Annotated in this window: 41 protein-coding genes, 2 tRNA genes and 1 riboswitch; of the genes, 29 read left to right on the forward strand and 14 right to left on the reverse strand. The window is 37.8% G+C overall.

The window, feature by feature from the left end; all coding sequences use genetic code 11:
- Positions 1-4,137: PKD domain-containing protein (locus NF867_RS13060; RefSeq protein ID WP_252588447.1), on the forward strand; the 4,137-nt coding region annotated here is incomplete at its 5' end.
- A gap of 519 nt (positions 4,138-4,656) precedes the next feature.
- Complete coding sequence (locus NF867_RS13065) at positions 4,657-8,790, forward strand: T9SS type B sorting domain-containing protein (RefSeq protein WP_252588448.1); 4,134 nt, start codon at positions 4,657-4,659, stop codon at positions 8,788-8,790.
- A gap of 215 nt (positions 8,791-9,005) precedes the next feature.
- Here NF867_RS13065 and NF867_RS13070 read toward each other — a convergent pair whose 3' ends face one another.
- A complete protein-coding gene (locus NF867_RS13070; RefSeq protein WP_252588449.1) occupies positions 9,006-9,629 on the reverse strand; it encodes an HAD family hydrolase in 624 nt (207 codons plus the stop codon).
- A 73-nt stretch (positions 9,630-9,702) separates the two neighbouring features.
- Here NF867_RS13070 and NF867_RS13075 point away from each other — a divergent pair.
- The 4 genes from NF867_RS13075 (at position 9,703) to NF867_RS13090 (ending at position 14,791) form a co-directional block, all read left to right on the forward strand.
- Positions 9,703-9,776, forward strand: a tRNA-Ile gene (locus NF867_RS13075).
- Positions 9,777-10,723: 947 nt separating this feature from the next.
- A complete protein-coding gene (locus NF867_RS13080) occupies positions 10,724-11,083 on the forward strand; it encodes a KTSC domain-containing protein (RefSeq protein WP_252588450.1) in 360 nt (119 codons plus the stop codon).
- Between the two features lie 182 nt (positions 11,084-11,265).
- Positions 11,266-11,655: a (deoxy)nucleoside triphosphate pyrophosphohydrolase gene (locus NF867_RS13085; protein ID WP_252588451.1), complete on the forward strand. Its 390-nt coding sequence runs from the start codon at positions 11,266-11,268 to the stop codon at positions 11,653-11,655.
- Positions 11,648-14,791 (forward strand): DUF3427 domain-containing protein, encoded by a 3,144-nt coding sequence (locus NF867_RS13090; protein ID WP_252588452.1) that lies wholly within the window; start codon positions 11,648-11,650, stop codon positions 14,789-14,791. Before NF867_RS13085 ends, NF867_RS13090 begins: the two co-directional genes overlap by 8 nt.
- A gap of 11 nt (positions 14,792-14,802) precedes the next feature.
- Here NF867_RS13090 and NF867_RS13095 read toward each other — a convergent pair whose 3' ends face one another.
- From NF867_RS13095 to NF867_RS13105, 3 genes are all read right to left on the reverse strand, one after another.
- A complete protein-coding gene (locus NF867_RS13095) occupies positions 14,803-15,063 on the reverse strand; it encodes a hypothetical protein (RefSeq protein WP_252588453.1) in 261 nt (86 codons plus the stop codon).
- Positions 15,064-15,083: 20 nt separating this feature from the next.
- Positions 15,084-15,839: a hypothetical protein gene (locus tag NF867_RS13100; RefSeq protein ID WP_252588454.1), complete on the reverse strand. Its 756-nt coding sequence runs from the start codon at positions 15,837-15,839 to the stop codon at positions 15,084-15,086.
- 826 nt (positions 15,840-16,665) lie between these two features.
- Complete coding sequence (locus NF867_RS13105) at positions 16,666-17,358, reverse strand: ROK family protein (protein WP_252588455.1); 693 nt, start codon at positions 17,356-17,358, stop codon at positions 16,666-16,668.
- Between the two features lie 341 nt (positions 17,359-17,699).
- Between NF867_RS13105 and NF867_RS13110 the strand changes: the two genes are divergently transcribed.
- From NF867_RS13110 to NF867_RS13120, 3 genes are all read left to right on the forward strand, one after another.
- Positions 17,700-17,906, forward strand: coding sequence for a hypothetical protein (locus NF867_RS13110; RefSeq protein ID WP_252588456.1), 207 nt, complete (start codon positions 17,700-17,702; stop codon positions 17,904-17,906).
- Positions 17,903-18,412 (forward strand): hypothetical protein, encoded by a 510-nt coding sequence (locus tag NF867_RS13115; RefSeq protein ID WP_252588457.1) that lies wholly within the window; start codon positions 17,903-17,905, stop codon positions 18,410-18,412. The genes NF867_RS13110 and NF867_RS13115 overlap by 4 nt, the downstream gene beginning before the upstream one ends.
- A 149-nt stretch (positions 18,413-18,561) precedes the next feature.
- Positions 18,562-18,882, forward strand: coding sequence for a hypothetical protein (locus tag NF867_RS13120; RefSeq protein ID WP_252588458.1), 321 nt, complete (start codon positions 18,562-18,564; stop codon positions 18,880-18,882).
- Positions 18,883-19,239: 357 nt separating this feature from the next.
- On the opposite strand, the gene NF867_RS13125 is transcribed toward NF867_RS13120, so the two are convergent.
- Both NF867_RS13125 and NF867_RS13130 read right to left on the reverse strand, forming a co-directional pair.
- Positions 19,240-19,788 carry a YSC84-related protein gene (locus NF867_RS13125; protein WP_252588459.1) on the reverse strand — a complete coding sequence of 183 codons (549 nt, stop codon included), beginning with the start codon at positions 19,786-19,788 and terminating at the stop codon, positions 19,240-19,242.
- Between the two features lie 689 nt (positions 19,789-20,477).
- Complete coding sequence (locus NF867_RS13130) at positions 20,478-22,340, reverse strand: alpha-amylase (RefSeq protein ID WP_252588460.1); 1,863 nt, start codon at positions 22,338-22,340, stop codon at positions 20,478-20,480.
- A gap of 328 nt (positions 22,341-22,668) precedes the next feature.
- On the opposite strand from NF867_RS13130, the gene NF867_RS13135 reads away from it, so the two are divergent.
- Entirely contained in the window at positions 22,669-23,070 is a 402-nt protein-coding gene (locus NF867_RS13135; RefSeq protein WP_252588461.1) for a DUF1801 domain-containing protein, read from the forward strand.
- A 474-nt stretch (positions 23,071-23,544) separates the two neighbouring features.
- Here NF867_RS13135 and NF867_RS13140 read toward each other — a convergent pair whose 3' ends face one another.
- Positions 23,545-24,717 carry a DUF4468 domain-containing protein gene (locus NF867_RS13140; RefSeq protein ID WP_252588462.1) on the reverse strand — a complete coding sequence of 391 codons (1,173 nt, stop codon included), beginning with the start codon at positions 24,715-24,717 and terminating at the stop codon, positions 23,545-23,547.
- Positions 24,718-25,093: 376 nt separating this feature from the next.
- On the opposite strand from NF867_RS13140, the gene NF867_RS13145 reads away from it, so the two are divergent.
- On the forward strand, positions 25,094-26,023 hold the full coding sequence (locus NF867_RS13145) for a PorP/SprF family type IX secretion system membrane protein (RefSeq protein WP_252588463.1): 930 nt from the start codon (positions 25,094-25,096) through the stop codon (positions 26,021-26,023).
- Between the two features lie 236 nt (positions 26,024-26,259).
- Entirely contained in the window at positions 26,260-28,653 is a 2,394-nt protein-coding gene (locus NF867_RS13150) for a gliding motility-associated C-terminal domain-containing protein (RefSeq protein ID WP_252588464.1), read from the forward strand.
- 79 nt (positions 28,654-28,732) lie between these two features.
- Here NF867_RS13150 and NF867_RS13155 read toward each other — a convergent pair whose 3' ends face one another.
- The 4 genes from NF867_RS13155 to NF867_RS13170 form a co-directional block, all read right to left on the reverse strand.
- Positions 28,733-30,646: an AMP-dependent synthetase/ligase gene (locus NF867_RS13155; RefSeq protein WP_252588465.1), complete on the reverse strand. Its 1,914-nt coding sequence runs from the start codon at positions 30,644-30,646 to the stop codon at positions 28,733-28,735.
- A gap of 131 nt (positions 30,647-30,777) precedes the next feature.
- Positions 30,778-31,104 (reverse strand): HesB/IscA family protein, encoded by a 327-nt coding sequence (locus tag NF867_RS13160; RefSeq protein WP_252588466.1) that lies wholly within the window; start codon positions 31,102-31,104, stop codon positions 30,778-30,780.
- 83 nt (positions 31,105-31,187) lie between these two features.
- Positions 31,188-31,601, reverse strand: a complete 414-nt coding sequence (gene iscU, locus NF867_RS13165) for a Fe-S cluster assembly scaffold IscU (protein WP_252588467.1) — start codon at positions 31,599-31,601, stop codon at positions 31,188-31,190.
- A 101-nt stretch (positions 31,602-31,702) separates the two neighbouring features.
- Positions 31,703-32,917: an IscS subfamily cysteine desulfurase gene (locus tag NF867_RS13170; protein WP_425276903.1), complete on the reverse strand. Its 1,215-nt coding sequence runs from the start codon at positions 32,915-32,917 to the stop codon at positions 31,703-31,705.
- A gap of 178 nt (positions 32,918-33,095) precedes the next feature.
- Here NF867_RS13170 and mce point away from each other — a divergent pair, with 178 nt between their 5' ends.
- From mce to NF867_RS13205, 7 genes are all read left to right on the forward strand, one after another.
- Entirely contained in the window at positions 33,096-33,500 is a 405-nt protein-coding gene (gene mce / locus NF867_RS13175) for a methylmalonyl-CoA epimerase (protein ID WP_252588468.1), read from the forward strand.
- A gap of 63 nt (positions 33,501-33,563) precedes the next feature.
- Entirely contained in the window at positions 33,564-34,022 is a 459-nt protein-coding gene (locus NF867_RS13180) for a GNAT family N-acetyltransferase (RefSeq protein ID WP_252588469.1), read from the forward strand.
- A gap of 146 nt (positions 34,023-34,168) precedes the next feature.
- Positions 34,169-34,244, forward strand: a tRNA-His gene (locus tag NF867_RS13185).
- 113 nt (positions 34,245-34,357) lie between these two features.
- Complete coding sequence (locus NF867_RS13190; RefSeq protein ID WP_252588470.1) at positions 34,358-34,990, forward strand: endonuclease III domain-containing protein; 633 nt, start codon at positions 34,358-34,360, stop codon at positions 34,988-34,990.
- Between the two features lie 33 nt (positions 34,991-35,023).
- Positions 35,024-35,488: an SRPBCC family protein gene (locus NF867_RS13195; RefSeq protein ID WP_252588471.1), complete on the forward strand. Its 465-nt coding sequence runs from the start codon at positions 35,024-35,026 to the stop codon at positions 35,486-35,488.
- Between the two features lie 28 nt (positions 35,489-35,516).
- Positions 35,517-36,386 (forward strand): ABC transporter permease, encoded by an 870-nt coding sequence (locus NF867_RS13200; RefSeq protein WP_252588472.1) that lies wholly within the window; start codon positions 35,517-35,519, stop codon positions 36,384-36,386.
- Entirely contained in the window at positions 36,383-37,132 is a 750-nt protein-coding gene (locus NF867_RS13205) for an ABC transporter ATP-binding protein (protein WP_252588473.1), read from the forward strand. The genes NF867_RS13200 and NF867_RS13205 overlap by 4 nt, the downstream gene beginning before the upstream one ends.
- A gap of 80 nt (positions 37,133-37,212) precedes the next feature.
- Here NF867_RS13205 and NF867_RS13210 read toward each other — a convergent pair whose 3' ends face one another.
- A complete protein-coding gene (locus tag NF867_RS13210; RefSeq protein ID WP_252588474.1) occupies positions 37,213-38,463 on the reverse strand; it encodes a serine hydrolase in 1,251 nt (416 codons plus the stop codon).
- A 51-nt stretch (positions 38,464-38,514) separates the two neighbouring features.
- Positions 38,515-38,709, forward strand: a riboswitch (cobalamin riboswitch).
- 100 nt (positions 38,710-38,809) lie between these two features.
- Here NF867_RS13210 and NF867_RS13215 point away from each other — a divergent pair.
- The 8 genes from NF867_RS13215 to NF867_RS13250 all read left to right on the forward strand — a co-directional run bounded on the left by NF867_RS13215 (position 38,810) and on the right by NF867_RS13250 (position 45,844).
- Positions 38,810-40,735 carry a TonB-dependent receptor plug domain-containing protein gene (locus tag NF867_RS13215; protein ID WP_252588475.1) on the forward strand — a complete coding sequence of 642 codons (1,926 nt, stop codon included), beginning with the start codon at positions 38,810-38,812 and terminating at the stop codon, positions 40,733-40,735.
- A 17-nt stretch (positions 40,736-40,752) separates the two neighbouring features.
- The gene (locus NF867_RS13220; protein ID WP_252588476.1) at positions 40,753-41,304 is read left to right on the forward strand and encodes a DUF6580 family putative transport protein; all 552 of its coding nucleotides are present in this window, start codon (positions 40,753-40,755) and stop codon (positions 41,302-41,304) included.
- A 73-nt stretch (positions 41,305-41,377) separates the two neighbouring features.
- Positions 41,378-41,881, forward strand: coding sequence for a bifunctional adenosylcobinamide kinase/adenosylcobinamide-phosphate guanylyltransferase (locus tag NF867_RS13225; RefSeq protein ID WP_252588477.1), 504 nt, complete (start codon positions 41,378-41,380; stop codon positions 41,879-41,881).
- Positions 41,882-41,885: 4 nt separating this feature from the next.
- Complete coding sequence (locus tag NF867_RS13230; protein WP_252588478.1) at positions 41,886-42,593, forward strand: Dph6-related ATP pyrophosphatase; 708 nt, start codon at positions 41,886-41,888, stop codon at positions 42,591-42,593.
- Positions 42,594-42,618: 25 nt separating this feature from the next.
- The gene (cobT, locus tag NF867_RS13235) at positions 42,619-43,656 is read left to right on the forward strand and encodes a nicotinate-nucleotide--dimethylbenzimidazole phosphoribosyltransferase (RefSeq protein WP_252588479.1); all 1,038 of its coding nucleotides are present in this window, start codon (positions 42,619-42,621) and stop codon (positions 43,654-43,656) included.
- A gap of 98 nt (positions 43,657-43,754) precedes the next feature.
- A complete protein-coding gene (locus NF867_RS13240) occupies positions 43,755-44,603 on the forward strand; it encodes an adenosylcobinamide-GDP ribazoletransferase (protein ID WP_252588480.1) in 849 nt (282 codons plus the stop codon).
- Positions 44,588-45,154 carry an alpha-ribazole phosphatase gene (cobC, locus tag NF867_RS13245; protein WP_252588481.1) on the forward strand — a complete coding sequence of 189 codons (567 nt, stop codon included), beginning with the start codon at positions 44,588-44,590 and terminating at the stop codon, positions 45,152-45,154. Before NF867_RS13240 ends, cobC begins: the two co-directional genes overlap by 16 nt.
- Positions 45,155-45,157: 3 nt before the next feature.
- The gene (locus tag NF867_RS13250) at positions 45,158-45,844 is read left to right on the forward strand and encodes an SIR2 family NAD-dependent protein deacylase (protein WP_252588482.1); all 687 of its coding nucleotides are present in this window, start codon (positions 45,158-45,160) and stop codon (positions 45,842-45,844) included.
- A 22-nt stretch (positions 45,845-45,866) separates the two neighbouring features.
- On the opposite strand, the gene NF867_RS13255 is transcribed toward NF867_RS13250, so the two are convergent.
- Together NF867_RS13255 and NF867_RS13260 are read right to left on the reverse strand one after the other, a co-directional pair.
- The gene (locus NF867_RS13255) at positions 45,867-46,109 is read right to left on the reverse strand and encodes a hypothetical protein (RefSeq protein ID WP_252588483.1); all 243 of its coding nucleotides are present in this window, start codon (positions 46,107-46,109) and stop codon (positions 45,867-45,869) included.
- Positions 46,110-46,195: 86 nt separating this feature from the next.
- Positions 46,196-47,098: a nucleotidyltransferase family protein gene (locus tag NF867_RS13260; protein ID WP_252588484.1), complete on the reverse strand. Its 903-nt coding sequence runs from the start codon at positions 47,096-47,098 to the stop codon at positions 46,196-46,198.
- A gap of 273 nt (positions 47,099-47,371) precedes the next feature.
- On the opposite strand from NF867_RS13260, the gene NF867_RS13265 reads away from it, so the two are divergent.
- Positions 47,372-48,688 (forward strand): sugar MFS transporter, encoded by a 1,317-nt coding sequence (locus NF867_RS13265; protein WP_252588485.1) that lies wholly within the window; start codon positions 47,372-47,374, stop codon positions 48,686-48,688.
- Between the two features lie 360 nt (positions 48,689-49,048).
- Entirely contained in the window at positions 49,049-50,515 is a 1,467-nt protein-coding gene (locus NF867_RS13270) for an MFS transporter (RefSeq protein ID WP_252588486.1), read from the forward strand.
- The last annotated feature ends 216 nt before the right edge of the window (positions 50,516-50,731 follow it).

Below are 50,731 nucleotides of genomic sequence, written 5' to 3' on the forward strand. Positions count from 1 at the left end.
AATGGCGCAACGCCAGTGGCAAGCTTTACGGCATCGGCCACGACGGTTTGCCAGGACGGAACAGTGACCTTGGATGCCACCGGTTCAAGCACCGGCGTAAGCCCGATCAAGGATTACATCTGGGAATTCAGCGAAGGCGGCACGGTGATCAACACGATCTCAGCAGCTAACCAGGCAGTGGTATCGATCAGCTTCCCGGCCATCACCTCAAGCCACACGTATGATGTGAAACTGACGGTGAGAACCCAGGATGGTTGTGAAAGCAGCACAGCGCCACAGTCGATCACGGTACACCCGGTAGCGGTAGCAACCTTAACGGCAGATAAACCTGAAGTATGCGTTGACGGAGGAGTAGTAACCCTTACACCAACAGTAACAAACGGTGTTGCAGTGGGCACTCCGGCTTACTCCGTGAGTCCGGCAGTACCAGCGGGAACGATCAGTGGCAATACCTTCAATCCATTAACAGCAGGAGCTGGTACGTATACTATTACTTACACAGCAGCTGCAACAGATGGAGGATGTCCAAGTAATTCAGCAACTGTAACGATAGTTATTCATCCTTTACCTACACCAGTAGTAACTCCTGCAGGTCCGGCAGTAATTTGTCCGAATGAAACGCTTACCCTAACAGCAACAGGAGCTACTAACTACGAATGGTATGAGGCTTCTGCTCCAACAGTGAGTATTGCTTCAGGTACAACATTCGAAGTAACTAAAGCGGGTAATTACTACGCAGTGGGTATCAACACCTTCGGATGTGATGAAGTATCAAATACAGTAGCTGTAACTGAATACCCTGCTGTGGTAGCTTCATTTGGTTCAAACTCTAATTGTGTAAGTGCAAGCGGTGTTGAGTTTGATGCTTCTACTTCGACTGGAACTATTACTAATTACGATTGGATCTTCGGTGATGGAACAACAGGAACAGGAGTAACAGCTACTCACCAATACGCTGCGGTGGGTTCTTATTGGGTAACCTTAAAAGTTACCAGTGCCGATGGTTGTACCGATACAATTGGTCACTCAATTAACTTCAGCGGTAATAAACCATTAGCAAGCTTTACCCTGGCTCCATTAGGAAGCTCATGTTATGATGTGGATTACACCTTAACGAATACTTCTACAATGGCAGGCGGATTAGGCAGCATTGCTAAAATAGAATGGATCATAACTGATGAACTGGGTAACCGCGTGTTCCCTGTAGGACTGGATGCGAATTTAACTGCAACCTTCCGTTTCGATCCATCGAATATTGATAAAACATACACCATTACATTAGGTGTAACGGCTGCAAACAATTGTTACAGCGAGGCGACAGCTCAAACCGTAACGATTAAGGCTCGCCCTGATGTAACCTTGGCAATTCCAGATTCAATTGTATGTCTTGACAAACCAGCATTTGCCTTAACTGGTGGAGCTCCTGCAGGAGGTACATATACAGGAACAGGTGTAACGGCAGGTTCATTTAACCCGGCAGTAGCAGGAGTGGGTATCCATCCGATCACCTATACTTACGCTGCGGCTAACGGATGTACTGCCTCGGCTGTGTTTAATGTTTCGGTACAAGCATTGCCAAACCCAGTGATTACCATGACCGGAAATAACCCGGCTTGTGAACAAAGAGATACAATCAGATTGACCTCTTCAACAGCAAGCAGCTACCAGTGGTTAATGAATGGAACTGTAATTCCTGGAGCAACGGCACAAACATTTATACCTACTCAAATTGGTGCAAATACTTACTCGGTAATGGTAACCAATGAGTACACTTGTGCGGGAACTTCTTCAATTCCGGTTGATTTAACGATCTATTCGAAACCAAAACTTGATTTCGATTTACCGGCAGAATGTTTAGTTGATACAACTGTGTTTGTGAATAAAACGACAAATGCTGATGGTAGTCCGGTAACCTACTTCTGGAAGTTCGAAGATGATCCGGCTAAAACTTCTGATCTGTATTCGACAGATGTTGACGGAAGACATTTCTACATGTCGAATGGACCTAAGAAAGTTACCTTGTATGGAACTACAGATAACGGTTGTTTAGATAGCTTAACCAAAGTGTTTAATGTTAAGGGAGATGTTCCTAAAGTTAATTTCTATCTGAAAGGACGTGCTTCGGTATGTGCCGGTGATAACATCACTTTAAGAGATACCTCGGTTATGCGCTTAGGTGTGAGCTACGACTACAAATGGAGATTCTTTGACGGTGCAACTGAAATTAACTTGAATCAGGAAGCCAGAAATGAGATCACCGTATTTGTTCCGGAAATTTATGCTGGTAAAACGCTGACAGCAGAGTTAACGGTAACGCCTGTTTATGGTTGTCCGGCATCACATACCAGCTCGTTTGTGATCTATCAAAAACCAACGGTGAACTTTAAACTTCCGGTTGATACCATGTGTACGAAGGATGCACCACTTACATTGAATACAGGAACTCCTGCAGGAGGTATTTACACAATAGCAGGTGGTAAAGGTATCTATAACAATGTATTCTATCCAGATACAGCAGGAGCAGGTATACATGTGATCACTTACACTTATACCGATCCGGTAACTCAGTGTTTCACTGCGATTAACGATACGATCAGCGTGTTTGCTAATCCGGCAGCTGTAGTGAAGATGACCACTCCTGATAATGTTTGTGAGGGTACTAAAGTGAAATTGGTAGCTGAAGGAATTGGTACTTCTTACGAATGGTTGAGAAATAATGTGGTTATCCCTGGTGCTACAAAAGCAACTTACGATGCTGATTTAGGTGGGTTCTACCAGGTTAGAATTATCAATGCAGCAGGTTGTGAGGATAAATCAGATTCGGTACAAATAACCATCTGGCCTCGCCCGGTTGCAAGATTTGATGTGCCTTCGAGCTGTATGACCGATGCTATTCAGTTTAACAACACCAGTTATATTACTGATGGCTCTAACCTTGGTTACTTGTGGAACTTTGGAGATGGCGTTGGATCAATTTCAACCCAAATGAATCCTAGCTATTCATTCAAATCTCCGGGTATGAAGCACATTACATTAACGGTGTTCTCTGCACATTGCGACTCTACATTCGCTATGGATGTGATGATCAACGGAGAGCCTAAGGCCAACTTTGTGATCACTTCACCACAGCCTTATTGTTCAAACGATGCATTGATCTTTGAAGATAAGTCGACAGTGAAAATTGGTAAAGTTCAAACCTGGAGCTGGAAGATCTTTGATGAGAACACTGGTAATCCAGTTGCTAACACTAACCCAATGAACGGTCCAACCATGGTGTTTAACCCGCCGGTTTCAACTGTGGATGCGACTTATAACGTGAGATTAATAGTGAGCACCGGTAGCACATGTGTGGATTCAATTCAATACGACTTCACCGTTAAACCTAGTCCGGTGGTTGCCTTAGGACCTCTAGCAAATATTTGTATGGATGTTCCTTCGGTGAAATTAACTGGCGGTTCTCCGGCAGATGGAGTAGGCGGAGCGGGTACATTCAGTGGAATAGGAGTGAAAAACGGTAACTTCTATCCGCAGAAAGCAGGACCTGGCTTACACACGGTAATGTATACCTTCCAGGCTGCTAACTTCTGTAAGGACACTGCACAACAGCAGATCAGAGTATACGAATCACCAGTAATTGATTGTATGGATTTCGATGTGTTTATCGGTAAGAGCGTGAAATTAGACATGAAGCTATTGTCGAAAGAAAGTGCAAGCTATACTTACAAATGGTTGCCGGCTGCAGGATTGGATGATCCGACCAGCTTAACACCGACAGTACTTTCGGCTACGGCAGACATGACTTACACACTTTATGTAACCAATGCCGAAGGTTGTGTAAGCACTTGTAATGTTCACGTAAATGTATTGCCTGACCTGAAAATTCCTGATGTGATTACACCTAACGGTGACAATGTAAACGATAAATGGGATATCCCTGGAATTGAGAAGTATCCGGATGTAGAGGTGTATGTTTACAACCGTTACGGTGATAAGATCTACTACTCGAAAGGATATGCAGATCAGTGGGATGGTTCGAGAGATGGAAGACCTGTTCCTCCGGCAACTTACTACTACGTAATTAAGCCGAACAAAGATCAGCTTAAACCACGTGCGGGAGCGATCACCATTATTTACTAGCTAGTTTTTAAAACAATAAATACAAAGAAGGGCGACTGAACAGGTCGCCCTTCTGCGTTTAATAAATTCGCTTTTCTGATTAATTTATTAGATTAAGATTAATTGTTCGGTGTTGATATAGTACAACTGGTATTCAGGACCGGCCTAAGCAGCTTTAGCGTGAAGAAAGATTTTAAAAAGATGTGTAGTACGAAGATAAGTGATGTGGCAAAGCAATTCGGAGAAGTGAAGCGAAGCGAAACGTCTTGAATTGCAGATAATCTTTTTAGAATCTTTTAGCTAAAGCTGCGTAGCCTTGATTCTTTGGAAACTTTCTCATCAAGGAGAAATTTTCTAGGCCTTCGGCCGGCTATGAGGCCGACCATACGAACCAAATGAGATGGTTACAATTGGGGAGGTAAGTAATTGAGTGCCTAAAACTTTAATAATGTCAATGCCGTCTGAGATCATTCGAATAAAACATAGCAGTTCTATAGATTAAATTTTAAAAACTTCTTTATTCTGAATAAATTGCTGGCTATGAAGCATTTTTACTTAAAGGCTACTTACTTTATTTTAGTTTTTCTTTCCTGCGGATTCTTAGCCAAAGCACAACAACCTAATTTGCTTTGGGGTACCGGAATTGGAGGTAATTTAAACGATTATGGAACCAGTATAGCAGTTGATCAACAAGGAAATACCTTTGTTACAGGCTCGTTTAATGATGTAGTTTCTTTCGGCACTAAAAACATCACCTCCAAAGGGCTATCAGATATATTTCTGGCTAAATATGATTTAAACGGAAACCTTATTTGGGTAAAAAGCTTCGGGTCAGCAAATAGTGATGAACCAAAATCGCTGGCAATTGATGGAACTGGGAATGTGTATTTAGCCGGCTTTATTAGCGGGCCAACTGATTTCAATCCACCGACCAATAGTGCCATTGTTGGCTCAAAGGGCGGTCCAGATTTGTTCATCGCTTCGTTTGATAATAATGGTAATTACCGATGGACATATTCGGCGGGAAACACGGGTAACGATGTAGCCAATTCCATCGCTATTGATAAAAATAATGATGTTTATTTAACAGGAACATTTACTGATAAAGTGGCGTTCAATCCAGCGCAACCCACCCAGCTTACCGGCGCCAGTAACTCGGCGGATGTGTACATTGTTAAGTATTCTAATACTGGTGCTTTCAATTGGGTGATCAATATGGGCGAAAATGGTTCTCCGAATATTGGCTACAAGGTAACTGTTGATAATGATTTGAACGCTTATATAACGGGTGAATTGCAGGGAAGTGTTGATTTCGACCCGGATCCGACAGCTGTAGCAACGCTTACTTCAAAAGGGGGTGCTGATGTTTTTGCTGCTAAATACGATAAAGACGGAAAATATAAATGGGCCTTTAGCTTTGGCAGCAACAATACCGAAAGGGGAGTGGGGATCCATGCCGGAACTGACGGGTACATTTACTTAACCGGACTTTTTACCGGAACCTCTGATTTTAATCCATCGCCAACCCTTACTAATTTTTTTACACCCATTGGCGAATACGATGGCTTTATTGCCAAATATGATGCCGATGGAAATTATGTCTATGCACAGCAAATAGGAGGAACCGCTGCTAAAACATTACTTACCAGTTCAGCTATCGATAAGGATAATAATATTTATATCACCGGGGGATTTACGTCAACGGTAGATTTCGATGCAGGCCCGGGAACACAAAATGGAACCAACACCAATATTGGCTTTGATGTTTACCTGGCCAAATACGATGCTTCGGGTAATTATAAATGGCACCTAACCATGAACGGTACCGGGGCTTATGACCAGGGAACAGGAGTAGGCGTTGATCAAAATGGGAATAGTTATTTAGTGGGATCTTATGACAGTCAGGTTGATTTAGACCCGGGAACTTGCGATGTAAAAATTACCAGTAAACAATCAGATGCATTTGTAGTACGATATACGGATGACATTACCAACCTGACCGATATTTTAGCCTTCTCATTATCGCAACAGAAAACTCCGGCAGTGATCAATAAAGCTAGTCATACCATAACTGTAGAGGTGTTGCCCGGAACGAATGTTACCAACCTAACACCGACAATAGTGGTATCACCCTGCTCAACGGTTTCACCCGCCTCTGGCACAGCTAAAGATTTTACCAATCCGGTGGTCTACACGGTTAAAGATAAATTTAGCAATACCCAGCAATGGACGGTTACGGTAAAAGTACCAGCCACAGTTACCTGCTCCGGACGAGTAACCCCCATTCAGGTGATCACGTTGGGAACAGATGCCAACCCGCTTGATCTTCCGGGTACCACCACTTACACCCGAAACGAGTCGGATCCTAATGATGGTAGCTATGGCTATTTTTCAACTGTACCAAATGTTTTTGGTAATGCCTGGCATTCGGGCGAAAAAGATCATACTACCGGAGATGTTAATGGGCGCATGTTGATCTTTAATGCCAGCAATGCGCCGGGAGAATTTTACCGCGCTCCAATCAGCGGTTTATGTACGAATGCGATCTATCGTTTCTCCGCTTTTATAGCCAATGTGTTGCATAAAACAAGGGCCTGTTCTCCGGATAGACCGGTGAATGTCACCTTCGAAATAAGGGATAAGAGTAATAACATCATCGACCAGGTTTCAACAGGTGATATTTATGCCGCCAATCAAATGAGCTGGATGGAGTTTGGTATTGATTTTACCGGGCAAACAGAAGTGGTTTTGGTAATGCGTAACAACGGACCGGGAGGCTGTGGAAATGATTTGGCCATCGATGACATTAGCTTTAGTATCTGCGGATCAATAGATATCAGTTCGGATGTGCCTGGAGCATCATCAACAGAAACCTTTGTATGTAATGGTGCGAATGTCAACCTGAAATCCACCTTAATTTCTGGCTTTGTAAATCCTGATTTTCAATGGCAATCCAGCGCTGATAATAAAACATGGAATAACATTACGGGAGCAACAACAGGTTCGCTGGCGCTAACCAATGTTCAAACCACCGACCCTAAATACTACCGTTTAATTGTGGCGGCAACAGGTACCATTAACGATCCTTCTTCTAATTGTAAGGTAATAGCATCACCTTTTACAGTGAATGTAATTGGCGATCCGGTGATTGCAGCTGACAATAATAAAACCGATCTGTGTCAGGGAGAAAAAACTATTTTGAGAAATACAGTCGGTAAGGCCCGTTCGTATCAGTGGCTGTTAAATGGTACTAACTTAGCCGATTCGTTTGCTGATACCCTGGTGGTATGGGGTAAAGGAAGTTATAGTTTGAAGATCATAAATGACGAAGGTTGTGAACGCGTTTCCAACGTTATACAAATTGAAACCCGGCCAACGCCTGATGCTAAATTCTCTTTTATTGCCGATTGCTTTGGCTTGTTTTCTTTCTTTGATGCAAGTAGCATCAGCGATGGTTCAACTTTAAGCTACTTGTGGAACTTTGATGATGCAGCAAGTGGCGCCAATAACACTTCCACCGCCAAAGATCCTGTACATACTTATACTACAGCGGGAGTTAAAAAGGTTAGTCTTACGGTTACATCAACTTATGGTTGTTCAAAAACGTTTGTTTATGATGTATCGGTATTGGGTTCGAATGTGAAAGCGGCGATTCAAAACCTGAGTGTTGCCCCTTATTGTACTAATGCCGAAATGGTTTTCAAGGATGTTTCTACCACTGATTTTGGAACGATCACCTACCGCAAATGGGAAATTATTGATGCCGCTAACCAGGTAGTAAAAACGGTAATGAATGATGCGCAAATCAACTTTACCGCTGCAGCCTCAACTGTTTCACAAACTTTTAAGGTTCGGTTAATAGCTGGATTTTCTATGGTGTGTACTGATATAGAAGAACTTAGTTTTACGATAGATCCCAGTCCGCAGGTTTCGTTAAATCTGCCTGTTTCTGCTATTTGTATCAACGAACCTTCCTTTGTATTAGCAGGTGGTATGCCTTTAGATGGCAATGGTGGCACTGGAGTTTATACAGTTGACGGTGTACAGCAAACTTCCTTTTCTCCACAAACAGCCGGAGCAGGGGAGCATATGGTTCGTTATACGTTTAAAAACAGTCCTTCGGGTTGCGAAAGCTATTCGGAACAAAAAATAACGGTTGGCGTTTTGCCGGTAATAGATTGTAAAGATTACACAGTGGTAGCCGGAATTGATATTGAATTGAAAATAACTACGGATGGATCTTCAGGTTCGGGTTATAAGTACCAGTGGACTCCAACAGATGGTTTGAGTGATCCAACCATTGCCAATCCAATTTTGTCACCAACTATTGATAAAACCTACCAGGTAGTGGTTACCAATGCCGAAAATTGTTCGGCTACATGTACTGTAAATGTAACCGTGTTGCCTAAAATAGAAGTGAACAATGTGTTTACCCCTAATGGTGATGGTAAAAACGATACCTGGACAATCCCCGGCATTGAAAGCTACCCGAACATGGAAGTGTTTATTTATGATCGCTTCGGGTCGCAGGTGTTCCATACCAAAGGTTATTCAGTGCCATGGGACGGAAAGTACAAGAATAAAAACCTACCGCAAGGAACTTATTATTATGTGCTAAAGCCTAATCAAGAACAGTTATCACCTACAGCAGGTTCTGTTACAATTATTTACTAGTCATCCTGTATTTACTAGTCATCCTGTATTTATTAGGCATCCTGTATTTAATAGTCATCCTGTATTTACTAGTCATCCTGTATTTACTAGTCATCCTGAGCGCAGTCGAAGGATAGTCCATAGACAATAGTTCATAGTCCATAGTAGTAAGTCGGCAAACTGCCAATTTTGGACTGTGTACTGGCCACCATGGACCATGGTCTATCGACTATTAACTAAGAAAGGTACTCCTTCAACACTTCCTTCAACGTTTCCCCGGGAGCAACAAGGCGCGTATGCAGTCCTAACTTCGCTGCCGTGGCAATATGCTGGGGACTGTCGTCAATGAATAAAGTTTCTTCCGGGTTTAGGTTATGTATTTTTAAAACCTCCTCAAAAATATCGGCATTGGGTTTACGCAAACCCATCAGGTGCGAGTAATAATCTTTTTCAAAATAACCCGACATATCCGCAATGTTCCATTTGTGCTTTAGGTACTCGATGATCCAGTTATAGTGAATTTCATTGTTGTTGCTCAATAAAAAGGTGCGGTATTTGGCTTTGGCTTTAAGCAGAAGCTCCAAATTACCTTCGTCAATCCCGATCAATAAGGCGTTCCAGGCATCGATGATTTCCTGGTTGGAAGCATTAGGGACAAACTTTTTTACCTCACTAACAAATAGTTCAGCAGTGATTTTGCCTTTTTCAAAATCATCGAAGAAGTTAGCCTGGGCACGATGGCCAAAAAGGTCATCAATATGCTCCAGACCTATATTTTTAAATGCTTGGCTAGCACGTTGAAAATCAATAGAAAAGATCACGTTGCCGTAGTCGAAGATTATATTTTTAATAATTTTCACTTAAATAAGAGTTAATAAGTTGTGATTTCGGGTGCAATTTTACATATTTGCGGACGATTTGAGAAACAAATCAGGACCCTTAGCTCAGTTGGTTAGAGTAGGAGACTCATAATCTTTTGGTCCGGGGTTCGAGCCCCCGAGGGTCCACGGAAAATTACGAAAGCGCTGTTTATGATAAATAAACAGCGCTTTTTTTGTTGGCCTTTCAAGATGCTTCGATATGCATCTCATCAATGTTTGATACTTCATATCTAAGCTTTAAACTCATTGTAGATACTTAGTATCTACCTAGTTGACCAGCTGAATACTAAACCTCTATTTAAAATTTTGATTTTAATCAATTTATTTAAAGTTCAATTCTTAAACCTTTGTCTTATTGCGTTTATTTTCTATATATGAGGAATAAATGAAGATAGTTGCGTTTAGAGAGTCGTTATGTGTTAGTATGAGAAAACCAGAAATCAAAAAGTTGAACATTTAAGCTTTAAAGGTGTGCCCATTGACGGGACGGTATTGCACAATTTAAAGGAGAGTTTGCCGGATATAAAGATTGTACAATTTACGCCATTTCGCAAAAAGATTTAGTATCAAGAGTAGGTGTAATTTTCCCATACCAATCCACTTGGTCTGGACTTTCCGACAACTATTTTAATCTTAAACGATTACTTATCGAAAAATACGGAGAATTTTCATCGATAGTTAAAGAAGAATTTCAAAATTCCTATGTGGATGATGATAATTCTAAAATGCATGAAGTTAAAATGGGAAGATGTAAATACAGCTTGACCTGTGGATCATCGGAAGGTGTCATTGAATTATCAATCCGTAACATTAGTGTTTCTAGTTGCTATGTGCAATTAATTTACGAAGACAATATCAACAGCGAAATAAAACAACAACAAGCAAAAGACGACTTATAATTTACAAAAAAAACCATGCCAACACATAGCAACAGGTTTAAGTTAAGCCTCAGTGAAGCGTGAATACAAAAATTGAAGCTATTTATTTAGTTTAATGCTGTAAGTAATTGGTTCATGTAAATTAGGCATAAACCTGTAAACCGTTATGTGCTACTTTTTATTTAACTAGATATTATGAAGAGTCTATTATTAACAATTTCTTTAATTCTATCCTTAGGTAGTACTTACAGTCAGAATTGTCATCAATTACCAAAGCATTACTCTTCCTATGAACAAGCGATTTCGTTAATAAAGAAAAGTGATTTTGTAGTTAAGGAACAAGTACTAACTCCCGAGAGTTCGTTTATTAACAATGTTGGGTATTATAGCTGTGATGGTTATTTGGGCTTTATGATTATTACTATGAATGGCAAGTCTTATTTATACGCTAATGTTCCTTTAAGTATTTGGAAAGGTTTTAAGATTGCTGAATCAAAAGGGAAGTATTATCATGCCTATATAAATGGGCGATATAAATTTTCATTAACTGATTAGAAAATTCCCGGGGTTGCAAATTTTGATTGATCCAAGGTTCGAGATCTGCTGTTTTGATGGTGCAGCGGTTTCGCGAAAATACGGTCTGCATTATTTTAAACTGTATCTCTAATTTTTATTTTAGTCAATTCTTGTTTAGCTCAATTAGTTTCTAAATAATTATAGATATTCAACTGTTTTCGATGATTAATGTCACCTGTGCTATAATTGAAAAAGATGATCATGTCCTTGTAACTCAACGAAGTGAATTAATGTCCCTGCCTTTAAAATGGGAATTTCCAGGCGGGAAGATTAATGAAACAGAAACAGAGGAGGACTGTATTCTTAGAGAGATTTACGAAGAGCTAAATATTAATGTTCAAGTTGTAAGCAAACTGACACCTAATATTTACCAATACCCCAATAAGAAAATAAAATTGATACCATTTGTTTGTCATTTTTTAGAAGGGCAAATTATTCTACTGGAACATAAGGAGTATAAATGGTTGAAACCACATCAATTAAAACAGTTGGATTGGGCAGAAGCTGATTTGCCAATTCTTGAGGAATATTTGATCTTAAAAAATGCTTGAATTAGGAATTTACGAACAGTTAATAAATAAGCTTCTTTGGAAAAAAATAGAATCCTTAAGTCTGGATGAATTCTATATCAGTGAAACCAAAATAGACAAAGAAGAAGCCGCCCGTTATTTAAGTGTTTATTTGTCAGAAAGTATTCGTTTTGCTTTAAACTCGTATACTGGTGATGATAAAGTTGAGAAGCAAGTAGAATTGTGTAATAAGGTTATTCAATTATTACGAACAGAACTAAATAACATTGATTTTGAAAATGATTTACTTCATACTGAAGGTAAAGTTTTACAAGCTGTATTCTCCAAAGTTGATGCTTCCTTTTCTGATTTTGAATTATTTTTAAAGCAGATTACGCCCTATTCTCGCCTTTCTCAAAGTGAATTGTTTACAGGAAGCAATGTTGGTCTTTCTCTTGAAAGTGAGATAAAAAAAGAAATACTTTCGGCAGACGAAATATGCTGGTTAGTGTCATTTATAAAGTTCTCAGGAATTCGGATTTTTGAGAAGGAACTTCGATCGTTCACTGAAAGTGGTAAGAAACTACGAATAATTACAACTTCTTATATGGGAGCAACTGATGTGAAAGCAATTGAGCTTTTATCGTCATTGCCTAATACTGAAATAAAAGTATCCTATAATTCCGAGCATGAACGTCTCCACGCAAAAGCTTATTTGTTTCTAAGAAATACAGGCTTTAATACAGGGTATATTGGCTCCTCTAATATCTCAAGATCAGCTCTTACAAACGGACTTGAATGGAATTTAAAAGTCACTTCTAAAGAGATCAGCCACATCATAGATAAATTCAAAAGAACATTCGATACTTATTGGTTAGACAATGATTTTGAATATTATCGTAATGGTGAAGATGTAAAAAAGCTTGATAATGCATTAAAAGCTCAAAAATACCAAGACCGTAAAACTATACTTTCCTTTTTTGACTTAAAGCCTTTCCCTTATCAAGAAGAAATATTAGAAAAACTTAAGGCTGAAAGATTAACTCACAATCATTTTAGAAATTTAGTTGTTGCTGCAACAGGAACAGGTAAAACAATCATTTCTGCTTTTGATTACAAGAGGTTTAAAGAGGAAAATTCAAGTGCTAAATTACTATTTGTAACTCATCGGAAAGAGATTTTAGAACAAGCTCAAGAAGCATTTCAGCATATCTTAAAGGAAAATAATTTTGGAGAACTATGGGTTGCAGGGCTTGCTCCTACAAATTATGATTTTGTTTTTGCTTCTGTTCAAACTTTAAACAATCAATTAAAGAGTTTAAGTCTTTCAGAAGACTATTATGATTTTATCATCATTGATGAAGTACATCATATTGCCGCAAATAGTTATAGACCGTTATTAGAGAAGTTTAAACCAAAAGTTCTACTAGGTTTAACAGCAACTCCTGAACGAATGGATGGGGAGGATATATTAAGGGATTTTTGTAATACAATTGCTGCTGAAATCCGATTGCCTGAAGCGCTAAATAGAAAACTTCTATGTCCATTTCAATATTTTGGATTATCAGACAGTGTAGATTTATCAAAGGTTAGCTGGAGAAATGGGAGGTATGATGTTTCTGAATTAACCCATTTGTATACTGAGTCTGACAGAAGAGTAGCTGACATCATAAAGAATCTTGATAAATATCTTACAGACATTCATACTCCAAAGGCTTTAGGTTTTTGTATAAGTCAAGAACATGCAAAATATATGGCTGAAAAATTTGTTTTAGCCGGCTTTAAAGCGGATTATTTGACCAGTGATAATTCCGATGATAGAGATATAATTAGAGAGAAATTTAAATCGAGTACAATCAATTACTTATTTGTTGTCGACATATTTAATGAAGGTGTTGATATACCCGAAATCGACACGGTATTGTTTCTTCGACCAACAGAAAGTTTGACGATTTTTTTACAACAATTGGGTAGGGGACTGAGGTTATCCAAAGACAAAGAATGTTTAACTGTTTTGGACTTTGTTGGTAACGCTAGAGCGGAATATGATTTTGAACATAAGTTTAGAGCATTGATCGGAAAAACACATACTTCTATTCAAAAAGAAATAGAAAGTGATTTTCCCCATTTGCCTTTAGGATGTTCAATTGTATTGGAGAGAAAAGCGAAGGAGTATATTTTAGCCAATATTAAACAAGCAATTGGGTTCAATCGAACTCAGTTAATTGGAAAGATTCGAAATTTCAAACATCAATCAACTCTACCTTTAACCCTCAATAACTTTCTTAATTTTTATCATCTTGATCTACCATTAATCTACCGGAAAGATAGCTGGAAACGCTTATGTGCAGATGCTGGAGTAATCAATGATTTTAATGAACCAAATGAGAAAGAGTTATTCAGAACAATAAGTAAGAAGCTTTTACAATGCAATTCAACTTCATATCTCAACTTTGTTTTACGCGTAATTGAATCAAGCATTGATTTCGATTTATTAAGTGAAGAGGAGAAAAAGATGGCATTGATGCTTCATTATGATATATGGCAAGAGTCGGGTCCAAAAATGGGGTTCGAAGATTTAAAAGAAAGTTTATCGACACTAATGCTAAGTCCGATTTTAATTGAAGAACTTAAAGAATTCATTCAACTTCAACTATCAAAGGTTGATTTTATTGAAAAAGAAATAGAGTTGGATTTTGTTCAGCCACTTAAAGTTCATAGTAGATATAATAGAGATCAAATTCTTTCTGCTTTTGGATTACATACTTTTCAGAAACAAGCCTCAAACAGAGAAGGAGTTGCCTTTATCAGTGATATAAATACAGAGATCTTATTTGTTACCCTAAAGAAATCGGAGAAAGATTATTCTCCAACTACTTTGTATGATGACTATGCTATTACAGATACACTTTTTCATTGGCAATCACAAAACTCTACAAGCCCTAATTCTCCCAAAGGACAATCTTACATAAACCACAAAGAGTTACAAAAGAATGTATTGCTTTTTGTGAGAGAGCAAAATGGCGATGAATATGGTTTTACAATGTCATATGTATTCTTAGGTAAGGTTGATTTTCTGAATTATCAAGGGGCTAAGCCAATGAGCATAGAGTGGAAGTTAGAAGAGCCGATGCCTGCATATTTATGGAAGGATTCTGCTAAAATGGCTGTGGGTTAACTTTTAAATTCTTAGGAAATTAATTGCAGAAATAAAATGATTATAGATTTAACACTGGAAGCCCAAAAGAAAAGTTCAAAGAAATAATTCAACCTTTGATTACTATAGCCTCCAATAACGGTTTTGAATATTTGAAGCTTTAAATAACTTTCATCTCCTTGTTGTCCAAAGTCTTTCGAGAAATGGCCTTTATAAGCAACTACTACATTTTCATTGCTTTTATATAAAAAAACGCCATCTTCTTCCAAAGACAGCGTTTCAATCGTGACCATTCCCTTGGTAAGTAACGTATCTATGATGACGAAACTCCGATCAATTTCAATGCATTAAACGAAAAACTGTTCAACGGGTAATATTGCCCATTTACTTCCTGAAAAAACTCAATACCAAGAATTTGTACCAACGGAAAATCACTGAAGTTTGTTAAGGTAACAGTAAGTATTTGAGCAGCAGCAATAGAGTTGGTCAAGGATAAAAAGGCGCTGCGGGTACTTTGTACTTCCGAACTCAGGTTGTCGAAGTTCGGAGCCATGCCAGCCATCACCAGTTGGAAATGGGTAGCACCGGAGGGAGAAACCAGATCCGAGATCGGCTTAAGTTCCGGCAATTGTACGGTTAGTATACCAGTCGCGCGATCGATCGAAGTGCCGTAAGCCACATAGATAGTGGTGCCCAACTGGCAATCTTCGTTAAATTCAAAACCTTGCAGAAAACCCAACTCTCCATTTTGTATTGTGCGCTGTCCGCGGGCATGAATGTTGTCGGTTTTTATGATGCGCAGCAACAGTGTCACCAACCGGGTATGCAGGTTTCTGGTATTGTAAGGTTGCAATAATGAACCTAAGCTTTGGCGGATTAATTTTGAAGCCTTTCCTGCTCGCCCGAATTCATTATTATTTTCACGGGTACGTGCATAAGAAGGATCACGTGCGATTCGATTACCAGAAACCCCACCCTTACGGCGTGCGCAATAAGTTCCATTGCGCTTATAGAAAGAAATATCCTCGATAGTTCCTTCTAGTTTAATCAGTCCATGTTGTTTTGTCATTGTAGATTTTTTTAAGTTTTATTTACTTTCAGCCTCAGCACTTCGTCAGAGCTTATTCAAATATGGCTCACCAATAATCAATTGTCAATTAGTCCGTTCGCATTGCACCAAAATGGTTCATTTAGCATGTTAAGTGGTTATATAAGGACATGTTATATAGTATATACCTCGAGTATACGTCTAGTATACGTCTAGTATACGTCTAGTATACGTCAAGTATGCGTCGAGTATACGTCGAGTATGATCCTACTTAAGAGTAGATAGTTTGTACTTCTCACCCTTCTCATTCGCTGTTGAGTGGAAGCCCTGGTATTGATATTAGGCGAACAACATGGGAGGAATAGCCCTAAATCATTCAATATTCACGTAAGGAACCTTGGCCAATTCAGGCCGGTGCGGTAAGGTTTGAAGGCGAATTGGACGCAGTTCCGTCGGGAATATTCGGTCCCGCCGACCGAGGAGGCGAAAAATTGCCGAAGGCAGGTGTAGTAAAAATCACTGTTAAAATTGATCGCTTGAAAAACGGAGATTGGGAAAACTTGATCTGTGAGTGTTAAGCCAAGCCTCACTTCCATTTGCAAATGAACCGATAGTCTGCCCGATGATAAGTGATAATCGCAACCCTGTAAACCCTAACTCCTTTAAGTTGTACAAAAGGAACTAAGTCATTGATATTACGGGCTGCAGATTGAGTGCCTAAAAAGACTATAAAGAAATTGAGCCAAATTCATATATTATTTGGCTCAGTATTTAAGAATATTTGAGCCGAATAGTAAATGTATTTGGCTCATGATTTATAATTGGGAATAACAATCCAGATCTTTTTTCACTCATTGGTCCATAACCTGGCACCACCTTTAATTCCTTCACGGTTATTTACAATGATTATATTATCGTCGAGTTCAATAGCTAAGTTTTTAGCATTACCACCACTGATATATAAGCGGTCATAATTAAAAACAGTTTTAAGGACAGCCAATACTTTTTTCATTCGGTAATTCCAGTGGTCTTTACCTCTTCTCTGATAAGCTTTCTCACCAACATAGTCATCGTAATCTTTATCTGTTTTTATTGGATGATGTGAAATTTCAAAATGCGGCAATAACTTGCCATCAAGCAGTAATGCGGTGCCAAAACCTGTACCTAATGTTATCATCATTTCAAGTCCCTTGCCACTTACCATGCCAATGCCCTGCAGATCTGCATCATTTACTACTATGGTAGGTTTGCCCAACATTGCTGCAATAGCCGTCTGCAGATCATAATCCTCCCAGTCTTTAGTACCCAAGTTCGGGGCTGTTTTTATTACGCCGTTTTTTACATAACCGGGGAAGCCGACCGATATCTTATCATACTCTCCTAAAGGTTGAACAAGTTCTTTTATCAGCTCCAGAACATTTTCAGGATTGGCAGGCTCTGGTGTTGGCATTCTCGCATATTCTGAGATGGGAACGCCATCAGCGTTTAATATTGTTGCTTTTATATTAGAGCCCCCAATATCTATAGATAAAATATTCATGCTTTAAGTTTTAAATCAAATCCATTTTTTACTTATTCTCACCCACTCTTCGTCGCAAGCATTGGAGGTATTTTGCTAAAGCTCGCAACAAGTGAATCTTGAGTCGGGTTTGTCATAATTGAACAGATCATGAATTTAACCAATATTTTCAGGAGAGTTATTGATTTTTAATTATTACCAGACAATTTCTTATGCTGTTTTTTTCTCAATTTGGATGGTTATTGGGATCCAAATTATAAACCAATCAGTATATTTATACTACAGTGGACAAAGACGCATGAGTTTCTTGGCGCCTTCGGCAAACTTTAACGTTATTGCAATTATAAAAAAGACACTACTTTATGAAAAAAATTTGGGGAATCGTATTGATTGTAGCTGGAGGAGTTTTAGCTATACATACTCTTAAAGGACTTTTTTCTTTTTTAATAATGGACAAAAGCTCTACTTATGAATTGAGTCGATCAATTGGGTATTTGATATGGCAGCTCATTTTGAGTGGATTAGTTTTTTTACTTATTAAAACAGGACTTAGATCAATAAAAGAATGAAAAAAATAGCTCTTGTTTTTATAATATTTCTTTTCGCATTTACCTCAGGAAATAATTGGGTTGAAATCAATATTGATTCAAAATTGACCATCGAGTTTCCTCAAAAAGTCGAAATGAAGAATGTTGATGGCAAACAGATTTATTCTTATAAAAGTGAGGAGTGTCTTTTTGCTGTTGTCGCCAAAAACATTTCAAGCAAACACGATTTGAATAATCAGCAAGAACTTACACAAGTATATGACGGCGTTATTCAAGGAACTTTGAATGCAGCTAAAGAACCGCATCTTATCTATAAAAAGGACTTTAAAAACTCAAATGTACAAGGAAAAGAATTTAGTATTAAATCTAAGCACTCTTCCACAGGACAATCAATGATTGTAAATGGTCGGGTAATTGTTTATAAAGGAACTATTTACAATGTTCAATGCTGGTTCCTTGATGGAGACAACAATGAATGCCAAGCTTTGAAACAAAAGTTCTTTAATTCCATCAAAATTAAACAATAACTTATCATGTTACAGGCTTGCCGTCAGTAAGTATGACGAGTAACTTGAAGTTGAACCGAATTATATCTTGCATCAGACAGACCATTGAGCTTGGCGTTCTCGCGCCGAAAGTCAAGCTTTAGCGTTAGCACCAATTATAAATTGTGACAATGAAAAACAATCTTGACCTATTTAGAAAAGAGTTTTTAGAAGCAAATACTTGGGCACAAAGAAAGGATGGAGTTCCTCTATATCTGCTTGACAACTTTACGAGAGAAGAATTAAAAGTAGCAGAAATTGAGCTTATTAAAGCTTTAAGCCTTCGAGACAACTGGCCAATAGTCGGACTTGGATACATAAAATCGAAAGACGCACTTCCTACACTATATAACTTGCTTGAAAAGAGTAAAGGCGCAATGAAAGTGACTATTGCTTATTCAATTTTTCAAATATGTCAAGACCCCAAAATGATTGAAATAGTGCCGCGATAAAGCATAATAGAAATAACAATGCCATCTTAGTAAGTAGGGTAGTATTGTTGTTTTAGATGTGGTTGTAACTATCTTCGAATTATTTTAATTTTTCCATCACATCTTGCACCATCTTATCGCAATAAATACGGTTGAATTCAAATAGGTCTTCCGGTTTATAAAACTTCTCCATTTCTTTTCAAAACATGTTTTTAGCACGATTGAGCCGGATCTTTACATACGACTGACTGATATTCAGGGTGTCGGCAGGCTACCTAACGCCCTTGCAGAATGGATGTAAGAGGATAGGATAGGACTCCAATACCAGTCTCAAAGTTAAACATGGAAGCTAAAGACATCTTGAGCCAAGCCGAAAGATTAAAACGCCGAAAACTTAAATTTTTGGCCGCCGACCGATGCCTCGTACATTACGCCCCCTTTTTGTTGGGTGAATATCATGATACCGTTTGTATACTTCGCATTTGCAGAAGCACCTGCAGTGGCAGCCACTGCTGAAGCCTGTGCTGAGAATTCCACTTTGTTGGCCTTGAAATGATCCAAAGCTGCTTTGTTTTCAAAAAACAGGAGTTCCCTGTAGGCTTGTCCACCAAATTGAAAACCAACAGTTACCTGAGTCATTTGGGCTTTTCCTACTATTTTGTCTTTTTCATAAACGAAACCATTCCCTGAGGCACCGCCTACAACCATCCCGCCCTTGCCTACATTTGGCAGAATGACATATCCATAAGCGCCGGCAAATAAATTTTTTAATAAGGCATCCGTACGAAGAAATTCTGCCTTGGCTGTATCACAATCAGCCATTAGTTTTTTGTCTTTGTCTGATTGAGCTATTGCTACAGCTCCAATTAATAATGAGCAAAAAATCATTATTGATTGCCCAATTCTAATAATGAGGTGCTTTTTCATTGTGGTAAATTTTTATTAATGAATGATAAGGGTCTATTGCTCTTATTTAATAGATGGGTTGATATTAAGTAAATATTGAATTGGCTTAAAATGTTTTTCCAAGTCTCCGTCTTTCGAAGAATCAATCTCAAGGAATATATGTTCTTACGCCAGCCTTCGGTAATCTTTCGTCTCCATCCCAGTTAAACCAGGTAAGTACGAGTTGCCGGAACATGGCAGCCTATTCTTCCTCGCACATGCCCACAAGCAGCACAAGGCCTAAAAAATAAAGGGCAGCTAACCCGAAAATTGAATTTAAGCTAAATAGTAAAACTTTAGCCTGATTTGTTCTATAACCTTTGCAATAATCGACATATGCTTTGAGCGAGGGGAAGACAAAACGGCGGGCCATGCGAAGGGTTTGTGGGTGGTAGCATCGTTTTGTCTTGATTCTTTGGATACTTTCTCATCAAGGAGAAAGTATCTAGGCGTTCGGCCGACTATCAGAAGTTAATTTGTTTTAATTTTCAAATAATAGTATGACTTTAAGTAGATTCTTTTAATGAATAGCTTGTGAAAAGAAGGAGAGTTAGCTATACCCGATAGGTTATAAAATATTCGTTATTCAGTAAATGGAATAGTTATAAAACAAAACAGGTAAGCGAAGAACACTTACCTGTTTTGTTTTCACTATATATATCTAAATCATTCTACCATGTATCGTTTCTAGTTTGTGATGATCCGGCAGGTGTAATGTTTTTGTTTGATCCGGGTTCCCACAAAACATTGCCGCTTGCATCCTTGCGGATATACTTATACTCGATATACTGCCCGGTTGGCAATGAAATGGTTTGTGTCCATGCGGGCCATGCAGGGCAAGTCATTTTCACAGCATTTGCCGTATTCCAACTTCCCAATGCCGGTATACTTCCAACAATGTAAAGATCCTGTCCGGAAACAGTATTGCTAAAGGTAATATTAAAGGTAACCGCTGTATTAGAACCGCCTCCTGTACTATTTGGTACCCAAACTGCATAGCTTCGTCCGTTAACAGGGAAAACACCATAACCGCTTGCATTTGTAGTAACAGTGCCTGCAGTATTACCTGTTTTATCCGTTAGTGTTGCATTAGGGAATGGAGTAGTAATGCCTTTACTCGCGGCATTGCTTCCGTCATTCAATAGCATTAATAAGCCCTTGTGGGTAGCATCTCCTGCACGCGAATAGGCATACACATCCGCATCGTTAACACTGGTGTATTCATTTGCAGCTCCGTAGGCATTGTTCTTTCTAATTTCTATCAGTTTTTTAATTTGGTTACCCAATCCATACTCATAATAATCTCTATAATACACACATGGATAGCCTTTGTGGCGCAGTAGAATATAACTATAGGCCAGCATCTTTAAATTAACAATCGGCGAGCGTAAAGCACCCGAAGGTGCATCTGTATCGTGGTTGTCAACGAATGGAACTGATAAATCACCGTTGGCCTCTGTGAAACCTGCAAACTGCAGGCCTCGCATATCCCAACTACCGTTGCCATCACTCATCGCTTTAAATGTGTAGTGCAATGGAACATCAAAAAGGCTCATTCTGCCTCCGGTTGATGAAACGTAATTCTGAAGATTTTGAATGTCATTTGACCAGCATTCGCCTACAGCAAAACGAGCCCCCTTTACATTGTCGAGCCATTGATTAAGGAATGGGGTATGGATATGTTTTACGGCATCCAAGCGATAACCGTCCAAACTTAATTTCTGCGTGATCCAATTACCCCAGGTAACCATTTCGTTTCTTTGTGCAGCATCTGAAAATCTGATCTCGCAACCCATCAACCCATCATAAAAATCACCATTGTTATAAGGCTGAAAATCCCAGTTATTGAACATGATCCAGCCGCTCTGGTCTACTGCGTTAAAATTATTGTGATTCCAGGTAAAAGAGCTGTAGGTATTGTTTCTACCCGGGAAGTTAAACCCGGTCCATACGGTTTTACCGTTCACCGTTTCCGAATAATCAGCATTCATCATATGATTCATCACGATGTCTTCGTAAACCCCAATGTTGTTTTGATGAAGTGCTGAAATGGCCGACTGAAGCTGACCTAATGTTCCATAACGTGTGGCCACGGTTCCTTTTTGATTAAACTCCCCTAAATCATAATGGTCGTAAACTCCATAACCCACATCGTATACACTTCCTCCTTTATTGGCTGGCGGAATCCAAATGGCGGTTATACCTGCTTGTGATAATTCAGTGGCCTTAGCTTGTAAGTTTTGCCACCAGGAGCCGGCAGGGGTAGTCATTGGTACATCCCAATAAAAGCCCTGCATCATTACCCCGGTTTGACCTGGTACGGCTTCGGTAGATTTAGAACTATTTGGCTTTGAAATCTCTTGGTTTAGATCAGCTTTTGTTATTAATTCTAAATCTTTTTTACAGGAGGAAAGTGAAAAATTTAGTGTAATGAATAATCCAAGGATTAAAGATGTTTGTTTAAATAATTGCATTACAAGGCGCTCCCTGGCAGGAGAGACTGTAATGCAGTTTTGCATTAAGTTTTTTTTCATAATAATAAAATTGGCTGTTTTAAATAAAATTCTAACTGGCTGATTTAGAACATATATAGTGTGATATGTAAATTGTAATTAAAAAATTACAAAAACAAAATATATTTAAATATTTGATAAACAGGAAGATGTGTTTGTTCGCTGTTGAGGAGATAATTTAATGCATTGCAGTAGATCGGAGGCTCAACTCAAGAGCTGCAACTATGCATTAAGGTTATTTCAGTATTCCTGTTTATAGGCAATATCGTTTCACCTTTTAAATCGTAAACGACACTAACAAATTTGGTAAATTAAGGTGCTTTGTTGCAATAAATAAACATAAACAATCATGACTACCGAAAAACACGTAGATATTCAATCGTATAATGATGCGCTGGAACAAGAAGATCGTACTATTTGTAATATCCTCGCCCAAGAAATTACCAATAATTTACCCGTTGCTGAACGAAAAATTTGGCATGCTCATCCAGTATGGTTTTTAGACGGAAATCCCATTGCCGGATACAGCAAATTAAAAGGTTGTGTTCGCTTATTATTTTGGAGTGGGCAATCATTTGGCGAACCCGGTTTGGCTAATGAAGGATCATTTAAAGCTGCCGAAGTACGTTACACCTCTTCAAATGAAATAAATATCGAAGATCTACGACGTTGGTTAGAGAAATCCATCCATATTCAATGGGACTATAAAAACCTGATCAAAAGAAAAGGTAAGTTAGAACGATTAAAGTAGTGATGTATTATTATAGTTACTAAAGATTATATTTTTTAACTTAAAGTATAAGTTTTGTTACTGTAGTGTCAATCACCATACACAACTGTCCAATTTTAAATGCACTATCCTAAAATCTGCTAATTAATAGTCATTTTGATAAACTATTGGTTATAAGTAATTTTTATTGATTACCTATAGTTGAATAGGGTTTGGCAACATTCGGAATGAAGATTGTATATACATATACGGTTTGGTTTAATTGTATGCACCGTCTGACTCCCCGTTGGACGGTGCATTTTTTTTGGGTATAAATAGACTAATACAGGATATTAATAACGTTTAGGCCTATTTTGTTGAATAAAAGGGTCTTACAAAATCAGTTAAAGCGGCCTCACTATAGTTCAAAAATTTGTTAGAACTGCAAAAAAAAACACCCCTGCCTTTTCGGGCGAGGGGTGATATGATTAAAAAACGTTATTGGAACCAAGCTTGCTATTTTGCACTTGCCAGATCCGAGCTTAAATTAGCTTTTTTAGTTTCTAATTTTTTAACGTCTTCTTTTAGTTTATCTATTTCGCTTTGAATCTTAATTGCAGCCTCCAGCTTTTTAATATTATCCTGCATTTTTTTCAAATCCTCCATTGTTTTAGGTGAATCGGTGCTAGCAGTGCTATCTGCATTTAATTTAGCTTTTTTATCTTCTAACTGTTTTATCTCAGCATTTAACTCATCAATTTCTTTCTGCAGTTTCAGTTTTGCCTCCTCTGTTTCTTTTTGACGCTTCAGTTCCAACTCTAATTTCTTAATGTTGTCCTGCATTTTCTTTAAATCTTCCATTGTTTTTGGTGCCTCAACAGGTTTATTGGCTGGTATTTCAGCTACAACCGACTGCTGTTTCACGGGTTCAATGGTTGATGAATTGTTGGCTACTAGTACTTCAGCTTTGGTTTCAACCTTAGCCTGATTATTAGTTGAAGCTATAGCTACTGTTGTAGCTGGTTTTTGTTCTGATGGAGTAGGTGCGGGATTTGTATTAGCAGCGGTTTGTGCAGGATTGTTTTTGTTAAACTCGGCATTTAATTGAGCTGCTCTTTTAGCAATGATAGATTCTTCAAAAGGATTAAGATACTTATTCAAACCTGCAATTACCTCTTTAATAGACTTATCGGTGGCAACCGCATGCATTTTATTCAATGGCTTATAATCGCCATTATCTTTAAATGCAATTTCACTCAAAATAAGATCTTCAATAGGAGTGGTCCAGGTTGCTGTAAAAGCATTATTGCCCGAAGCGTTTTCTGATGAATAGATGTCTGTCATTTCATAATTATACCCTCCATTACGAACGGTTATGGTCATGGTCCAGGTAAGTTTGTTATGAAACTCGGCATTGTTTAGCTTAGTTGTATAACCCGCAAATCCTTTTGCAATGATGGTTCCACTAGGTAAATCATCTTTATGCAGCACCTTATTTTCTTGTTGGAAATTAAGTTGAATCCAATCTTTTACCCTTTGAAAAAGCTCCACTTTGTTAAAAGCAGTATCTACTTTAACTGAAGCTTTGTAGGAAATTTTGTTTGTGCTATCACTCATTGGAAATTGAAGAGTTTGAGCAAATAAGGGAGCAGGTAAGATGAATAGGAACAGAAATAAAAATTTCTTCATAAAATTTACAAATAATAATTAATTGTAATGAAATGGTTTAATTTATAAGAAAATAGTGTAATAGTTTGGTTAAGGTTTATTACTGATTTCTTAATTAAAGGTTACATTGTATAGATTTTTTATGAAATGCACTATGGTGATTTGAGATTAAAGTGTTGTAAATCAGTTGATAATGGATGAATGTTTTTTAGTACAATAAATCATGATATTCAATAGTTAAAAGGTATTCATAAGGATGTTTAAATGAAATGTTTATTTATAGTCTTATGGCTTAAATTTTGATTCTTATTTATAGGTTTGTTGTGAAACTTATGTTAATGTTTTACCGTAGAAAAGACGTAGATTTACCAGCAACAAGACCATAACCGTAATTTTAATGAAGAACTTTTTACTTACTATTGCGCTTCTCACGCTTGGAGGGTTTGTATACGGTCAGCAACGACCACAATACACACTTTACATGCAGAATAACTATATTCTTAATCCTGCCATTGCAGGTATTGAAGATTATTACGATATGAAACTGAGCTATCGTTCTCAGTGGGTTGGTCTTGAAGCGGCTCCTAAAACAGGTTATTTATCATATCAAATGCCTATAGGTGATGTTGATTCTCGTCACCATGGTGTTGGAGGAAATATTGTTTCAGATAAAACAGGTCCAACAAGCCGTTTATCGTTTGATGGAAGCTATGCCTATCACCTGCCAATTTCGGGTAATTTGAAAGTTTCATTTGGTGTATCGGCAGGTTTTACCCAATATACAACTGATGCAAGTCAGCTTAACCCAGCCGATCCTAACGATCCTGCAATTGCCAATAGCCGTATTTCTCAGTTTTTACCAGATGTGTCAGCTGGTTTGTGGTTATATTCTGATAAGTTTTATGTAGGAGCATCTGGTTTGCAATTAGTTCCCGCTACCTTAAATTATGGAAGCTCAACGCCAAGTGATCAAAACAGGTATCGTGCTCACTATTTCTTTACAGGAGGTTATCGCTTCCCGATTGGCTACGACTTTTTGGCAACGCCATCAATTATGGTTAAATGGATTGATCCAGCACCTGCTTCAATGGATTTCAACTTTAAGTTAATGTATCAGGAAACTGTTTGGGCTGGTGTTTCGTACCGTAAAGCCGACAGTTTTTCGGCTCTTCTTGGAGTAAATATTAGTTCATTGATTAATGTGGCTTATTCATATGATTACGGTGTAAATGAATTGACCGATTTCCATAAAGGTAGTCATGAGATTATTTTAGGCCTTCAACTAAATAATTCAGGTAGATTAAAATGTCCTAGAAACGTTTGGTAATAAAATCATTCTAGATATTAAAAAAGCTGTTTTGACTTGCTCAAAGCAGCTTTTTTCATTATAGCCCATTTTGTAAGCTAATCAATGTGATAATGTTGATAAGCAGTTATTTCCATTTTAAACTGAAATATATTTTTAGTAAATTATAACAACGATAATAATAAATGTGATGTTAATAGTTTCCTTTTATTAAGCATATATTCTTAATAATTCACCGCGCTCAAATCTAAATTTACATGCTCAACGCTCGACTAAGGATTCTACTCTCTTTGATATTTGGTTTATGTATTCAGGTTCCTGTTAATTTGTTCGCACAGAACTCCAATAAAGGAACCGATTTTTGGTTAGGCTTTATGAGCCATATCGAAGGTACTTCCGGTCCGCGGGGGGCCATCATGTCGGTTTATATCACTTCAGATGTTTCAACTTCCGGTACTGTTTCAGTTCCAGGTATCAACTCAATTCAGTCGTTTTCAGTGACAGCAAATACAGTAACTACCGTAAGTATACCCTTAGGAGCCTATATAGATAATCAACAAAGCGTGCTCAAAAGGGGTATTCATATTGTTTCATCTGCCCCTGTAGTGGTGTATGCTCATATTTATGCATTTGTGATATCGGGTTCTACCTTAGTACTACCTACAAATACTTTGGGTAGAAAATATATTGTGTCGAGTTATACCCCAAATGCCAGTGAGGGAGGTTCATTATCGCAATTTTTAGTGGTTGCTACTAATAATAATACTACCGTAAGAATTACCCCTAAGGCTACTACCGCGAATGGAAATGCGGCAGGAGTTCCTTTTGACGTTTTAATGAATGAAGGTGATGTTTATGAAGTTCAATCTAAAAATGATTTGTCAGGTTCATTAGTGGAGTCGGTGAACAGTGATAATGATGTGGAAGCTTGTAGGAAAATTGCTGTTTTTGGAGGAACCACCTGGTCGCCCCTTGGTTGTCCGAATGCTGATACGGGAGATAATTTGTTTCAGCAGATGTATCCCCTGAATTCATGGGGGCATGAATTTATTACGATGCCCTTTAAAACACGTGGCGGCGATTTTTTCAGGGTGTTTGCTGCTGAATCGGGTACGATTGTGAATATTGATGGATTTAGTTCAACTCTGAATGCTGGTGGATTTATTGAAACTCCTTTAACAAATAAACCTTTGCATATTTCAGCGAATAAACCTATTTCAGTAGTTCAATTTAGTATAACCCAAGTATGCGATGGTAATCTTGGCGATCCGGAAATGATAATTCTGAATCCAATTGAACAAAACCTAAGGCGAATTACAATGTACTCAACGAGTAATTATCAGATAAGCCGGAATTATGTAAATGTGCTGATTAAAACGAGTGGTAAGGGTAGTTTTCGTATAAATGGCAGAACTCCCAGGAATTCCTTTTCTGATATTAATGGAACAAGCTATAGCTATTTGCAAGAAGAAATTCAGGCGGGGAGTTTTACTTTAACCGCCGACTCTGGATTTAATGCCATTGTATATGGCTTTGGAGATATTGAATCATATGGTTATTCAGCCGGATCGAATATTGAAGATTTGAATAAGAAGATTATTGTACGGTCAAATAATATCGAGATCGATGGCGCCTGTGTGGATGTGCCACTTACTTTTGAAGTGATGCTGCCTTATAAATCATCCAAACTTATTTGGAACTTCGGTAATGGTTTGATAGTAACGGATGATAGTCCGGTTACAGCTTCAACTCAACCTCCTTATATTTATCAATATACAAATAGTACTGGTAATCAACTTACTTATACTCAACCAGGGAAGTATACAATTAAAGTAACCAGCACACAACCGGGAGAACTTGGCTGCGAAGCCATTGATGAATTAATTTATGAATTAAATATTGAGTCGATACCCAATATCAGAATTCAACCTTCAATTGAAACATGCGAACGCGAAGGAATTATTAATTTGATGACTTTATTAAGTGCAAGGCCAACGAGTAGCTTTACTTTTTCAGGTAATGGTGTTACCGATACACTATTTAATCCCTTATTGGCCGGTGCTGGCCAGCATATTATTAACTTATCATATACCAGTGAAAATGGAATATGCAGTAAGCAAGTTTCATTTTCAATTAATGTTAAAACATCACCAATAGCAAATGCGGGTGAAGACGTAACTATTGATTTGGGCGAAAGTACCATATTAAATGGTAGCTTAAGTAGTGATGTGGCTTCTTTTGGATGGACCCCAACCACGACATTAGATAATCCTCAAAGTTTAAACCCAATAGCTACCCCAACTGAAAATACCAGTTATGTGCTTTCAGGAGTTGCTGCTAATGGTTGTACTTGTCAGGATACTGTAATTGTGAAAGTGCTTACCGACTTGAAAATTCCAAATGCGTTTTCTCCCAATAATGATAATTTAAATGATACGTGGGTAATTGGAGGAATAATCAACTATCCTAATGCGGATGTGCATGTTTTTAACCGGTTTGGTGATGAGATGTTTTATTCGCATGGTTATGCTGTTCCTTGGGATGGTCGAACGAAAGGCAAGTCTATTCCGGCTGCCACCTATTATTACGTGATCAGACCTAATAACCCTCGACTACTACCTGTATCTGGTGCGGTTACGGTGGTCTATTAATAAAACCTGGGAAGAAAACTCTATAAAACTGAAAGGACCGAAAGCTATTTGGCTTCGGTCCTTTTATTATGTGATTTTTTTAATCTGCTTCTACTGCCTCTTCGTATAATTCATCTATTTCATCGGCGTATTTATTTTCAATTACCCTTCGTTTGGCTTTCAGCGTAGGAGTAAGTTCCCCGGTTTCAATACTAAACGGATGGCGCTTAATAATGAAGTTTTTAATACGTTCGAATTTAGCCAACTCATTTGATAGCTTTTTTATATCTTCCTTTACCCAATTGGTAACCTGTTCATCCTCAATAAACTGGTCAGGTTCATTAAAGAAATCCTCATCCAAATCAAAGCTTTCTCTTAATGAATCATGTGAAGGAACAATTATGGCTGTTAGATAATCGCGCTTGTCGCCTATCAGGAAAATTTGCTCAATGCGGGTGCTTTTTAAATAAGTGTTTTCAACCTGTGTCGGATAGATATTTTTACCGTATGAGTTGATGAGTATGTTTTTGATACGGTCGGTAATCTGAAGATTTCCTTTGTGAAACTTGCCCACATCACCCGTATGAAACCAACCTTCTGAATCAATCACCATGGCTGTTTCATCTTCTTTTCCCCAGTAGCCTTTCATTACACAAGGACCTTTTACTATAATTTCCCCTTCTCCTGATTCAAAATTCGGGTTAAAGCTGTCGTAGGTTTGTTTGGTTAAGATTTCTTTGGTATCTGTGTTTTGAATAGCAACCACTATTCCTGGTATTACCCTTCCAACAGTTCCAATAACCTGTCGGTGGTATTCAGTAACAGCCATTACCGGTGAAGTTTCTGTTAAGCCATAACCTTCTAATATTTTAATCCCTAAGTTGCCAAAGAACTCACCAACATTTTTCGGCAAGGCAGCACCTCCGGAAATCATAAATTTAAGGTTGCCACCGGTTTTCTCTTTAATTTTGCTGAACACAAGCTTTTCAGCTAACCCTAGTTGAGCAGATAAAACTAATCCCAATGATTTTCCAGCTTCTTTTTTCTCCCTTGCTTTGCGTCCAATTTCCATGGCCCACAAAAATATTTTCGCTTTAATACCTCCACCTGCAGTTCCGCTTTTAGTAGCTTTCTCGGTAATCCGTTCTAAGAGGCGAGGTACAACGCTCATAACTGTTGGACGTACTTCCGTCATGTTTTTACCAAGCAGCTCTAAACTTTGTGCATAGGCTATCTGGCTCCCTTTTGCACAGCAAACGTGATAGGTGGCTGTACGTTCAAAAACGTGAGATAAGGGAAGAAACGAAAGGAAAACATCATCAGAAGTGATGACCGGAATTTGGATCAGGCATTCTCTAACATTGCTGATAAAATTTGCATGTGTGAGCATAGCTCCTTTGGGTGTTCCGGTGGTTCCCGATGTATAGATTAGTGAGGCTACATCATCAGGCTGAACCATTTCACGAGCCTGAAATATCTTAGCACTGTATTTTGACACGAGCCCCTTACCCTTTTCTAAAATTTCACTAAAAGCAATTACTTTTTTCTGTCCGTGGTAGTGGTGAGTGATTTTAGCATAATCATCAAACGTTGGAACGAGGTATTCCAACGAAGGACAGTTATCCGCGATTTTTAATACTTTACGAAATAAGAAGTGATTACCGATCAACAGGGTTTTCATTCCTGAATCATTGATAATATGCTCAATTTCTGATTCTGAAAGAGTCGGGTAGATTGAAACATTGATAGCTCCCAATTGTTGGAGCCCCTGATCATAATAAACGTATTTAGGGCCGTTTTCAATCAGTAAACCCAATCGGTCGCCTTTTTGTATACCGATCTCTAAAAACCATGCTGATAATGCATCTGCATTTGCTAGGGTTTCACCAAAGCTTATGGATTTATATTCGTTACCAACTTTTTCTGATAAAAAAGGGTCATTAAGTGATTTAACCCCCTGAACTACATTTCTTAATAATTGAGGTATAGTAGTTCGTTCAGTTATTTGTGCCATAGATCTTACAGTGTTGCATTAAAACAGTTTTAGAAAGCAAGGCTCCAAATGTGCGAAAAAAAAATCCAACTATGCAAAAAAGGCTTCTGTTTTGCTACAGAAGCCCTATTTTATCAATGGAAATCAATTACTTATACCGAGAAGCTTTCGCCACAACCACAGGTTCGGCTGGCATTTGGGTTAATAAAGTTAAAGCCCTTGCCATTTAAGCCATCTGTAAAATCTAATTCGGTACCAGCCAGGTATAAAAAGCTCTTCATGTCAAGCGCTATTTTAAGGCCCTTGTCTTCGAACATCTGGTCACCGGTCTTAACTTCATTGTCAAAATCCAAATTATATGACAAGCCCGAACAGCCACCACCTTGTACACCTACGCGTAAAAAATAGGTGCTGTCAAGTTGAGCCTCATTCATGAGGTTGTCGATTTTTGATTTTGCTTTATCAGTTATTGTAATCATTCGTATAGAAATGAGATGTAAGATCTGCAATATGAGAAGAGAACTAAATCCTCAGTTCTCTATCACAAATCTCATGTCTAAAATTAATGGTGCGATTTTTCTAATTGAATAGGCTCTAAACCGTTTTTAACGCGGTAATCGTTAATTGCCGATTTAATAGCGTCTTCAGCCAAAACTGAACAGTGAATTTTTACCGGAGGTAAAGCTAATTCTTCAACAATGTCCATATTGTCAATTTCCATTGCCTGGTCAACAGTTTTGCCTTTTAACCATTCTGTAGCTAATGACGAAGAAGCGATAGCTGATCCGCATCCAAAAGTTTTGAATTTAGCATCAGTGATCACATGGTTATCATCAACTTCAATTTGTAAGCGCATTACGTCGCCACATTCAGGAGCACCAACTAAACCAGTGCCCACATTTTTCTTAGCTTTATCGAGAGTACCTACGTTACGTGGGTGAGTGTAATGATCGATAACTTTTTCTGAGTAAGCCATATTTTCTTAATTTTTTAAGTCGTGAAATTATTAAAGTTAAAATGTTGAAGTACAATTTTAAAGTGATAAGTCTACCTTCTAAAATCTAACTTCTTACTTTTTTAGTGTTCAGCCCATTCAATGCTGTCAAGGTCAATGCCTTCTTTAAACATTTCCCAAAGTGGACTTAACTCGCGTAAGTGAGTAACAGCTTTTTTAGTTACTTCAATAGCGTAATCAACTTCTTCTTCTGTTGTAAAGCGGCCTAAACCAAAACGAATAGATGAGTGAGCAAGGTCATCGTTCAATCCCAAGCTTTTTAACACATACGATGGTTCTAATGAAGCTGAAGTACATGCTGAACCTGAGGAAACAGCAAGGTCTTTCATGGCCATCATCAAGCCTTCGCCTTCAACATATTTAAATGAAACGTTAGAAACATGCGGTAAACGGTTTTCAGTATTTCCGTTTACGTAAGTTTCTTCCATTACAGTAACACCTTTTTCAAGTTTATCACGTAAAGCGGCTAAACGAACAGACTCAGTTGCCATTTCTTCCATAGCAATTTCGCAAGCCTTACCAAAGCCAACAATACCTGGTACGTTTAACGTGCCTGAACGCATACCTCTTTCGTGTCCACCACCGTCAATTTGAGCAGTTACTTTTACTCTTGGGTTTTTACGACGAACGTATAATGCACCGCAACCTTTAGGTCCGTAGAGTTTATGGCCGGTGAATGATAATAAATCAATACCATCAGCATTTACATCTACCGGAATTTTACCTACAGCCTGGGTAGCATCAGTATGGAACAATACACCATGTTTACGAGCAATTGCCGAAATTTCTCTAACCGGTTGTATAACACCGATTTCGTTGTTGGCATACATTACCGAAATTAAAATAGTTTTGTCGGTAATTGCATCTTCAAGCTCTTTTAGATCGATCAAACCATCAGGTTTAACTTGAAGGAATGTTACTTTTCCGCCAATTTTTTCGATGTGGTGAGCTGAATCTAAAACGCATTTATGTTCGGTAACAACAGTGATAATATGATTACCTTTTTGCTGATACATTTCGAATACGCCTTTAATGGCCAAGTTGTTAGATTCGGTAGCTCCTGAAGTAAAGATGATCTCTTTTTCATTTGCTCCAATGATCTTAGCAGCTTGTCCACGAGCATAGTCAACGGCTTCTTCAGCAACCCAACCAAACGAGTGGTTACGACTTGCCGCGTTGCCAAATTTATTTGTAAAATACGGCAACATTGCTTCTAACACGCGCGGGTCCATGGGTGTAGTTGCGTTGTTGTCCAAGTAAATAGGTAACTCCAACATAATTTGTAAATTGTCTAAATAAAGCAATGCAAAAGTAACACAAATTTTCTGATTTGTGCCTTGGGATATGGTTTTATTTGATTGATTTTTACATTTGCCTTACATTTTTTGCAAATGTTTTAATACCATCAAAAACCAATTTACTAATTAACATAATTTACCATCAATAGTTTTTAGAATGTTAAGAATAGACCACATAGGAATAGCAGTTAAGGAACTTGAATCATCTTCGAAATTGTTTGAACAATTGTTGGGCAAAACCAGCTATAAAACCGAAACAGTAGAATCGGAGAACGTTACTACCGAGTTTTTTGAGATCGGAGAAAGTAAAATTGAATTGCTGGTAGCGGAAAGCGAGGATAGTCCAATTGCTAAGTTTATTGAGAAAAAAGGGGAGGGGATTCATCACATAGCATTCGAAGTAGAAAATATTGAAGCAGAGATTGAACGTTTAAAAAAAGAGGGTTTTCAGTTTATTGCTGATAAGCCCAAACAGGGAGCTGATAATAAGATCATTTGCTTTTTGCATCCCAAATCAACGAACGGGGTTTTAGTGGAACTTTGTCAAAGTATTAAGGAATAAAGAAGATAAATGAATGAAGGGCAAATACTTTTAATTTCGTGTATTTAAAATCTAAATTATTAAATGATCAACTGGGTTTTTAAAACTTTTGATGAGCTTACGGTAGCTGAATTGTACTCCATAATTCAATTGCGGGAGGATATTTTTATAGTGGAACAAAACTGTCCGTTTCTCGATTGTGATGGCAAAGATCCCTTTTGTTGGCATTTAATGGGTTGGGTAGATGGGAAACTTGCCGTGTACGCTCGTATTGTTCCGCCAGGATTAGCCTTTAAAACTGGTTCTATTGGTAGGGTGGTTTCTTCACGTGAGGCGAGAGCGAATGGCTATGGGAAACAACTCATGCAAAAAGCCATTGAGAAAGCCGAAGAATTAGGGTTTAACGAACTAACCATCGGGGCTCAATATTATTTACTGAAGTTTTACCAAAGCTTTGGGTTTAAAGAGTTCGATGAAATTTATTTAGAAGATGGAATTGAACATATTTATATGCGTAGGGAGAAGTTTGAGTCTGAAGATTGAGTCTCATTTCGAATAACTGATAAAAACTCGTAAATTAAAGTGCTTCATTTATTGATGATTATCGATTTTTTTGAAAAAAGATTACATTAAGATTTTGCAAAAATAGATAGGAGTATTACTTTTGCAGTCCCAAACGGGAAATAAACGGTGGTTTTAGCTCAGTTGGTTAGAGCGCCTGATTGTGGTTCAGGAGGTCGTGGGTTCGAGCCCCATATTCCACCCAAAAGTGAAAAGCAGCCTCAAAAGGCTGCTTTTTTCGTTATTGTTAATTTGAATTTATTCTTTCCTACCTATTATTTAGCTTAGCACTACAATCTTTAAACATCAAAAATTATATGTCTGCTAACGTAAACTGGCCTGAAGCTATTAAGCCTCTGATTGAAAAATATAAAAATACACGTCACCCTTTAGAATATGGCAATATTTATCAATTAGTAGTAATGGTTATACTTTCGGCTCAAGATTCTGACCGGAATATCAATAAACTAGCTCCAAAACTATTTGAGGCATTTCCAAATATGGAGTCACTTTCCAGAGCAACTGCCGAAAGTTTATACCCGTTTATTAATGGCGTACGCAACTTTGGTAACAAAACCAAATGGTTAATGGAATTGGCCCAGAAAGTGAAAGAGGATAAGAGTATTCCAACCAATTTGGAGGAATTAACCGAATTGCCAGGTATTGGCCGTAAATCAGCGAATGTAATCTTACGTGAATCAGGTAAGCCGGTAGAAGGTGTAATAGTTGATTTGCATGTTGTGCGAGTAGCACCTCGCTTAGGTATCGCCACCGGAACAGATCCGAAGAAAATTGAAAAACAGATAATGGATGCATTACCAAGGGAAGAGTGGGAAGCAGGTATGTCTATGTCTTTTTTAGGCCGTGAAATATGCCGTCCTACAGGGCCTAAGTGCGAAATATGCTTGATGAATCCTGTTTGTCAGTACTATGCAAACAATAGGGCTTAATAATATCTAATTTCTTTTAAACAGATAATTGAAATGGAAAATCTGAAGGAGATTACTAATCCATCACCCGAAAACCTGGTAGTTACTTCGAGAGAAGTTAATTTTAATAGAGAACTTGTTTTTAGAGCCTGGACTGAACCGGAGCATCTTAAAAACTGGTGGGGACCTCAGGGCTTTACCAATACTTTCAATGAATTTGATCTGCGCCCGAATGGTTATTGGCGTTTTATAATGCATGGTCCTGATGGAACGGAATATCCTAACGAAAGTATTTTTGTGAAAATTGAAAAGCCGGAGAAAGTTGTTTTCGATCATTTGTCGGGCCATCTATTTCAGGTAATAGCCACTTTTGAAGAAATAGGAGATAAAACCAACGTGGTTTTTAAGATGATCTTTGATTCGGCAGAGGAATGTGGTAAAGTAAGAAGCTTTGTTGAAGGGGCCAACGAAGAGAATTTTGATAAGCTGGAAGCTGAGCTGAAGAAAATGGCTGAGTAATTCAGCCTAAAAAGATAAATTAGGCCCAATGAATTTTTACATTACCGCATTCTTATTGGGCCTTAGCCTTTCGGCAATTGCCATGGGGATTTTCATTTCCATGAAAATCTTTAACATTCCGGATATTACCACCGATGGAAGTTATACCCTAGGAGCTGTTATAACCGCTGTTTGCTTAACACATGGCTATCCTATTTGGTTAACTTATTTGTTATCTGTAATGGGTGGGGCCATGGCCGGAAGTATCACCGGTTTTATTCATACCAAATTAAAAGTGAATGCCTTGCTTGCCGGAATATTAGTGATGACAGCCCTGTATTCGGTTAATTTAAGCATTCTGGGCCGTTCTAATACCCCTCTACTAAATATTCATAATATCTTCGAAGTTATCAGCCCTACTTCCAACCCCGATATTAATAGTTCTATCGCTTTATTAATCAATATTGCTCTTTTATGGACAGGGCTTTCCTTGCTTCTTAAAACTGATTTTGGTTTGGCCATGCGTGCCACCGGAAACAGCGAAAGCATGATTAAGGCTTTGGGTGTAAATACCGACCGGATGAAAATTATTGGTTTAGCGATTTCAAACGGACTGGTTGCCACTGCAGGGTTCCTAGTGTGTCAGTATCAGGGTTTTGCTGATATAAGCATGGGTATTGGTATTGTAATCGTTGGTTTAGGTTCTGTAATGATAGGAGAGGCCTTAAATCATTGGTTCAATATTCAAAATATATGGATGCAAATAGCATTGGTTGTATTAGGTGCTATTTTGTTTCAATTAGTTTTGGCTTTTACCTTATCACTTGGCATTGATCCGAATCTGCTAAAGATGGTAACGGCTGTTTTTGTATTAATCATTGTAAGTATTCCTCAAATTCGTTTCCGCAAGCAATCATGATCAAACTCAATAAAGTTTCAAAGGTTTTTAATAAAGGGAAGGGAAATGAGGTTATTGCTTTACGAGCAACTGATATTACCATTCATCAAAAAGAATTTGTAGTGGTTGTTGGTTCCAACGGTTCAGGTAAATCAACCTTTTTAAACCTGGTGGCAGGTAGCTTATTTCCAACCGAAGGAGAGATAGCACTTCAGGATAAACCGGTTACTAAATTGGCAGAATATGAACGAAGCAAATGGATTGCAAGGGTTTTTCAAAATCCTTTAAGTGGAACAGCTTCTGATTTAAGTATTCTTACCAATTTTCGGCTGGCGGCTCTTCGAACTAAACCGAAGAATCTTACCATCGGTACAGATAAAGCATTTAAAGAGTTGGTTCAGCAAAAGCTTTCAACACTAAAAATGGGCCTGGAAAACAAGCTGGATCAACCAATGGGCAGTTTATCAGGTGGACAAAGACAGGCATTAACACTTTTGATGAGTGTGATGGATGACGCAAAAATTCTACTCTTAGATGAACCTACGGCAGCTCTCGATCCACGCTCAGCGAATTTTGTTATGCAAACAGCTGATAAACTTATTAAAGAGTTTGAGTTAACAGCGGTTCTGGTGACCCATAATCTTAAAGATGCATACGGATATGGAAACAGAATCCTTCAATTTTCTGATGGAAAGATTGTAAGAGATATTTCTGAAGAAGAAAAGGCTAAATTGGAATTGAATGATCTGTTTAGCTGGTTTGAATAAATTGATAGTCAATTGTCCATGGTCGATAGTCCATGGTTTTCTTAACTATCGACCATGGTCTATGGACTATGATCCATTAACTACCTGCTATAATCCATCTTAAACCTACTCAAATCGGGCAAATGGTCTTTCTTGCGATTAAGCTCATAATCGTAAATAACTCTGCCAATATTACCTAAAAAAGGCAGGCAGATGGTCTCATATTCGTATTTGCTATCGTTGAAAATTTCATCTTTATTACTAAAAACAACCGCCGAAAGCATAAATTCCACTTTGTTCTCAAAATCAACGATGTAGGCGTTGTCGATCATATAGCCATAAGAATCACCAATTTTATTGAAAATTCGAATGTTCGCTGGAATACTATCTTTTCTGTCGCCAAACATTAAAAACTTAGCATATGAAGGCTGGTATTCAGCAGAGTTACTGTAATTTGGATGCTTACTTTCTTGAGGAAGCATTGACATATACTTGTACACAAGTGCATAATCTTCTCTGGTAAGGTTAAATCGTTGAGCTGATGGAACGGTTTCTGGAAATAGCAATGTTCTTAAGACTTTTTGCTGTTCTTCTAATGGATAAAAGTTCTTGTATTGAAAGTTAAAAGGCTGATTGATCAATGAATCCTTAGCATTTAAATAGCCCTTACCCTTTAAAATGGGTTTTAAATTAGCATAAATAGCTTGCGAATTATAAACCTGCGGCTGACTGTAAACTATTTGTCCATTGTTGTAAAACTGCATTGGATTAGTATAACGGGCTGTAATTGTATCATCACCAACCACATACCTGTTGAGAATGCGTATATCCTTAAATCCTTTTGCCTTCAGCGTTTCATTAACATATTGCTGGCCTAAAAACTCATATAGACGGTTGTAGGCGTCATTATCACTCACTAAAAGTATCTTTTTAATATAGTTTGAAATAGAAGGAAGACCGTTGGCAGCAGAAGTATCAACACTAACGGCAATTTGTTTAAGCGAAGCGCTGTCTATTTTCATCGGCGAATCTTTTGTAAGGCCTTTAATCTTGAGGTTATTAATCTTTTCGAGCGACATCAAGGCTAGCGGCAATTTTACTGTACTGGCCGCATAGAAAAACCTGTTTCGATCTACATTATAAGTATAGGTTTTAAACGAAGGGTGATTGTTTTTATCCCGGTTAATTTGAGTGTACACTATCTGCACCTCATGTTTGTCGGCATCATTCAGTATTTCATTGAACAATTCGGGATGAGCACGAAGTAGCTGTTCAACTAAATTCGAATTGTCTTGACTGTGTACATTAAAGGCAAAAGCGCTGATAATTAAAAGTAAAGAAAACTTCTTCATACGAATTTATTGAGGGCTCAATATCCTTTTTTGTATTTGTTTAATCAAATCTTACCTTTGCGGCGCATTGGTCTCCATTATCATTTTTAATGGGGTTAAAAGGGAATCAGGTGTAAATCCTGAACAGGCCCGCTGCTGTAAGCTCATTTGAGAAATCAAATTTTGGTATAATGCCACTGTAATTTATTACGGGAAGGCTCCAAGGAAAGAGTAAGTCAGAAGACCTGCCAAAGCACGATAATTAATTCATGGCTTTCGGGGATCAAAGCTTGAGTGAGATACTTCGTGTATTTTCATTTACTTTCCTTGTTAGTTATGGGCATTTAAAACTCATAAACTATCAAAATTGAAAAAAATCTTTACTTGCTTTTTATTGGCAGCAACGTCTCTTGTTGCTTTGGCTCAGGAAAAGAAACTTAACCTCGACGAGGTTTCAGTAACAGCTACTAAATTTTCTAAAAAATCATCTGAAACAGGTAAGGTTGTTTCCATTATTACTCGCGAAGAAATTGAACGCAGTGGTGGAAAAAACATCAATGACTTACTGAATACCCAACCCGCATTAAATCTAAACGGGGCTAACGGCAACCGTGGTACTAATATTTCAACCTATTTAAGAGGTGCACCAAGCGGATATGTGCTCATTTTAATTGATGGAATGCCAGTTAATGACCCTTCCCAAATTTCAAGCGAATATGATTTAAACCTTATTAATTTAGAAATGGTTGATCATATTGAAATTTTAAGAGGCGGCCATTCTACTTTGTATGGCTCCGACGCGATGGCTGGCGTTATCAATATTATTACCAAAAAGGGTGGCGAAAAACCGGTAAGTGTAAATGCACTGGTTACAGGTGGAAGCTATACTACTTTTAAAGAAAGCTTAGGCGTAAATGGTAGTTTGGGTAAGTTTGATTATAACGTTTCGGTAACCAATGAAAAGTCGGACGGTTTTTCAAGTGCGAAAGACACCTTAGCATCGAAAGACACCAACTCAAATTTCGATAAAGATCATTTTCATCTTCAGGCAGCATCTGTAAACCTTGGTTGGCAGATCACTTCAAATATGATGTTCCGACCATTTGCACGCTTCAGTAAAACAAAATCGATGATTGATTATGGAGCTTTTACTGACGATAAAGACTTCAAAGGTAAGTCGTCGGATGTTGCAGCTGGATTTTCATCTAACTATAAACTGAATGCCGCTGATTTTTATTTGAATTATAGTTACAACAATGTAAAACGATACTTCTTAAACGATAGCATCCCAAGGCTCGGTGAATATAGTTTAAGCGATATGAGAGGTGAGTTGCACAATGCTGAACTATACGGAAAGTTCGACCTTTCAGAACACTTTGAAGTTTTAGCTGGAACCAGCTATCGATTTTCAAACTCATATCAGATAAGTAAATACATAAGTCCGTTCTGGACTTCCGAAAGTGAAATGACCCCAGATTCTACCAAGAGTACCATTGCCAGCGCTTATGCATCGTTTTTTTTGAAAAATCTTGCAGGTTTTGATTTTGAGTTGGGCGGAAGATATAATCACCACTCTACTTATGGAAACAACTTTACGTATACCATCAATCCTTCATTTTTGATTGATGGTAATACTAAGTTGTTTGTTAATATCTCTTCGGCATTTAAAGCGCCTTCTCTCTATCAGTTATACGCTCCGATTTATGGCAACGCATCATTGAAACCTGAAAAAGTTCAGTCGTATGAGGCCGGCTTTCAAACAGTTTTTGAAGATGGTAAAGTGAAAGTTGGCCTAAGTGCGTTTAAACGTAATGGAAAAGATGTGATTGCCTTTACTACTCATTATGTGAATTACAACGAACAGAAAGATGAAGGGATGGAGGTTGAAGGTGAGTTTTTACCATACAAAGGTCTGACACTTAAAACCTATTATTCGTTAGTTTATGGTAAAGTGAAAACGCAAAATGCCACTTTTAACAATCTGTATCGCCGACCACGTAATACGGTTGGTTTAAACGCAGGGTACAAAGTTTCTGATAACTTCTTCGTTTCGACTAATTTAAAGGTAGTTGGCAAATGCGTTGATCCTTTTTTCGATACAAACACCTTTCAAACGGTTAATCTAACCTTAAACAATTATTTCTTATTAGATGCTTATGCTGAATATAAGTTGTTTAAAAAGCTTAAATTGTTTGTAGATTTGAAAAATATAACCGACGAGAAATATGTTGAAACTACCGGCTATAATACCCGTGGATTTAATGTAAACGGCGGCTTAAGTTTGAGTTTATAAATTATCTAACCAAAAATATGATGACCAACAAACCTCGCATTTTTGCACTATTAAGTTTTATTGCCTTGGCTTTAATTAGCCGTATTTATCTGTTTCCTCATGCCGGAATTGCTCCGATCGACGCTATTGCACTTTTTAGCGGTGCTTATTTCGGTCGTAAATGGTTGGGCTTTATTTGTCCGCTATTAGCAGTTTGGATCAGTGATCAAATTGTAAATCTTCAGTTCTACCATAAAATTGTTCCTTTTTATGATGGTTTCTACTGGCAATATGGATGCTACATCTTAATGGTGATTTTAGCTTCATTCATGCTTAAAAAGCCAAAAGTGCTAAGTGTTGGTGGTGCAGCGTTAATTTCTGCTTTATTGTTCTTTGTCATCTCAAACTTTGGTGTTTGGGCTGGTGGAACCATGTATCCAATGAATGGAAGCGGATTAACAGCTTGCTATATTGCAGCTTTACCATACTTAAACATGGCAGTTTTGTCGAACTTAATTTGCTGCGGAGTTTTATTCGGTGGATTTGAATTGTTGAAATACAGATTTCCGAAACTTGCAGTTAATGTATAATCTTATTTAAAAGAGTTTGTAATGATCTCCGGTTAGTGAAAACTACCGGAGATCATTGTTTTAGCCCAATCCTATGATCATTTATATTTCTGGCGGCGTAAAATCAGGCAAAAGCCGCTATGCCCAACAACTAGCTAAAGAACTGACAGAAAATCCGGCGTATGTTGCCACGGCTAAAGTTTGGGATGATGATTTTCATGAACGCATTAAACGCCATCAGGCCGATAGGGGTGCAGAATGGGAAAACTTTGAGGAAACACATAATGTAAGTGCATTACCCATAGCTGGTAAAACTGTAGTTGTTGATTGCCTTACTCTTTGGCTAACTAATTTTTTCATTGATGCCAAACAAGAGATGGATGAATGCCTGAAACTCGTTAAAGCAGAAATTGATAAGCTTCATAAAATGGAAGGGACATACATCATTGTATCAAATGAAATAGGAATGGGTGTTCATGCCGAAACTTCAATAGGAAGGAAGTTTACCGATCTTCAAGGCTTAGCTAATCAGTATGTAGCCGCGAAGGCTGAAAGGGTTTATTTTATGGTTTCAGGAATCCCATTAACAATTAAATAGTTGAATGGAAAAAGCTAAAGCAGCTTTGTTTTGGAGCGGTGGAAAAGACGCCTCTTTCGCGCTATATAAAGTTCTTAAAGAAAGTTTTTTAATCGAGGTGTCTTGTTTAGTTACTACTGTTAACGCTGAATTTAGGCGTATTTCAATGCATGGAGTGAGGGAAGAATTGCTTGATCAGCAAGCGCAAAGTATCGGCATCCCATTAAAGAAGATGTATGTTCCAGCTAATTGTACCAATGATGATTATGAACGGGAACTACTTGCTGTTTTTGAAGCATTGAAAGAGGAGGGAATAACGACTATTATCTATGGGGATATCTTTTTGGAAGATTTAAAGCGCTATCGGGAACAATTGCTGGATAAGGCCGGTATGAAAGGATGTTTCCCCTTATGGAAAAAAGATACTAAGGTTCTGGTTGATGATTTTTTAGCAAATGAATTTCGATCAGTTACTTGTTGCATAAAGTCAGAATTGCTGAGTAAGGAATTTGTAGGGAAGGAAATCGATTCTGAATTTTTGAAAGCAATTCCATCAACAGTTGATCCTTGCGGAGAAAACGGAGAATTTCACAGTTTCTGCTTTGATGGTCCAATTTTTACAAAACCAATTAATTTTAGTTTGGGCGAAACCGTTTACAAACCATATAACTTTAAAACCGAATCAGAAGAACTTCAACAGGGATTTTGGTTTGTTGACCTGTTACCTCAATAAATGCACTAATTACAATTTATCAATCATGTTAAATTTTAATATTCAGCCTGTTAAAAAAGAATTGGCAGCTGAGATCAATCATAAAATCGATTTTAAAACAAAGCCTGCAGGTGCTTTGGGTGATTTGGAGCAAATTGCTTTGAAAGTTTCAATGATTCAGGAAACCCTTTCTCCGGAATTAACTAAACCTCATCTAGTTGTTTTTGCTGCCGATCATGGAATTGCCCAATCCGGTGTAAGCAAATACCCGCAGGAGGTAACCTATCAAATGGTCCTTAATTTTGTTCAGGGTGGAGCTGCTATAAATGTATTTTCTCGCCAGCATGGTATTAGTTTAAAAGTTGTTGATGCAGGAGTGAAGGGGGATTTCAATGGAATGCCAGCGGTTATCGACCAAAAAATAGCCCATGGAACCGAGAATTTTGCCGAACAACCGGCAATGACTTTGGAGCAGGCTGAATTAGCGCTATTAAAAGGCGCTGAACTTGTTGCTCAAATAGCTGAATCCGGTTGTAATGTAATTGGGTTTGGAGAGATGGGGATTGCGAATACTTCGTCGGCTGCTGTTATTATGCATAAAGTAATGGGGATTCCGCTAGATGGTTGTGTGGGAAGGGGAACAGGCTTAAGTGATGAGCAACTAGACGGAAAGATCAAGATTCTTCAGCATGCAGTTGAAAAATATACGGTTTCGTCGCCAATGGAAGTGTTGCGCACTTTTGGAGGCTTTGAAATAGCACAAATGACAGGCGCCATGTTAAAGGCGGCAGAAATGAAAATGATCATTCTAATTGATGGATTTATAGCTACCTCTGCCTTATTAATTGCTCAAGCATTGGTCCATGAAGTGCGTGATTATTGCCTGTTTTGCCACCAAAGTGATGAAAGCGGTCATAGATTGATGCTCGATTATTTAAATGCCCAACCCATTTTAAAGCTAAATATGCGCTTGGGTGAAGGCACGGGAGCGGCATTAGCTTATCCAATAATTCAATCGGCGGTTAATTTTTTGAACGAAATGGCTTCGTTTGAAAGTGCTGGAGTAAGTAATAGTACCCCCTAGACCCCTGAAGGGAGAATTGAGCTAGTGCTCAATGATAGATAACAGCTTAAATAATAGTCCAAAAGTGCGATGGTTGATTTATGGGTAATACTTTAAATATGCAAGAAACACAACATTCCACAACTGAACAAACAAATTTGCACCCTACCAGCTCCACCTTTATGGGACTAGTGGGGCCTCAACTTAATTTATTTTTAACTGCCATAATGTTTTATACCCGGATTCCTTGTCCAAAATGGGTAGACCATCGTGCTGAATATTTAAATCGCGCTACAGTTTATTTACCGATTGTCGGCTGGTTGGTTGGTGGTACATGCGCATTGGTGTTCTGGCTTTCATCATTTCTTTTTCCAGCTACTTTATCCATTCTTTTAAGTATGATTAGTGGAATTTTATTGACAGGAGCTTTTCATGAAGATGGTTTTGGCGATGTATGTGATGGTTTTGGAGGTGGCTGGACAAAGCAACGAATTCTCGAAATTATGAAAGACAGCAGGGTAGGAGCTTATGGTGTTATCGGAATTGTACTGATGTTAGCTGTTAAATTTTTCGGTTTAAATGCTATCAATCCATTAATAATTCCTTTTGTAATCATTATTTCACATTCATTAAGCAGGGCAACGGCTTTGTCGTTTATTTATACACATGAATATTCTCGCGAAAATGAAGATTCAAAAGCGAAACCTGTTGCCCAAAAGTTGCCATTAATAAGCTTTTTATTAGCCATTTTTTGGGGATTGTTTCCGTTATTGATATTCTGTTGGTGGCAAAATGAATGGCTGTATTCGCTGGTTATTATTCCGCTTATTCTGCTTCATTATTTCCTGGGACGCTATTTTCAGAAATGGATTGGCGGGTATACCGGTGATTGCTTAGGCGCCACTCAACAACTGGCAGAAGTAATAATCTATATGTTTTTCGCATCAACACTATGGACATCTATTTAATCCGTCATTCAGAAGTTGAAACTGATAAGGGTATTTGTTATGGACAAAGTGATGTCGATGTTAATGCATCCCTGTTAAGTGCTACAATTGAACATTTGGCTGATTTTCTCCCTAAACGAAAAGTTGTTTATTCAAGTCCTTTGAAACGATGTGCGTTGCTGGCAGAATCATTAGCTGATGAAGTTTATTTTGATGATTATTTAAAAGAAATGGACTTTGGCAATTGGGAGCTGAAAGCATGGTCAGATATTGATAAGGATGAACTCGATCCGTGGATGGAAGATTTTGTGAATGTTCAGGTGTCTGGAGGAGAGAGTTTCGTGCAGTTACACCAAAGAGTAACTACATTTATGGAGGAGATGACGAATGAATGCGAAAGGGAAAACGTTGTAATTGTAACTCATGCCGGTGTTATCAGAAGTATTTTGTGCGAAGTATTGCAAATACCGTTAAAAAATGCGTTTAAATTAACCATCGATTATAGTTCAGTTTCTAAATTAAAATATAATAAAGGTTATTGGAGCGTTGAGTTCTGTAATCATAAGTTTTAAATTATGAAGAAGTTGGTAATACTAACCGGAGCTGGCATTAGTGCCGAAAGCGGTTTAAAGACATTTAGAGATAGTGATGGGTTATGGGAGGGATACGATATTAATGAAGTAGCCACGCCAGAAGGATGGCGAAAGAATCCGGAGTTGGTTCAGGAGTTTTACAACATGCGACGTAAAGCGGTGGTTGAAGCGGAGCCTAATGCAGGCCATTTTGCCTTGGCAGAGTTACAAAACCATTTCGAAACGGTAATTATCACCCAAAATATTGATAACCTGCATGAGAAAGCAGGATCAAAGAATGTGATTCACTTGCACGGCATCATCACCAAATCACAAAGCAGTTTAGATCCTAAATTGGTTTATGATATTGAGGGCTTTGAGATAAAGATGGGAGAGAGGTGTGAGAAAGGCTCGCAGCTACGACCTCATGTGGTTTGGTTTGGAGAATCAGTGCCGATGATTGAACCTGCAGCATATCAATGTATGCAAGCTGATTTGTTTGCTGTTATTGGTACTTCTTTACAGGTTTATCCCGCAGCGGGCTTAATGGATTATGTGCCTTTTGAGTCACCTAAGTTTTTGATTGATCCTAACGCTCCTTATGTTTCTGGTAATGTAAGGGTGATCAAAGAGAAAGCAAGTGTTGGTGTTCCTCAATTTGCGAATTTGATTATCAATGAATTCAGTTGATAATCAAATTCAATTGATAAAATTATAGTTGGGCCAATTGCTCATCAAAGTCGTTATCCATTTGCTTGAATCGGTTCATAACCTGGGTTAAAAACTCTTCATTCAGCAATTTCTTAACATCATCCAACCCAAAGATCAAATCGATTTCAGCTACTTTATAAGTTTGTTCCAGGTTTCCTTTTTCAAATTTTAGAATGAATTTTTGGTTCATCGCCAAAATACTCACTTTACATCCTGGAAAACTAATTTCTTCTATTATTCTCATTAACTATTGCTTTAATATGAAGAGCCAAGAATCTATGAGGAAATCATAGTCTTGGCTCTTGATTTATCCTAAATTGGATCTATTAGTTATTTCCAAAGTTTTTCAGGATATACTCCCGCAGCGATAAGTTTTTTTAGCTCGTTGCTTACAAACTCTTTATCTTCTGTATAAGTAACTCCAAACCAAGTGCTGTCGGTTTCAAAAACTTTAACTTTTGCCGATTTATCTTCAATCATTTCCTGTACAGGAAGTGGAATAAAGAATTCAGATTTTGGATCATTGCTGTTAGCTTTTACGAAATCAGCAAAGCGATCTTTAAAGCGTTTGAATACATCAGGAGTAAAACCCCAGAAGTTCATTGAAACCACAGAGTTATCAGGTAAAGTACCTTTTCCAGTGGCATCATCATATTCAACTTCACCTGCAGCATTACGCTGAATTTTAGTACGCTCAATTACTTCAGATAGGTTGCCGTTAGCGTCAACTTTACAGCATCCGCGTGAAACCGACCCAAAATCTGATAAGGTGTTTCCTAAAATATATCCTACCATTGAGTAATCACCTTCTTTTAAATCACTAGAAAGGTAATCGGCTAAAATTTTATATGCTTCCGGACCGTAAAAGTCATCGGCATTAATTACAGCAAAAGGTTCGTTTATTTTATCAGCTGCAGCAATTACTGCATGCCCTGTACCCCAAGGTTTGCCGCGTTCAATTCCAGCAGGAATAATATCAGAAGGTTCTGTTAAACGCTGAATCGCATATTCAACTTCAACAAGAGGTTTTAATTTATGATCGAAAAGCTCACGAACGTCTTTTTCAATTTCTTCGCGCACAATAAATACAATTTTGCCAAAGCCGGCCTTAACTGCATCATATAATGAATAGTCCATCAAACACTCACCGTTAGGGCCAAATTTGTCAATTTGTTTAACGCCACCGTAACGGCTTCCCATTCCAGCTGCTAAGATTAATAAAGTAGGTTTCATTCGATAAAGATAGATTTCTTAATTTTTAAATATTCGATTATTTCTGAAGAGATTCCTTAATAAAAACAGCCTTTAGGCTGAAATCGTGTAAATATCTTAATTTATTCTTAAAAGAAAGATTAAAATGAAGGTTAATAATTCAAGAGAACTGTAATTAAAATAATACGCTATCGATTGCGTAATTATTAAATTGTTTAATAAAGCTAGGGTGTATGTGGGAAATCTTTTTTAGGTTAGGCCAGAAATAATTTTAACCAAGAGAAAATTTATATAATGTCAAATTCTACTTCAACACTTGCAACCGAAATCGAAAAACCTTCGGTTTCGCGCGGATTCCTTTCTCCAATTGTGATTATAGGTATCTTGTTTTTCATTTTCGGTTTTGTTACCTGGGCCAATGGAACATTAATACCTTTCTTTAAATTATCATTCGGATTATCTGATATTCAAGCCTTTCTTGTAACATTTGCCTCTTATATGGCTTATTTCTTTTTGGCTTTACCTTCGTCATGGATATTAAAGAAAATTGGATTTAAAAACGGAATTATTGTTGGTTTATTGGTATTAGGTATAGGGTCTTTGATTTTTATTCCTGCTGCCAAGACACGTACTTTTGGATTGTTTTTAACTGGTATTTTTGTTCAGGGAGCTGCTTTGGCTTTGTTACAAACTGCTGCTAATCCATATCTTGCCATTATTGGCCCAATTGAAAGTGCTGCCAAACGGATTAGTATCGTAGGTATCTGCAACAAATTTGCCGGAATTCTGGTTCCTTTCATTATGGGTAGCATTTTTTTAAAAAATGCGCATGATGTGGAAGCGAAAATTGCAGCAGCTACAGGTTTGGATAAAGAGCAATTGTTAAACGATGTTTTAGGCCGTGTAAATACTCCTTACATTGTTTTAGCCATTGTTTTCATTTTGTTTGCTTTGTTGATTAAGGTTACTGATTTACCAGAAGTACAAGTTGAAGAAGATGTTGTTGATGATGCCAGTGGCGAGGTAATTCAGCATAAAAGTATATTCCAGTTTCCACACTTGTTCTTAGGAGCCTTTTGTATTTTCGTTTACGTAGCTGCAGAGGTTATGGCCGGAGATATTATTGGTGTATATGGAAAAGAGTTAGGTATTCATGCTGACATAGCCAAATATTTTACGGCATTAACTCTTTCTAGTATGTTAATTGGATATGTTTTAGGGATTGTGACTATTCCAAAATATATTTCGCAGCAAGGAGCTTTGAGAGTTTGTGCTAGCTTGGGAATTCTATTCTCTATTCTTGCATATGTTAGCACCGGCTATGTATCAGTTATATTTATTGCTTTGTTAGGTTTAGCCAATTCATTAATGTGGCCTGCAATTTTCCCATTGGGTATTAGTCATTTGGGCAAGTTTACTAAAACAGGTTCTGCAATTATGATTATGGGTATTGCAGGTGGAGCTATATGGCCATTGTTTTATGCATTTTTAAAGGATAACTTACACTTTAACTTTCAGTTTGCATACTTTTTAGCGGTATTGCCATGTTACTTATACATTTTATATTTTGCAGTTGCAGGGCATAAAGTTGGTCTAAAACACAAATATTAATCAAGATTTTAATTAAAAGATCTAATAAGCAAGAGGCTGTCCCAATGATGAAGGGCAGCCTCTTTCATTTAGCGGTAAGGCTTGTATTTGTGAGAAATAACGTGAAAGATCCTAAATAGACACAAGCTAGTGGTATTAAAATATGTTTATGGAAAAGGCCTTGTTGTTGGTGTATTAAGGCCTTTTTTGTAAATTAATGCCCTTAACCTCAATAATGTAAGGAGTACACTAATATTATTTTTTTGATTTTTAGAAATAGTATTTAGATTAGCCAATTAATATTTTGAAAATTACGTTCTTGGCGTAATTTAAAATCAATTATTCACTACTTAAAATAATTAAAGTTCACCACTACTTACCATGACAGATTCATCATTAACTCAGACTTTACCCCCGGCTAAACAGTCGACTCAATGGGGGCAATTTATCCCTTTAGTAATCGTATTCTTCTTTTGGGGATTTGTTGCTGCTAGTAACGACATTCTTATCCCTGTATTCAAAAAAGCATTTAGCTTAACGCAAAGTGAAAGTCAACTAGTAGCTTTTGCATTCTATATTGCATATACAGTGGGTTCTCTTATTTACTGGGGAATTTCCGTTTTAATAAAAGAAGATTTAGTCAATAAAATCGGATACAAAAATGGATTGTCAGTTGGATTAATTGTTTCTGCATTGGGTACGCTTTTGTTTTATCCTGCTGCCAATACAGGCTCTTTTGCATTAATGTTAGCAGGTCTTTTTATTGTTGGTCTGGGATTTTCATTACAGCAAACTGTGGCAAATCCTTTAGCAATTGCCATGGGACCAATTAATACAGGTTCACAACGTTTAACATTGGCAGGAGGTATCAATAATCTTGGTACTACAATAGGTCCTTTAATTGTAAGTTTTGCCATTTTTGGTTCAAGTGCAGATAGCAATACGAATGCAAGTATTGAAAGTGTAAAGATTCCTTACCTAGTTCTAGGAGTTGCTTTTTTTCTAGTTGCTGTTTTATTAAAATTCTCCTCAATACCTGATCGACCTGAATTAATTGAAGAAGACGATTCTCATGATAAGGTAACAGTAAAAACATCGGCCTTGCAATACTCTCAATTAGTATTGGGTATGGTTGCCATATTTTTATATGTTGGAGTTGAAGTTTCTACTGCAAGTAATTTACCTGCGTACATGGAAAGTAAATTAGGTTTTTTAACTAAAGAGGTAGCACCATACATATCTTTATATTGGGCAAGTTTAATGATTGGTCGTTGGACTGGCGCTGTTGAAGCCTTTACTGAAAATATGAGTTTGCAAAAAATTCTACGTTTCATAGCTCCTTATTTAGCATTTGGTGTTTTCTTAGCTGTTAATGCAATTGCAAAACATGATTTGACACCATTTTATGTATATGCAGCAGTAATCGTAGTCTTAATTGTTGCTGACATGGCAAGTAAAGGTAACCCAGCAAGAATGCTTCTTATTTTTTCTTCTTTGGGTATTTTAGCAACTGCCATTGGTATGGTAACTACAGGAATGGTGAGTGTATATGCTTTCACAAGTGTAGGTTTATTCTGTAGTACATTATGGCCATGTATCTTTACTTTGGCTGTAAGCGGATTGGGAAAACACACTAGTCAAGGTAGTAGTTTCTTGATTATGATGATTATGGGCGGTGGTTTTGTCAGTGTCTTTCAAGGTAAAGTTGCCGAAATGATCGGAATACAAAATAGTTATATCGTAGGTATCGCTTGTTTTGCTTACCTGGCTTTTTATGCCTGGAAAGTTAGCGGGATCTTAAGAGCGCACGGAATTGACTTTGATAAAAAAGCAGCTGGTGGACATTAAGAAGCAGCTCTGGCTCACTAATAATATCTAAGTTTTTATAGAAACGGGATTTCAATTTTGAAATCCCGTTTTGTTTTAGAATGCGTTTGTTAATTCAGTCAATTAAGAGTTTTCGGGAAATTCAAGGATCAACCTTGATTAAAACAACAAAAGAGGCTGTCTCAAAAGGACGGCCTCTTTCTATTTTCAGGGGTTATCAACAAGTTAAAGCAGGAT

Origin of the sequence: Solitalea agri, assembly GCF_023914155.1 — a bacterium.
In the GTDB taxonomy this organism is placed as follows: domain Bacteria; phylum Bacteroidota; class Bacteroidia; order Sphingobacteriales; family Sphingobacteriaceae; genus Solitalea; species Solitalea agri.

Bases quoted from the DNA above. Each gene is read 5' to 3' on its own strand.
- NF867_RS13225 (WP_252588477.1), top strand. From the start codon at position 41,378: ATGATCATTTATATTTCTGGCGGCGTAAAATCAGGCAAAAGCCGCTAT.
- NF867_RS13140 (WP_252588462.1), bottom strand. From the start codon at position 24,717: ATGAAGAAATTTTTATTTCTGTTCCTATTCATCTTACCTGCTCCCTTA.
- NF867_RS13125 (WP_252588459.1), bottom strand. From the start codon at position 19,788: ATGAAAAAGCACCTCATTATTAGAATTGGGCAATCAATAATGATTTTT.
- NF867_RS13190 (WP_252588470.1), top strand. From the start codon at position 34,358: ATGTCTGCTAACGTAAACTGGCCTGAAGCTATTAAGCCTCTGATTGAA.
- NF867_RS13150 (WP_252588464.1), top strand. From the start codon at position 26,260: ATGCTCAACGCTCGACTAAGGATTCTACTCTCTTTGATATTTGGTTTA.
- NF867_RS13240 (WP_252588480.1), top strand. From the start codon at position 43,755: ATGCAAGAAACACAACATTCCACAACTGAACAAACAAATTTGCACCCT.
- NF867_RS13160 (WP_252588466.1), bottom strand. From the start codon at position 31,104: ATGATTACAATAACTGATAAAGCAAAATCAAAAATCGACAACCTCATG.
- NF867_RS13130 (WP_252588460.1), bottom strand. From the start codon at position 22,340: ATGAAAAAAAACTTAATGCAAAACTGCATTACAGTCTCTCCTGCCAGG.
- NF867_RS13270 (WP_252588486.1), top strand. From the start codon at position 49,049: ATGACAGATTCATCATTAACTCAGACTTTACCCCCGGCTAAACAGTCG.
- NF867_RS13250 (WP_252588482.1), top strand. From the start codon at position 45,158: ATGAAGAAGTTGGTAATACTAACCGGAGCTGGCATTAGTGCCGAAAGC.
- NF867_RS13200 (WP_252588472.1), top strand. From the start codon at position 35,517: ATGAATTTTTACATTACCGCATTCTTATTGGGCCTTAGCCTTTCGGCA.
- mce (WP_252588468.1), top strand. From the start codon at position 33,096: ATGTTAAGAATAGACCACATAGGAATAGCAGTTAAGGAACTTGAATCA.
- NF867_RS13065 (WP_252588448.1), top strand. From the start codon at position 4,657: ATGAAGCATTTTTACTTAAAGGCTACTTACTTTATTTTAGTTTTTCTT.
- NF867_RS13265 (WP_252588485.1), top strand. From the start codon at position 47,372: ATGTCAAATTCTACTTCAACACTTGCAACCGAAATCGAAAAACCTTCG.
- NF867_RS13205 (WP_252588473.1), top strand. From the start codon at position 36,383: ATGATCAAACTCAATAAAGTTTCAAAGGTTTTTAATAAAGGGAAGGGA.
- NF867_RS13145 (WP_252588463.1), top strand. From the start codon at position 25,094: ATGAAGAACTTTTTACTTACTATTGCGCTTCTCACGCTTGGAGGGTTT.
- NF867_RS13195 (WP_252588471.1), top strand. From the start codon at position 35,024: ATGGAAAATCTGAAGGAGATTACTAATCCATCACCCGAAAACCTGGTA.
- iscU (WP_252588467.1), bottom strand. From the start codon at position 31,601: ATGGCTTACTCAGAAAAAGTTATCGATCATTACACTCACCCACGTAAC.
- NF867_RS13155 (WP_252588465.1), bottom strand. From the start codon at position 30,646: ATGGCACAAATAACTGAACGAACTACTATACCTCAATTATTAAGAAAT.
- NF867_RS13210 (WP_252588474.1), bottom strand. From the start codon at position 38,463: ATGAAGAAGTTTTCTTTACTTTTAATTATCAGCGCTTTTGCCTTTAAT.
- NF867_RS13120 (WP_252588458.1), top strand. From the start codon at position 18,562: ATGAAAAACAATCTTGACCTATTTAGAAAAGAGTTTTTAGAAGCAAAT.
- NF867_RS13220 (WP_252588476.1), top strand. From the start codon at position 40,753: ATGATGACCAACAAACCTCGCATTTTTGCACTATTAAGTTTTATTGCC.
- NF867_RS13080 (WP_252588450.1), top strand. From the start codon at position 10,724: ATGAAGAGTCTATTATTAACAATTTCTTTAATTCTATCCTTAGGTAGT.
- NF867_RS13230 (WP_252588478.1), top strand. From the start codon at position 41,886: ATGGAAAAAGCTAAAGCAGCTTTGTTTTGGAGCGGTGGAAAAGACGCC.
- NF867_RS13255 (WP_252588483.1), bottom strand. From the start codon at position 46,109: ATGAGAATAATAGAAGAAATTAGTTTTCCAGGATGTAAAGTGAGTATT.
- NF867_RS13135 (WP_252588461.1), top strand. From the start codon at position 22,669: ATGACTACCGAAAAACACGTAGATATTCAATCGTATAATGATGCGCTG.
- NF867_RS13260 (WP_252588484.1), bottom strand. From the start codon at position 47,098: ATGAAACCTACTTTATTAATCTTAGCAGCTGGAATGGGAAGCCGTTAC.
- cobT (WP_252588479.1), top strand. From the start codon at position 42,619: ATGTTAAATTTTAATATTCAGCCTGTTAAAAAAGAATTGGCAGCTGAG.
- NF867_RS13170 (WP_425276903.1), bottom strand. From the start codon at position 32,917: ATGTTGGAGTTACCTATTTACTTGGACAACAACGCAACTACACCCATG.
- NF867_RS13105 (WP_252588455.1), bottom strand. From the start codon at position 17,358: ATGAATATTTTATCTATAGATATTGGGGGCTCTAATATAAAAGCAACA.
- NF867_RS13100 (WP_252588454.1), bottom strand. From the start codon at position 15,839: ATGACAAAACAACATGGACTGATTAAACTAGAAGGAACTATCGAGGAT.
- NF867_RS13085 (WP_252588451.1), top strand. From the start codon at position 11,266: ATGATTAATGTCACCTGTGCTATAATTGAAAAAGATGATCATGTCCTT.
- NF867_RS13180 (WP_252588469.1), top strand. From the start codon at position 33,564: ATGATCAACTGGGTTTTTAAAACTTTTGATGAGCTTACGGTAGCTGAA.
- NF867_RS13090 (WP_252588452.1), top strand. From the start codon at position 11,648: ATGCTTGAATTAGGAATTTACGAACAGTTAATAAATAAGCTTCTTTGG.
- NF867_RS13095 (WP_252588453.1), bottom strand. From the start codon at position 15,063: ATGGTCACGATTGAAACGCTGTCTTTGGAAGAAGATGGCGTTTTTTTA.
- NF867_RS13110 (WP_252588456.1), top strand. From the start codon at position 17,700: ATGAAAAAAATTTGGGGAATCGTATTGATTGTAGCTGGAGGAGTTTTA.
- cobC (WP_252588481.1), top strand. From the start codon at position 44,588: ATGGACATCTATTTAATCCGTCATTCAGAAGTTGAAACTGATAAGGGT.
- NF867_RS13115 (WP_252588457.1), top strand. From the start codon at position 17,903: ATGAAAAAAATAGCTCTTGTTTTTATAATATTTCTTTTCGCATTTACC.